51 protein-coding genes (1 of these 51 cut by a window edge) are annotated in these 57,487 nt (G+C 66.7%); 27 read left to right on the top strand and 24 right to left on the bottom strand.

Annotation, left to right across the window (positions count from 1 at the left end; genetic code table 11):
- Nucleotides 1-211 precede the first annotated feature (211 nt).
- The 6 genes from LI336_RS10240 (at nucleotide 212) to LI336_RS10265 (ending at nucleotide 5,522) form a co-directional block, all read left to right on the top strand.
- Nucleotides 212-574 (top strand): alpha/beta hydrolase family protein, encoded by a 363-nt coding sequence (locus LI336_RS10240; protein WP_227133030.1) that lies wholly within the window; start codon nucleotides 212-214, stop codon nucleotides 572-574.
- A gap of 68 nt (nucleotides 575-642) precedes the next feature.
- A complete protein-coding gene (locus LI336_RS10245; protein ID WP_227133031.1) occupies nucleotides 643-933 on the top strand; it encodes an ArsR/SmtB family transcription factor in 291 nt (96 codons plus the stop codon).
- A complete protein-coding gene (locus LI336_RS10250; RefSeq protein WP_227133032.1) occupies nucleotides 920-1,348 on the top strand; it encodes a DUF8036 family membrane protein in 429 nt (142 codons plus the stop codon). Before LI336_RS10245 ends, LI336_RS10250 begins: the two co-directional genes overlap by 14 nt.
- A 97-nt stretch (nucleotides 1,349-1,445) precedes the next feature.
- Nucleotides 1,446-3,122, top strand: a complete 1,677-nt coding sequence (locus tag LI336_RS10255) for a transposase (RefSeq protein ID WP_227133033.1) — start codon at nucleotides 1,446-1,448, stop codon at nucleotides 3,120-3,122.
- A gap of 1,003 nt (nucleotides 3,123-4,125) precedes the next feature.
- On the top strand, nucleotides 4,126-4,998 hold the full coding sequence (locus tag LI336_RS10260; protein ID WP_227133034.1) for a ParA family protein: 873 nt from the start codon (nucleotides 4,126-4,128) through the stop codon (nucleotides 4,996-4,998).
- Nucleotides 4,995-5,522 carry a DUF7970 domain-containing protein gene (locus LI336_RS10265; RefSeq protein WP_227133035.1) on the top strand — a complete coding sequence of 176 codons (528 nt, stop codon included), beginning with the start codon at nucleotides 4,995-4,997 and terminating at the stop codon, nucleotides 5,520-5,522. Before LI336_RS10260 ends, LI336_RS10265 begins: the two co-directional genes overlap by 4 nt.
- Nucleotides 5,523-5,676: 154 nt before the next feature.
- Here LI336_RS10265 and LI336_RS10270 read toward each other — a convergent pair whose 3' ends face one another.
- Entirely contained in the window at nucleotides 5,677-7,326 is a 1,650-nt protein-coding gene (locus LI336_RS10270; RefSeq protein ID WP_227133209.1) for a cobyric acid synthase, read from the bottom strand.
- Nucleotides 7,327-7,519: 193 nt separating this feature from the next.
- On the opposite strand from LI336_RS10270, the gene LI336_RS10275 reads away from it, so the two are divergent.
- The 5 genes from LI336_RS10275 to LI336_RS10295 all read left to right on the top strand — a co-directional run bounded on the left by LI336_RS10275 (nucleotide 7,520) and on the right by LI336_RS10295 (nucleotide 12,140).
- On the top strand, nucleotides 7,520-7,930 hold the full coding sequence (locus tag LI336_RS10275; protein WP_227133036.1) for a hypothetical protein: 411 nt from the start codon (nucleotides 7,520-7,522) through the stop codon (nucleotides 7,928-7,930).
- Between the two features lie 454 nt (nucleotides 7,931-8,384).
- Nucleotides 8,385-8,594, top strand: coding sequence for a hypothetical protein (locus LI336_RS10280; protein WP_227133037.1), 210 nt, complete (start codon nucleotides 8,385-8,387; stop codon nucleotides 8,592-8,594).
- Nucleotides 8,595-8,994: 400 nt separating this feature from the next.
- Nucleotides 8,995-10,806, top strand: a complete 1,812-nt coding sequence (gene glmS / locus LI336_RS10285; RefSeq protein ID WP_227133038.1) for a glutamine--fructose-6-phosphate transaminase (isomerizing) — start codon at nucleotides 8,995-8,997, stop codon at nucleotides 10,804-10,806.
- Nucleotides 10,807-11,106: 300 nt separating this feature from the next.
- Complete coding sequence (locus LI336_RS10290) at nucleotides 11,107-11,532, top strand: nuclear transport factor 2 family protein (protein WP_227133039.1); 426 nt, start codon at nucleotides 11,107-11,109, stop codon at nucleotides 11,530-11,532.
- A 212-nt stretch (nucleotides 11,533-11,744) separates the two neighbouring features.
- Nucleotides 11,745-12,140: a RidA family protein gene (locus tag LI336_RS10295; protein ID WP_227133040.1), complete on the top strand. Its 396-nt coding sequence runs from the start codon at nucleotides 11,745-11,747 to the stop codon at nucleotides 12,138-12,140.
- 160 nt (nucleotides 12,141-12,300) lie between these two features.
- Here LI336_RS10295 and LI336_RS10300 read toward each other — a convergent pair whose 3' ends face one another.
- The 3 genes from LI336_RS10300 to LI336_RS10310 form a co-directional block, all read right to left on the bottom strand.
- On the bottom strand, nucleotides 12,301-13,326 hold the full coding sequence (locus LI336_RS10300) for a DUF1616 domain-containing protein (protein ID WP_227133041.1): 1,026 nt from the start codon (nucleotides 13,324-13,326) through the stop codon (nucleotides 12,301-12,303).
- Nucleotides 13,326-15,302 carry a glycosyltransferase family protein gene (locus LI336_RS10305; protein ID WP_227133042.1) on the bottom strand — a complete coding sequence of 659 codons (1,977 nt, stop codon included), beginning with the start codon at nucleotides 15,300-15,302 and terminating at the stop codon, nucleotides 13,326-13,328. The genes LI336_RS10300 and LI336_RS10305 overlap by 1 nt, the downstream gene beginning before the upstream one ends.
- Before the next feature lie 238 nt (nucleotides 15,303-15,540).
- Entirely contained in the window at nucleotides 15,541-16,599 is a 1,059-nt protein-coding gene (locus tag LI336_RS10310) for a glycosyltransferase (RefSeq protein WP_227133043.1), read from the bottom strand.
- A 250-nt stretch (nucleotides 16,600-16,849) separates the two neighbouring features.
- On the opposite strand from LI336_RS10310, the gene LI336_RS10315 reads away from it, so the two are divergent.
- Nucleotides 16,850-18,157, top strand: coding sequence for a sulfatase (locus LI336_RS10315; protein ID WP_227133044.1), 1,308 nt, complete (start codon nucleotides 16,850-16,852; stop codon nucleotides 18,155-18,157).
- A 199-nt stretch (nucleotides 18,158-18,356) separates the two neighbouring features.
- A complete protein-coding gene (locus LI336_RS10320; RefSeq protein WP_227133045.1) occupies nucleotides 18,357-18,563 on the top strand; it encodes a cold-shock protein in 207 nt (68 codons plus the stop codon).
- A gap of 293 nt (nucleotides 18,564-18,856) precedes the next feature.
- Here LI336_RS10320 and LI336_RS10325 read toward each other — a convergent pair whose 3' ends face one another.
- From LI336_RS10325 to LI336_RS10340, 4 genes are read right to left on the bottom strand one after another with little or no spacing between them, the layout of a single operon-like run.
- The gene (locus tag LI336_RS10325) at nucleotides 18,857-19,105 is read right to left on the bottom strand and encodes a hypothetical protein (RefSeq protein ID WP_227133046.1); all 249 of its coding nucleotides are present in this window, start codon (nucleotides 19,103-19,105) and stop codon (nucleotides 18,857-18,859) included.
- Complete coding sequence (locus LI336_RS10330; protein WP_227133047.1) at nucleotides 19,098-20,477, bottom strand: DUF354 domain-containing protein; 1,380 nt, start codon at nucleotides 20,475-20,477, stop codon at nucleotides 19,098-19,100. Before LI336_RS10330 ends, LI336_RS10325 begins: the two co-directional genes overlap by 8 nt.
- Nucleotides 20,474-21,859, bottom strand: coding sequence for a nucleotide sugar dehydrogenase (locus tag LI336_RS10335; RefSeq protein WP_227133048.1), 1,386 nt, complete (start codon nucleotides 21,857-21,859; stop codon nucleotides 20,474-20,476). Before LI336_RS10335 ends, LI336_RS10330 begins: the two co-directional genes overlap by 4 nt.
- Nucleotides 21,856-22,833 (bottom strand): Gfo/Idh/MocA family protein, encoded by a 978-nt coding sequence (locus tag LI336_RS10340; RefSeq protein WP_227133049.1) that lies wholly within the window; start codon nucleotides 22,831-22,833, stop codon nucleotides 21,856-21,858. The genes LI336_RS10335 and LI336_RS10340 overlap by 4 nt, the downstream gene beginning before the upstream one ends.
- 386 nt (nucleotides 22,834-23,219) lie before the next feature.
- Here LI336_RS10340 and LI336_RS10345 point away from each other — a divergent pair, with 386 nt between their 5' ends.
- Both LI336_RS10345 and LI336_RS10350 read left to right on the top strand, forming a co-directional pair.
- Nucleotides 23,220-24,140, top strand: coding sequence for a polysaccharide deacetylase family protein (locus tag LI336_RS10345; protein WP_227133050.1), 921 nt, complete (start codon nucleotides 23,220-23,222; stop codon nucleotides 24,138-24,140).
- A gap of 178 nt (nucleotides 24,141-24,318) precedes the next feature.
- Nucleotides 24,319-25,029 (top strand): hypothetical protein, encoded by a 711-nt coding sequence (locus tag LI336_RS10350; protein WP_227133051.1) that lies wholly within the window; start codon nucleotides 24,319-24,321, stop codon nucleotides 25,027-25,029.
- 194 nt (nucleotides 25,030-25,223) lie between these two features.
- Here the strand turns inward: LI336_RS10350 and LI336_RS10355 are convergent, their stop codons facing one another.
- Nucleotides 25,224-26,651, bottom strand: coding sequence for a carboxylate--amine ligase (locus tag LI336_RS10355; RefSeq protein WP_227133052.1), 1,428 nt, complete (start codon nucleotides 26,649-26,651; stop codon nucleotides 25,224-25,226).
- Nucleotides 26,652-26,867: 216 nt separating this feature from the next.
- Nucleotides 26,868-28,157: a DegT/DnrJ/EryC1/StrS family aminotransferase gene (locus LI336_RS10360; RefSeq protein WP_227133053.1), complete on the bottom strand. Its 1,290-nt coding sequence runs from the start codon at nucleotides 28,155-28,157 to the stop codon at nucleotides 26,868-26,870.
- Between the two features lie 502 nt (nucleotides 28,158-28,659).
- Between LI336_RS10360 and LI336_RS10365 the strand changes: the two genes are divergently transcribed.
- From LI336_RS10365 to LI336_RS10380, 4 genes are all read left to right on the top strand, one after another.
- A complete protein-coding gene (locus tag LI336_RS10365) occupies nucleotides 28,660-31,011 on the top strand; it encodes a hypothetical protein (RefSeq protein WP_227133054.1) in 2,352 nt (783 codons plus the stop codon).
- A 103-nt stretch (nucleotides 31,012-31,114) separates the two neighbouring features.
- Nucleotides 31,115-32,416, top strand: coding sequence for a sulfatase-like hydrolase/transferase (locus LI336_RS10370; RefSeq protein WP_227133055.1), 1,302 nt, complete (start codon nucleotides 31,115-31,117; stop codon nucleotides 32,414-32,416).
- A 96-nt stretch (nucleotides 32,417-32,512) separates the two neighbouring features.
- The gene (locus LI336_RS10375; RefSeq protein ID WP_227133056.1) at nucleotides 32,513-34,030 is read left to right on the top strand and encodes a twin-arginine translocation signal domain-containing protein; all 1,518 of its coding nucleotides are present in this window, start codon (nucleotides 32,513-32,515) and stop codon (nucleotides 34,028-34,030) included.
- Nucleotides 34,027-35,142: a glycosyltransferase family 2 protein gene (locus LI336_RS10380; protein ID WP_227133057.1), complete on the top strand. Its 1,116-nt coding sequence runs from the start codon at nucleotides 34,027-34,029 to the stop codon at nucleotides 35,140-35,142. The genes LI336_RS10375 and LI336_RS10380 overlap by 4 nt, the downstream gene beginning before the upstream one ends.
- A gap of 316 nt (nucleotides 35,143-35,458) precedes the next feature.
- Here LI336_RS10380 and LI336_RS10385 read toward each other — a convergent pair whose 3' ends face one another.
- Both LI336_RS10385 and LI336_RS10390 read right to left on the bottom strand, forming a co-directional pair.
- A complete protein-coding gene (locus LI336_RS10385; protein WP_227133058.1) occupies nucleotides 35,459-36,553 on the bottom strand; it encodes a GNAT family N-acetyltransferase in 1,095 nt (364 codons plus the stop codon).
- 96 nt (nucleotides 36,554-36,649) lie between these two features.
- Nucleotides 36,650-38,173 (bottom strand): lipopolysaccharide biosynthesis protein, encoded by a 1,524-nt coding sequence (locus LI336_RS10390; RefSeq protein ID WP_227133059.1) that lies wholly within the window; start codon nucleotides 38,171-38,173, stop codon nucleotides 36,650-36,652.
- A gap of 460 nt (nucleotides 38,174-38,633) precedes the next feature.
- On the opposite strand from LI336_RS10390, the gene LI336_RS10395 reads away from it, so the two are divergent.
- Both LI336_RS10395 and LI336_RS10400 read left to right on the top strand, forming a co-directional pair.
- Entirely contained in the window at nucleotides 38,634-40,670 is a 2,037-nt protein-coding gene (locus LI336_RS10395) for a VWA domain-containing protein (protein WP_227133060.1), read from the top strand.
- Nucleotides 40,671-40,847: 177 nt separating this feature from the next.
- Nucleotides 40,848-42,194: a hypothetical protein gene (locus LI336_RS10400; protein ID WP_227133061.1), complete on the top strand. Its 1,347-nt coding sequence runs from the start codon at nucleotides 40,848-40,850 to the stop codon at nucleotides 42,192-42,194.
- Nucleotides 42,195-42,282: 88 nt separating this feature from the next.
- On the opposite strand, the gene LI336_RS10405 is transcribed toward LI336_RS10400, so the two are convergent.
- From LI336_RS10405 to LI336_RS10435, 7 genes are all read right to left on the bottom strand, one after another.
- A complete protein-coding gene (locus LI336_RS10405) occupies nucleotides 42,283-42,966 on the bottom strand; it encodes an HAD family hydrolase (protein ID WP_227133062.1) in 684 nt (227 codons plus the stop codon).
- Nucleotides 42,963-44,087 (bottom strand): ATP-grasp domain-containing protein, encoded by a 1,125-nt coding sequence (locus LI336_RS10410; RefSeq protein WP_227133063.1) that lies wholly within the window; start codon nucleotides 44,085-44,087, stop codon nucleotides 42,963-42,965. Before LI336_RS10410 ends, LI336_RS10405 begins: the two co-directional genes overlap by 4 nt.
- A complete protein-coding gene (locus LI336_RS10415; protein ID WP_227133064.1) occupies nucleotides 44,084-45,208 on the bottom strand; it encodes a glycosyltransferase family 2 protein in 1,125 nt (374 codons plus the stop codon). The genes LI336_RS10410 and LI336_RS10415 overlap by 4 nt, the downstream gene beginning before the upstream one ends.
- On the bottom strand, nucleotides 45,208-45,939 hold the full coding sequence (locus LI336_RS10420; RefSeq protein WP_227133065.1) for a polysaccharide deacetylase family protein: 732 nt from the start codon (nucleotides 45,937-45,939) through the stop codon (nucleotides 45,208-45,210). Before LI336_RS10420 ends, LI336_RS10415 begins: the two co-directional genes overlap by 1 nt.
- Nucleotides 45,940-46,155: 216 nt before the next feature.
- Nucleotides 46,156-46,746 (bottom strand): metal-dependent hydrolase, encoded by a 591-nt coding sequence (locus LI336_RS10425; protein WP_227133066.1) that lies wholly within the window; start codon nucleotides 46,744-46,746, stop codon nucleotides 46,156-46,158.
- 5 nt (nucleotides 46,747-46,751) lie between these two features.
- The gene (locus LI336_RS10430; protein ID WP_227133067.1) at nucleotides 46,752-47,843 is read right to left on the bottom strand and encodes a DegT/DnrJ/EryC1/StrS family aminotransferase; all 1,092 of its coding nucleotides are present in this window, start codon (nucleotides 47,841-47,843) and stop codon (nucleotides 46,752-46,754) included.
- A 46-nt stretch (nucleotides 47,844-47,889) separates the two neighbouring features.
- Entirely contained in the window at nucleotides 47,890-48,474 is a 585-nt protein-coding gene (locus LI336_RS10435) for an acyltransferase (RefSeq protein ID WP_227133068.1), read from the bottom strand.
- Between the two features lie 57 nt (nucleotides 48,475-48,531).
- On the opposite strand from LI336_RS10435, the gene LI336_RS10440 reads away from it, so the two are divergent.
- A complete protein-coding gene (locus tag LI336_RS10440; RefSeq protein WP_227133069.1) occupies nucleotides 48,532-48,807 on the top strand; it encodes a hypothetical protein in 276 nt (91 codons plus the stop codon).
- A gap of 42 nt (nucleotides 48,808-48,849) precedes the next feature.
- Here LI336_RS10440 and LI336_RS10445 read toward each other — a convergent pair whose 3' ends face one another.
- Entirely contained in the window at nucleotides 48,850-49,512 is a 663-nt protein-coding gene (locus LI336_RS10445; RefSeq protein ID WP_227133070.1) for a DUF7344 domain-containing protein, read from the bottom strand.
- A 485-nt stretch (nucleotides 49,513-49,997) separates the two neighbouring features.
- The gene (locus LI336_RS10450; RefSeq protein ID WP_227133071.1) at nucleotides 49,998-50,213 is read right to left on the bottom strand and encodes a hypothetical protein; all 216 of its coding nucleotides are present in this window, start codon (nucleotides 50,211-50,213) and stop codon (nucleotides 49,998-50,000) included.
- A 477-nt stretch (nucleotides 50,214-50,690) separates the two neighbouring features.
- On the opposite strand from LI336_RS10450, the gene LI336_RS10455 reads away from it, so the two are divergent.
- The 4 genes from LI336_RS10455 (at nucleotide 50,691) to LI336_RS10470 (ending at nucleotide 54,810) form a co-directional block, all read left to right on the top strand.
- The gene (locus LI336_RS10455) at nucleotides 50,691-51,638 is read left to right on the top strand and encodes an NAD-dependent epimerase/dehydratase family protein (RefSeq protein ID WP_227133072.1); all 948 of its coding nucleotides are present in this window, start codon (nucleotides 50,691-50,693) and stop codon (nucleotides 51,636-51,638) included.
- Nucleotides 51,639-52,350: 712 nt separating this feature from the next.
- Nucleotides 52,351-52,665, top strand: a complete 315-nt coding sequence (locus tag LI336_RS10460) for a HalOD1 output domain-containing protein (RefSeq protein ID WP_227133073.1) — start codon at nucleotides 52,351-52,353, stop codon at nucleotides 52,663-52,665.
- Nucleotides 52,666-52,904: 239 nt separating this feature from the next.
- A complete protein-coding gene (locus LI336_RS10465; protein ID WP_227133074.1) occupies nucleotides 52,905-53,516 on the top strand; it encodes a DUF7344 domain-containing protein in 612 nt (203 codons plus the stop codon).
- A gap of 742 nt (nucleotides 53,517-54,258) precedes the next feature.
- The gene (locus LI336_RS10470) at nucleotides 54,259-54,810 is read left to right on the top strand and encodes a DUF7344 domain-containing protein (RefSeq protein ID WP_227133075.1); all 552 of its coding nucleotides are present in this window, start codon (nucleotides 54,259-54,261) and stop codon (nucleotides 54,808-54,810) included.
- A gap of 39 nt (nucleotides 54,811-54,849) precedes the next feature.
- Here LI336_RS10470 and LI336_RS20510 read toward each other — a convergent pair whose 3' ends face one another.
- A complete protein-coding gene (locus LI336_RS20510) occupies nucleotides 54,850-55,029 on the bottom strand; it encodes a DUF7563 family protein (protein WP_227133076.1) in 180 nt (59 codons plus the stop codon).
- A gap of 61 nt (nucleotides 55,030-55,090) precedes the next feature.
- Here LI336_RS20510 and LI336_RS10480 point away from each other — a divergent pair, with 61 nt between their 5' ends.
- The gene (locus LI336_RS10480) at nucleotides 55,091-55,369 is read left to right on the top strand and encodes a helix-turn-helix domain-containing protein (RefSeq protein ID WP_227133077.1); all 279 of its coding nucleotides are present in this window, start codon (nucleotides 55,091-55,093) and stop codon (nucleotides 55,367-55,369) included.
- A gap of 848 nt (nucleotides 55,370-56,217) precedes the next feature.
- Here the strand turns inward: LI336_RS10480 and LI336_RS10485 are convergent.
- Together LI336_RS10485 and LI336_RS10490 are read right to left on the bottom strand one after the other, a co-directional pair.
- Nucleotides 56,218-56,409: a hypothetical protein gene (locus LI336_RS10485; RefSeq protein WP_227133078.1), complete on the bottom strand. Its 192-nt coding sequence runs from the start codon at nucleotides 56,407-56,409 to the stop codon at nucleotides 56,218-56,220.
- Nucleotides 56,410-56,597: 188 nt separating this feature from the next.
- Nucleotides 56,598-57,487: the final stretch of a PAS domain S-box protein gene (locus LI336_RS10490; protein ID WP_227133079.1), read on the bottom strand. It continues 2,131 nt past the right edge of the window; 890 of the gene's 3,021 nt are visible here — the last part of the coding sequence; its start codon lies beyond the right edge, outside the window; its stop codon occupies nucleotides 56,598-56,600.

Genomic DNA, 57,487 nt, shown 5'->3' on the forward strand with positions numbered 1-57,487 from the left:
CGTTAGCACTGGTGGCGGAGGTGGCGGTAGACAAAGTGGGGGCCAGACGGGTGGACGTGGCGGCGACCAGAACTCCACACCTGCGGATTCCACTGAGACAGCAGCTGGAACCCAGACTGGGTCGACTACCGGAGGTGGCGGTGGGAGTCGGTTCGCACCACCCCAAGAGACTGCCGCCCTAGAGGCGCTTCTCAACCGTGTTGGTCCGGCAGTGCTGCTCGTTCACTCAGCGGGCGGTAGTTCCGGATTCACAGTTGCACAAGCTGCGCCGGACCTCGTTGAACGGATCGTCGCAGTTGAGCCGGTCGGTGCGCCGACTGACCCGCAAACTGTGGCGGAGATGGGTGGTGATGCACCGTTCATGGGCGTGTATGGCGATTATGTCGACGAGCGTGGGCAGACTGGTCGCAAGGAAGCGACCCAGACAACTGCAGAGCTCGCAGGAGAGACAAGTCCCGCATCGACGCTGCTTAGCCTTCCGGACGAAGGGATATCCGGAAATACACATCTCATGATGCAAGACGACAATAACGGTGAAATCGCTGATCGGATTATCTCCTGGATTAGTGACTGATTTGAGGCCGTAGTATCGTTCGGCCCGAGACAGAATGTATTTGCACCGACCAAATGAATACTCGATAGATGCGGCAGTTGCTCTGGTGGCTCATTGGTGGGTCTCGTGGAGGCCGAAATCGGCTTCGTATCCTCCGCGCACTCAACGACCAGCCACGAAACACCAATCAATTGTCGAATGACCTAGGTTTGAACTACAAAACAGTGCAGCACCATCTCGAAGTCCTCGAGGAGAGCAATATCGTGACCACGGAGGGTGACAATTACGGGCAGATGTACTTCCTCTCAGACAGAATGATGAACAACCTCGACATCATGGAAGACGTGGCGGAACAGGCCGGAGTTGATGATGATTCGTAACTGGATCAAGGGTCCACTTGGAACGACAGTAGCGAGTGCGACCGCCGCGAGTGGTATCGCACTCTTAGTCGCACTATTCACATCAGTTCCGTCCCATGGCCCTCCGTCGAGGGCGCTGTCCTCCCAGGTTGAACTGCTCATTCGGATGGAGGTTTTCTTTACCACCCTGAACCTCGTGTTACTGGTGGCACTCGCAGTCATCTACGTGCAGCTTTATCGCGATCTTCCGAACAAGTACACAGCAAGCCTGCTTGTGCTAAGCCTCGCGCTGCTCCTATACGCGGGTACGTCAAATCCCGTAGTACACAACGTCTTCGGCTTCCGCCCTCGCCCAAATATCGGCGCGTTCGTGTTTCTCCCGGACTTCTTCATCGGACTTGCCATCCTAGTTCTCCTCTATCAGAGCCAGACCTGAGTTCGAATCAATTTTTCAGAGGTCTGAGGTGGCTTTCATAGACTGATTTCGTTCACCGATTAGACGGACTCTTTAGCCTCTCCAGCTATCTCCTGATGTGGGTGTGACGCGTGAGTCACGCCGGACTGTCTTCCGTCGAATCGCTCGCCAACCGACTATCGAGTGGCCAGTCTATACTTCAAACCCGCTGTATGACCGCGCTTCACTTGCCGGATTAGAGTCGGATATTCGCGCCGTCGCAGGAGCTTGGTTCGATCACGTCCACCACGAGTCAGTTGAGAAGTTCGTTTGCTCACTTCCGCTAGCGTATTTTCAGTTCAACGTACACGACCGCTACGTGGGACCAACTCGCTACGAGATTGACACACTATTTCGGTTATTCGTTCTGAAGGAACTCCACGGGTGGGAGCACGAGACCGCACTCTTCGAGTACCTCGAAAGCCATCTCGAACTCTGTGAATGTCTTGGGCTGGGTGCCGTTCCCGACCAATCGACACTCTGGCGCAGTTGGCACACGCGCTTCAACGATGGGCTTCGCGAGACGGTCCAGAAAGCGGCTCGAACGATTCTCATCAAAGCGCAGAACGCCGACGTCACCGTCCCCCGCGAACCAGAGCAGATCCTCCCGGCTCGTTGCGATGACGTGGACGAATCGGTTCCAGACGACCGAGCCATTCTGGACAACGCCGATAGAGTCACCGAGCACGTCAGCCGTGTCGTGTTCCCTGCGTTCTCGCTCAATCGTGGCAAGGGCTGTGAGGTCCACGAGCACGCTTTTTGGGACCTACAGACGTATCTCGGACTGCGCGAGCGGCTGGCTGCAAACGAGGGTGCTCGCAGTTTCGTCCACGAGTCAACGCGGGAGCGGACACCACTCGGACACGCCCACCGCGACCACATTCGTGATCTCTCTATCGAGCAGATTCGAGCGATGTACCGGCAGGCGATTCGACGACTCATTGATGAAGTCGCAGAGACGGAGAAGTTCTTCCGGGCAGGGATCGTCGCTATCGACATCACCGAGGCTGCTCCCTTCACCGGCGACCGGACCGGCCACGAGGACGAGATCATCGGGACGAAAGAACAGACCGACGAGTACGCCTATCAGTGGGCGACCGTCCAGCTGGTCGGGAACGCTGTCCCACTCGTCCTCGATGCCCGCCCGGTACGGAAAGGCGAGTCACGACTAGAAATCGTCGAGGACTTGCTGGATTCGGCTGAAGAGCTCGTTCACGTCGATAACGTACTGATGGACCGGGAGTTCGATAGCCAGCACGTCCTGGAGATGATTAGTCAGCGCGGGCACTCCTACGTCGTTCCGAAGCGGATGCAGACCAACGAGAAAGCCCAGGCCAAGCGATTGCTCCAGCGCGATCAAGGCCGATATGAAACTGACCGGAAGCTCCACCTCGGCAAGAACGAGTGGCACGAGACGACGCTGATCTACCGACGGAAAGAGGACTCCGAGCACGACGATCACCGGCAGTATTCGGTGTTCATGACGAATCGGGGGAGCGGACACCTCACGGAGTACGGCTACAGGTGGGAGATCGAGAGTGGGTACAGGTCGATCAAACGGTTCATGGCGGCGACAACGTCGAAGAACTTTGGGCTGCGATTCTTCTACTTCGCGTTTGCGTGTCTGCTGTACTCGATCTGGCGAACTGTCGATCTCCTCGTCCAAGCCGAATTGACTGGCGAGTATGAGCACTCACCGGTGATTACAGCGGACAACACGCTGACGCTGCTGAAGAAGGAAACTGGAACCGGGTAGAGAGACACTCTGTCTGGGTTAGCGCGCCGTCTGAGTGGCTACACTATTGGACGTCTGAAAAATCTGCCCATATGGTTGAAGGTTTGACAAGAATGGCCGCTTGGAGAGTGATCTGGAGCAGTTTCCGCTGACCGAATCGGTCAAATTCGCGCATCACAGGCCCGCTAAACCCACTGTAGTCTCAACTTCCAACACGACCCAGTCAATATAGCGCCATGGGGTTCATCAGGGGTCTGCATTCGTCCACCTGCGGACACCGCACTTCGAGCGAGTCGCGTCGTGCTCTCTCAGCCATCCCTACCCTGATACCAGACCCGGACCGGGCCGTCGGCGACGACCTTCGACCCCGTCGAGTCCACGGAGCTGAACCCTCCCGGAACCACTCACCACCGAGGGTCTCTCTCGACACCGCGCTCGCTCTCGCCACCATCCGCTCGTGTGCCCGACCGATCCGTCCCTGGAACCGGCTTCGGTGCCCGACACACGCTGTCGCATCGAACCCTCGCCCCGTGTGCAACCTGGCTCCCGATCTCTCGCCTGGCCCGTTCGCCATCCGGTCCGAGTCCCCTTCCTGGGAGCCGACCGAAGCCGACCCCGATACCGGTCACCGAGGAAGCGAACCCGAACATCCCCCGGCCCCTGTCCGAACAGTGCCACCGACCTCCTGCCTCGACCAGGGTGTCCAGCCAGCTTGCCCCGCGGATGTGACCGGCCGGACCACTCAGGCACATCGACCGTGCTGTCTGACCGGTGTCCTTGTCCCGGCCAACTGGACGAACTCCCTGCACAGCACAGTTGGACAGTAAAACTGTATAGTTAGCTTGGGCAGTAATTGTGGGCAGTGTAATTACTCAGTCAAACGGACTGGTGTAACTGTACAGTGTTACTGCGTGGGTTGGCTGTGTGGTGTGGTTGGTTGCGTTGTCTGTGTACGCTGCTTGTGTGAATTGGCTGTGCACATGGACTGTGTTTTATTACGGATGGGTCAGTACGTACAGTCCAGATGATCACGTACACGACGTACAGTGAAGCTGGTGGGGTGGGGAAGACGACGACGGCGGCGAACCTGGCGGCTGCGCACGCCGAACGCGGCCAGCGCGTCCTCGTCGTCGACCTCGACCCACAGGAGGGCTCGCTGAGTTACGTCTTCGACGTCGCCGACGACCGCGCGGACGGCAGCGCGGACAACATCGTCCGCCACCTCATCGGACGCCCGAAAGGCGAGTTCACCGACCTCATCCGGACGGACACCGGCGAGGCCGGCGTGGACGTCCTCCCCGCGCACAACATGCTCGCGAACCTCACGCAGAACATGATGAAGGCCGCCGAGATCGAGGAGGACATGCACGTCGACGACGACTACGAGTGGCCCCGGAACGAGCAGTTGCTTCGATTGCTCCGCGAGAACGACGTCCCCGAGGACTACGACGTCGTCATCTGTGACCCGCAGGCGACCGAAGGTGACGCGCTGTACAACGCCATCTTCGCGACGCGGTCCGTGCTACTGCCCGTGGAGCTCTCGGGGAAGGGCGCGCTCTCCATCGACGGGCTCACCGACCTGGCCGAGGGCCTGGAGGCGGAGGTCGGCATCGACGTCGGCGTGCTCGGCATCGTTCCGGTCGCGTACAAGGGAACGAACACCCAGAAGGAGCACCTCTCCGAACTCGAGGCGTCGCCGTTCGACGTGCCGGCAGTGTTCGGCGAGCGCTCCAGTCTGATGCAGGAGATGTGGGAGTCGCAGGCGACCGCGTTCCGCGTGCTCGAGGAGGGCTGGAAGGAGGGCGAGAAAGGGCTGCGCCGAGAGTACGACCGTGAGAAGGACACGCTCGACCAGTACCGTGACCTCGCCGCGCACGTGGAGGGTGAGTTCGAATGAAGAAGGGAAGTGGCGACGACCCGTTCGCGGACCTCGACGAGGAGGCGTCCGGAGGGGATGATTCGGAGGCTGACCCCCAGGGGTCGGACGCTGACGAGGCGGTTCCGGCGGAGACCGACGACGAGGCCAGTTCATCAACCGAAAAGCGCTATACAGACTCGGGCGGGGGCGGTTCTGCCCAGGACCGAACCGGAACGGGCGATGCGGGCCGCGAAACGGGCGATAAAGCCGACCTTACCGACAGCGGGCGCGACGACGGCCAGACGAAGGCGGAGGCCGACGGCATCCCGTGGGTGCTCCGGCGGTCGCGCGTCAAGGAGGACCGGGAGAACGTCCACCAGTTCTTCCTCCGCGATGAGTACAGCACGCGCGAGGACGAGATCATCGAAGCGGTCGCCGGCGAACTCGACATGCGGCAGAAGGACCTCCAGAAGCTCGACGTCCGCGAGGCGATGGTCGCCTCCGCGGACCCGGAAGCCATCGCGGCCGTCCTCCGCGAGTGGGGCTACGAGTACCTGAAGTAGGGAGTGGTCGCGCCGCCCAGCCGGTGGGACGGAGAACTCGGGCGCGGCGACTCTCTCAGCGTGACCCCGGCAGGCCCTGCATCCGGACGATACCGAGGTGGGGCGTCGGGTGGCAGCCGACCGGGCATGGTTACGCGTCTCTATGCGATGCCGGTCAGCTGCCGGGGCGCCAGCGGTCGTCGTCGAACGGGCCGTCGAGTTCGGAGACGAGGGCGGCCGCGGCCGCGAACGGGTCGGTATCGCGAGCCTCGACGTCGGGTCGCGTTCGCTCGGCGTGCGCGTAGACGCCGTCGACGAACGACTCCCTGACCGACTCGTTCTCGAAGAGACCGTGGAGGTACGTGCCGATAGCGCGGTCGGTCGCGACGCTGGTCGACCCGAGCGGGCGGTCGCGGTCGACGGCTCCCGCTCGCGCGGCACGGTCGTCGGCGGTCGGCGACCCGTCACGGTCGGCGGGGGGCACGGCGCTGTCCTCGACGACGGTCGTCTCGCCCATGTGGATCTCGTAGCCGTCGACGGCCGGCGGAGAGTCGTCGCTGGCACCGGCCGCTGGGTCGAGGTAGCCGCCACCCTGGAAGGGAACGGTGACGGCTTCGACGCGCTTGTCGGTGGAGAACGCGGTCTCGACGGGGAGGACGCCGAAGCCGTCGACGACGGCTGCGTCGCCGGTTCCTTCGACGGCGGCGTTCGTGATGCGTTCGCCGAGGAGCTGGTAGCCGCCGCAGACGCCGAGGATGGGGCCGTCGAACGCGTCGAGCACCTGGTCGAAGTCGGCGTCGCGCAGCGCGCGAAGGTCGTCGACGGTGTTCTTCGTGCCGGGAAGCACGAGCGCGTCGACGTCCGCGACGGCGTTCGCCGCCCGCTCGGGGTCGAGGAACGCGACGCGAACGCCGGGCGTTCGCGCGAGCGGCTCGAAGTCCGTGAAGTTCGAGATGCGTGGGAGCCTGACCACGCCGACCGTGACGGTCCGCTCGGCGGGGACGCCGTCGTCGTCGCCGACGACGCGTCGACCGGCTGCCTGGTCCTCGTCGGGTAGCCCGAGGCTGTCCTCCTCGGGGAGCCCGGGGTCGTCGTAGGGAAGCACGCCGAGCACGGGCACGCCGGTTCTGGCTTCGAGCGCGTCGACGCCCGGGTCGAGGATGGAGCGGTCGCCGCGGAACTTCGAGATGACGGTGCCGACGACGCGCTCGCGGACGTCGTCGGGCATCAGTTCGAGCGTCCCGTAGAGGCTCGCGAACACCCCGCCGCGTTCGACGTCGCCGACGACGACGACCGCCGCGTCAGCGAACCGCGCCGTTTCGACGTTCGCGAGGTCGCGGTCGTGGAGGTTGATCTCCGCGATGCTCCCCGCACCCTCGGCGACGACGACGTCGTGCTCGCTCGCGAGCCGAGCGTGCGCATCGGCGGCCGCGTCGCGGACGCGCCCCCAGTGCTCGTCGTAGTACTCGCCGGCCGCGTACGTCCCGACCGGGTCGCCGTCGACGACGAGCTGGCTCTCACCGCTCCCCCGCGGCTTGAGGAGGACTGGATTGTGGTCGGTCGACGGCGGAACGCGCGCGGCGCGAGCCTGCACGTGCTGGCTGACGCCGACCTCGCCCCAGTCGCCGTCCGGTGAGAGTGCGACGCGAGCGTTGTTGCTCATGTTCTGCGCTTTGAACGGCGCGACGTCGACGCCGCGATCGGCGAGTCGACGGCAGAGACCCGCGACGACCGTGCTCTTCCCGACGTGGCTCGCAGTACCGGCGACGAGCACCGTCGTCGCGGTCGAAGCGTCGGGCACGTCGCCGGTTCGACGCTGGCGCATCGAGCCGTCGCGTCTCTCGGTCACGGCTCGACACTCGACGCCGTCGTCGAAAAGACTGCCGCTCGATGTCGTCGAAAAGAGTGCCGCCCGGCGTCGTCGATTCGACCGCCGCTCGCCGCCGCGACCCCGGTACAAAGACGGTACCGGCGGTACCGTTCAGATAACAAAGGTCTTCGCCGGCGTACGGTGGTTCGTGTCGTACGTCGACGCCGACCTGCCGGAGTCCGCGCCACGGTCGGAAGCGGTGCCGTCGGCGCTCCAGGGCGTCCTCGCGGTCGCGACGACGTCCACGCTGGACGCGGCGTCGACCGTCGTCGGGCTCTCGCTCGCGCCCGTGCTCGTCGAGAGCAATCCACTCGCGAGAGCGCTGTTCGCGGAGTACGGCGTCCTCCAGTCGGTCGTCGTCATCTCCGTCCTCCTCGCCGTCGTCGTCGTCGGCGTCACCGAAGCCGCAGTCCGCGTCCTGGCTGGTCGAACCCACCGGCCCGTGCTCGCCGGGAGCGTGGTCCGACTCGTCGGATACGGGACCCCGTCGCTCGTCTCCCTGTACGCCGCCACGAACAACGTCGTGCTGCTCGTCGAGCACGCACCACTGTTCGCGTAACGGCGGACTCGTCGAGCGGACCTCCAGCAACCAACCTCCTGGTAGAACCATCCAGCCACCTCCTGAATCCACGACGACGGTTTCGTTGAAACGACGTGAAATGGCGCGAACCGTCCGCCGGATAAGGTGACCTTACCGGTCTTGCGGGCCGTAACAGCCCGGTAAACGGTGCGTTGGTATCCTACCGATTACCGGTCTGGAAACGTCACCATCACGTAACCGAGTGGTAACCGACCGTCGTATACGGGCTTGAAACTGGTGGAAAGGTCTATTCATGTAGTCCCTCGCTACTCGTTCATGGTGTCACGAACCGTCTCGTTCCCCATCCGGCGCCACCAGGGTGGCGGTAAGGGGGCGTTACCGACGAGAAACGGCCCGTTCGACCGGCTGCGGCACGCACGAGGAGGACGGAGGCGAGCATGATCCCGGGGTGGGTGACTGGGGTGGATCTGGCGTGACGGACCTCGAACGTGCGTGGGCGGGCGTCGACGACGACCCGGACCTCGAACGCGACCTCGGCTACCGGCCGTTCGACGTCGAGGTCGTGGTCGCGGAACAGTACGGGCAGCTGCTCTTCCTGCCGAGCGACGACGACATCCTCGAGGAAGACTCGTTCGTCGTCGCCGACGAATCGCTCGTCGTCGACCTGGCGGACTGGCGCTGATCGACGCACCGGCCTGCTTCTCCGTTCAGTCGTCCTGCCAGTGCGCGGTCTCCTACTCCGACCACGTGGTAGCCACCTGATAACAGCCGGTCATGTGGAATGGTGACCACCGCCAGGGAACGTGGTCGGGTCGCGTTCGGATTGGCGACCTAGTACAACGGAACTACCCGAGTGGACACACTCCCTTGCTTCCGCCAACTGACGCATAACAAAGCCCGTCTCTACCCTCCCTGTTGGTATTCAGTAAGGTCGTGACAACGAATGCAAAGCCAAGATTTCCATCCCCCGAAACCCCCGTACGCGCCCTCCACGAAAGCACCCGGCCGTCAGGTTGCGAGCTCGCTCACGACCCGTCCGTCCGCCCGGCGCCACGCCGGCGGACGGGGGAGGTAACGTACTAATGTGTGGCATCACCGCACGCGTCGGGACCGAAGACTCCTCGGAGTCGCTCGTCGCGACGCTCGAGAACCTCGAGTACCGCGGGTACGACTCGGCCGGGATCGCCGTCAAGAACGGCACCGGCCTGAAGATCCAGAAGCGCCAGGGTCAGGTCGCCGCACTCCGCGCTGCAGTCGCTGAGAACCGCCTCGAGGGTGACCTCGGTATCGGTCACACTCGCTGGAGCACGCACGGCGAGCCGTCGGACGCGAACGCGCACCCGCACGTCGACTGCTCGGGTCGCGTCGCCGTCGTCCACAACGGCATCATCGAGAACCACACCGAGCTCCGCCGAGCGCTCGAAGCTCGCGGTCACGAGTTCCGGAGCGACACCGACACCGAGGTCGTCCCGCACCTCGTCGAGGAACGCCTCGACGCCGGCGACGACCCCGAGACCGCGTTCCGCGCCGCCATCACCGAACTCGAGGGGAGCTTCGCGCTCGCGATGATTCACGAGGACATCGATAGCGTGATCGCGACCCGTACCGGGTCGCCGCTCGTCCTTGGCGTCGGCGCGGACGCGAACTACCTCGCGAGCGACGTGCCCGCGTTCCTCGAGTACACGAACCGCGTCGTCTACCTCGAGGACGGCGACGTCGCCGTCCTCACCGCCGACGACTTCCGTATCACGGACGTCGACGGCTTCGAGGTGTGCCGACCCGTCGAGACCGTCGACTGGGCGGCCGAAGACGCCGGGAAAGGCGAGTACGACCACTACATGCTCAAGGAGATCCACGAGCAGCCGACGTCGCTCCAGCAGACCATCCAGGGTCGGCTGGACGGCGACGACGTCGTCCTCGAGGAGTTCGACGCCGGGTCGTTCGCCGACGTCCGCCGCGTGCACTTCGTCGCGTGCGGCACGAGCTACCACGCGGGGATGTACGCGGAGAGCTTGTTCGCGGACTGGAACGTGGACGCGCAGACGTTCCTCGCGAGCGAGTACGCGACGCACCCGCCCGCGATCGGCGAGCACACGCTCGTCGTCGGCATCACGCAGAGCGGCGAGACCGCGGACACGCTCGGCGCGCTCGAGATAGCGAAAGAGCGCGGTGCGCGAACGCTCGCGTTGACGAACGTCGTCGGATCGAGTGCCGCGCGCCTCTGCGACGACGCGCTGTTCATCCGTGCCGGCCCCGAGATCGGGGTGGCGGCGACGAAGACGTTCTCGTCGCAGGTGGCGACGCTCGTCCTCCTCGGCGAACGCATCACGCGCGACGTCACCGGCTCGCCGACGCCGGACGCGGCCGACCGCCTCCAGGCGCTCGCGGAACTCCCCGAGCACGTCCAGACCGTCCTGGAGACCTCGCGTGCGGCCGAGATAGCGGACCGGTTCGCGCACGAGGACTCGCACTTCTTCATCGGTCGCGGGAGCGCGTACGCCGTCGCGCTCGAAGCCGCATTGAAGTTCAAGGAGATCACGTACGAGCACGCCGAAGGGTTCGCCGCCGGCGAACTCAAGCACGGCCCGCTCGCGCTCGTCACCGAACACACGCCCGTCTTCGCGGTGTGTAACGGGAACAACGAGGCGAAGCTCGCGAGCAACGTCCGCGAGGTCCAGACCCGCGGCGGCCCCGTCGTCGGCGTCTGCCCGCGGTCGAGCGACGCGCTCGCCGACACCGCAGACGAGGTCCTCACGGTCCCCGCCACCCACCCCGACCTCGTCGCCATCCTCGCGAACGTCCAGCTCCAGCTCGTCGCGTACCACGCCGCCGACGACCTCGACCGCCCCATCGACAAACCCCGGAACCTCGCGAAGAGCGTCACCGTCGAGTGACCGGCTCCGCGTAGCAGTCACGACCACCTTCTCGGTTTTCTCCGTCAACAGACACTCTCCTTCCCGTCGACCATCCACCCCTGGAAGAGTTATCCAGAACCAGTTGCATCTGTCTGGCAGCAGTACCCGAATCGCTAGATACAGGCGAACGATGTAACGCGACTGGTTGTGATAGTCTCTTTCCTTGTCAGAAACGACGTGCGAGATACAGAGGGAGGTATTCAGCAGAGAGCGATTCATTGTTGGTCTCTTGTCGGAGTTAGCACGTAGCTCAGCATCTATCTCGCCGCAGGGACTCTAATGATAGTACGTGATATAATGGCGACCACGAGAGCAGCGGAGAATCTGGAGATCGTGAAGGGACTCTACGAATCGTTCGCAGAGGGTGATATTGAGGCCATACGAGACATCATGGCTCCCGATGTGGAATTGCACGAACCAAAGGGAATTGCTGGCGGAGGGATACACCACGGATTCGACGAGATCGTCGAGAACGTCTTTTCCAAGTTAGGAGATGAGTGGGTGGATGTTTCGGTCGTCCCAGAGCGATACGTCGCAGACGGTGATACCGTCGTTGCACTTCACATCTGGAGTGGTACCTCTGCCAAGACGGGGAAGTCGGTGGAATACCCGAATGCGCACGTCTTCCAGTTCAAGGACGGAGAAGTCGTTCAGTGGACATCGTACGCCGACACCGCAGTGTTCAACGCTGCGCTCGAAGAATAGCCCGTACGCTCGACCGAGGTCGTTGGCTCGATTTGAACGAGACGCGCCCTGTATTCAGCACGCCCCGCTCTCCCCCACTGCTATTTGATAGAAATCGTGGCGTTACGTTCGCACACCTACCTAACAGCAGTTTCATCGGATGAGATGTCTAACGAATAGGGTTTCAACAGAGCCTCCCGTACTCATTTGCGTGCTCGCTGCGAGCAGCCGGTATGGAACGACGACGCGTGAGTTCTGGCACGCAGTGGGAGGACGCGGTCGGGTACTCGCGAGCGGTTCGCGTCGGTGACCGCGTCGAGGTATCGGGGACGACCGCGACGGACGACGCCGGTGAGGTCGTGGGCGTCGGCGATTCGTACGCGCAGACCGCACAGATCATCGAGAACGTCGAGCGTGCGCTCGCCGAACTCGACGCGGGACTCTGCGACGTGGTTCGAACCCGGATGTACGTCACGGACGTCGACGACTGGGAGGCCATCGGTCGCGCGCATTCGGAGGCCTTCGACGACGTGCGGCCGGCGACGACGATGGTCGAGGTCTCGGGCCTCATCGACCCCGAGATGTGCGTGGAGCTGGAGGCGGTGGCGATCGTCGCGGAGGGGGCGTAGTCGAGGCAGCGACCACCGCGGGTTTACGTGAGACGTAGACCTCCAGTGGTGAGCGTCGTCGACGCCGGTGTGGCGAGCGCTATCGCGGAGTGGGTGGTGGTCGGGTGAGCGCGTGGAAAGGCGGCGTGGTCGGGTGAGCGCGTGGAAGATAAGGCGTTACTCAGGCTGCGACGAGGGCGGGACGAGCGACCGCGTCGGCGGCGTCGAGGCGTGCGCTGTCGGTCGCGGACGCGTTCTCGGCGGGGACGACGGTCGTCCAGACTTGGAGCGGCGCGAGGTCCGCGGAGTCCGGGCTCGGGGACGCGGGTGCGTCGCCCTTGTAGAGCAGGAACACGAGGCGGACGTTCTCGCCGGGTTGCTCGGGGACGACGTCGCGCGCGACCACGGATTCCTCGCCAGCGGCGAGCGAGACCCTGAACGCGTCGAGCTGTCGCGTCCCGGTCACGGTGCCGTCGTCGTCGACGGTCTGTGCGAGCACGACGACCGAGTACCGCATCCGGGTGTTCTCGTGGTTCTCGACGCCGACGTGGAACGTGTGTCCCGTCCCTGCGACGAGCTCGCTCGGGTAGTCCTCGGCGACGAGGTCGCCGTCGGCGTTCTCGTCGAGCACGTAGAACTCCGTGAACGGGTCGCTCGTGGCCGGGAACGCGGCGGTCACGCCGACGGCCGCGACGAGTACGACCGCGGCCGCGAGGAACGCCGCGTTCTGGTTCCGGGAGCCGGGGAGGACCTTCCACACGCGCCCGAGGACGCCGGAACTCAACGGGCCGCGGCGGACGTACGGCGCGAGCAGTGCACGACGCACCGCCGCCACCGCCGCCGCGACGACCGTGATCGCGGCGAGGACGCCAGCGACCGGCACGAACGTCAGCGTGGCGAGCGTCGCGAACGCCGTGCCGACGACCGCCGCGAGGAGCGCGCTCCCGACCAACGAGAGCGCAACGACGACCGCCGGCGACGGCGTCGCCGCCGCCGCCGGTTCCGCGTCGTCGAACACCGACGACCGCTCCGGGAACATCGCCGCAACGACCGCGTACCCGGGAACGAACACGAGCACGGCGATACCGAGCGTCCACTGTACCGGCCACGGGACGCCCGGGACGACGAACGCAAGCACCGCGAGCACGGCGACGCCCGCGACGAGCACGAGGTCGGTGAACCAGCGCCAGTAGACGACGTCGCTCATCACTCACTCACCTCCGAGTCGCCCGGGACCGTGCACAGCAGTACGTCGTCGTTCGCGTACACGTGGTTCCGGCCGTCAGCGCAGACCTCCGCCTGCGTGTACGAGGCGTCGGTACTCGGGTACGGTTCCGCGCCGAGCTCGTACTGGAACGTCGACGGGCCCGTCGTCTGGTACGACCGGTAGACGACCGGGACGTCCCCGGTCGGCCCGTCAGCGTCGACGACGACCGTCACCATCTTCCCTGGCGCCAGCGGATGGAACGTCCGCCAGTAGGGGTGGTCGGTCTGCACGTCAGCCATCGTTCCAGCCGACAGCAGACCGGGGATGGTGTCGCTCGCTGCGAGCTCGGCTTCGGTGAACGACGTCCGCGCGTAGCGCTCGTCGAACACCGGGTCGTCGAGCGTCGCCTTCTCCGCGACCACCATCGACGCCGGGTAGCCGAGCGCGAACACGAGGACGATGGCGACCATCACTCCCCGTGGCGCGTGCGAGACGACGTGGAACAGGCCCACGGCGGCGACGAGCGACAGCGGGACGTACAGGAACGCGATCCAGCGCCCCGGCATGAATACCGTGATGCCGAACGTGTTGAACCCGAACGTGAACACGAACATCAGTGCGCCGGCGACGAGGACGGTCGCCGTCGCGTCCATCCGCTGGCGCCAGCGGAGCATCACGAGCGCGCCGACGACCGCTGCGGCGAGCAGGAGCGCGAACCCGAACAGTTCGATGTAGGGCACGAGCGTGTCGAGGAGCGTCTCCGGGCCGCCCGTTCCCGGGACCGCCGGTTCGCTCGTGCTCACGAGGTTCAGGAACCCGGCTTCCTCGATGAACGTCTCCGAGATGACGCCGATCATCCGCACGAGGAACCCCTCGCCGGCGGTGTCCGCGCCGCCGCCCCGCCAGGGGGCGAGCGTCCACGAGACGACGGTCGCGAGGAGCGCCGCGACGAACGTCCCGCCGAGGACCAGCGTGCTGCGCTGCCAGCCGGACGCGGCCGTCGCGTCACGGACGACTGCGACGCCGACCGCGACCGCGAGCGTCACGAGCAACACGGCGGTCGACACCTGGTGCGTGAACACGACCGCGAGACTGAACGCGAACACGCCCAGCCCAACCCAGCTCTCGCCGCCCGTGTAGAACGTCTTCAGGACGAAGTAGAGGACCGCGATGAAGAACGCGAGTCCGAGGCTCGTCGGGATGACGTGGAGGCCCCAGCGGATGAACTGGTCGGCGAACGCGTACAGGGCGGTCGCGGCGAGCGCCCACCGTGCGGGCACGAACATCGCGCCGATGCCGTACACGAACAGCGCCGACAGCGGGACGACGAGACCGATGGTGAGGTAGATGCCTGCGCGAGGCGACCCCGTGACGAGCGCGCCGAGCGACGATATCACGTGGTAAAGCGGCGCGAGCAGGTACTTGCTCTCAGCGAGCGGTTCGAGCGACCCGGTCGCGGCGATGCCCTCGACCCAGACGGGGCCGTGCACCCAGATGTCGCCGCCGACGAACCCGGGGACTGCGAACAGCGCGCTGGTGCGGATGACGACCGCGGCGACGAATATCTGGAAGAGCACGACCGGTGGACTGAGCGACTCCTCCTTCACGAGCAGTATCTGGATGAGCAGGAGCGATCCGACGAGACCAGTCAGGAGGATGACGGGCAGGGAGCGTTCACCGACGAGGCGGATGGCGGCGACGAGCGCGGCGACCGCGAGCACGACGACCGCCGGGAGATACCCGGCGACCGTGTCCGAGAACTGCGGGAGCGCGACCTCGTTCGTCACGCGGTCGTGAGTCACGAGGTACGTGCCGCACGCGAGCCCGACGGCGACCGGGATGATGGTGAGGAACGGCTGATCGGCGAAGAACCGCAGGCCGAGGAGGAGAACGGCGGCGACGAGGCCGAGTTTCGCGACCGCGACGTCGACGTCACGGTCCTCGAACCGGTTCTCGAACGCGCTCCGGTAACTCATCGCTCCGCCTCGCTCAAGACCGCCATCGTAGACGTGTTCGACGGTTCGATGCGGGTGTCTCGACAGGTGCGACGCCGATGCGTCGCCCGGTCGAGGTGTTCGTGGAGGACTGACTGTCGTGGTGACACTGTTCTCGAAGTGAGTTGCGCGGAGACGGGTTTCGTTATGTCCGTCATACCGCTGGTAGGAGCGATAAACAGTCGCTTCGAGCCGCCACGGCACACTGGTTTCCCGGCGCTCATTCTGCCACCGATTCGTAGATGGCTCGGATGCGTTCGCCCATGCGTTCGGCCGATAACTCCAGCATCTTCCGGCGCCCGTCGGACGGACCGCCGCGAGCGAGGACGGTCGCGAGCGCGTCGACGAGCGCCTCGTCGGTGTCCGCGACCGTGGCGTTCCGGACGCCGTCGACGAGGTCGGGGACGTCGCCGACGGGTGTCGACACGACCGGTGCGTTGCACGCGAGCGCCTCCTTGATTGCGTTCGGCGACCCTTCGCTCTTCGAGGTCAACAGGACCGCGTCGGCCGCGTTCAGGTACAGCGGCATCCGGTCGTGAGGGACGCCGTGGATCGCGTGCAGCTCGACGTCACCGACGACGCCGGTTCCGTCCACGTCACGCCCACCGTCGCCGGTCGCGGCCGCGGTCGCGAGACCGTCGGTCGCATCCGCGCGCGGCGAAGCGGTTCCGTCGCCGACCTCGACCGCGACGGGTTCCGCCGCGAGTCGTTCACGGACCGCGTCGACGACGCGCTCCGCTCGCGGGAAGTCCTTCACTGCACGCTGTTTCGCGTACGGGAAGAGGACGTGCTTGGCGTCCTGACGCCACCCGAGGACGTCGCGCGCCACCTCGCTGGAGAACGGCCTGAATACCTCCAGGTCGATGCCGTGCGGGATGACGTGACAGTCCGTGCCCGTCGCCGCCGCCATCTCGTCGGTCATCACGATGACGGCGTCCGCGCGCTTCGCGCAGAACCGACTGAGTGGCGCGGGCTTCCCGAGGATGTCCGACCCCCAGAGGGTGAGGACGACCGGGAGGTTCGGTTGCGCGAGCGCCGCGGGCGCCGTCAGCCCGTAGTTCGCGTGCAGGACGTCGTAATCACCGAACGACGCCTTCAAGACCGCTGGATAGTACGAGACGTAGTCGAGCACGGAGCGAGACCGGTCCGCGTGGTCCGTCGTCACTCGTTTCCCTGGCACGGGCAGGACGTCGACGTCGACGCCCTGGGATTCGAGGATCCGGCATTGCTGCCGGAAGAACTCGGCTTCGTCGTTCGTCACGAGGGTGAGTACGCGCATGAGAATGTATTTGGTCGATACACCGAACCGACGGGTATTGTTATGCCCGTCCTACCCGTTCGCCGCGGTCTCGGCCGTCCGAGAACGCCTGACGAGAGCGCCGTCGCCGCGCCGGCACGGTCGTCCTGCCGTCGTCGAACCCGCTCCGGTCCGCGCGCTTTGCGGAGTTGTCGCCACCTAACAAAGCCACCGGCACGTCTTGAGTCCGGTAACTACGACGAACCCGATACTCGGGTCTCGCAACGAACTCATGCCACAGTCACAACCGAACCTCGTCCTCGTCTCGATAGATAGCCTCCGCGCTGACCACTGCGGGTACCTCGGCGACGACCGAGGACTCACACCGACGATGGACGCGATGGCAGCGGACGGCGTCGCGTTCACGCAAGCGATCGCACCCGGCCCGCAGACGTTCTCGTCGATGCCCGTCGCGTTCACCGGCGAGTACCGCCCGCCGAACTCGCTCGACGCCATCGACGCCTCCTCGCACTGGGCGCGACGCATGGGCGCCATCGAGAACCACGTCACGCGCTACGAGACGCTCCCCGAGCGCCTCAAGCGCCGCGGGTACACGACCATCGGGTTCAGTCCGAACCCGTGGACGTCGACGATATCCGGGTTCGACCGCGGGTTCGATCACTTCGTGGACTTCTCCGAGGCGTCCGCCGACTCCGAGCGATTGCGCGACCGGGTCGCGACGCGCGTCCTCGGCGAGAACCCCGACCGGAAGGCGTTCGAGATCGCGAAGGACATGGTCACGGGGTCGTCGTTCTTCGCGCAATGGGGGTCGTTCTACGACGACGTCCTCGCGGCGGTCGCCGAGGCCGAGGAACCGTTCTTCCTCTGGGTGTTCCTCATGGACACGCACTTCCCGTTCGTGACGACTCGCGAGCACCGCGTCGAGCAGTCCGCGCTCGGGATGTACTACAGTACCGCGGTCTCGCAGGGCGCGATGCGCGGCACCGACGACTCCATGCCGCCGCGAGCGATCCGCGCGACGAAACGCAGCTATCGCGACACCGTCCGCGCCGCGGACGCGTTCCTCGACGCCCTCCAGCGCGACCTCGCGCACGTCGATCCAGTCACGGTCGTGCACTCGGACCACGGGGAGTCCTTCGGCGACCACGGGAACTTCGGCCACCACCACCGCGAGCTCTACGAGGAGAACGTGCACGTCCCGTACCTCGTCCACGGGCTCGACCGCGCCGAACGCGTCGACGAACCGACGTCGCTCGCGTCGATCCCGCGAGTCCTCACCGACATCGCGGACACGGGAACCTTCGAGCCCGACCGGGCGGGCGACCCGGTCGTGGCTGCGAGCGAAGCCGGCGAGCACGTCGCCGCGCGCGAGGACCGCTTCAAACTCGTGCGCTCGGGCGACCGGATCGTGCTCTACGACCTCGCCTCCGACCCGGAGGAGACGACGGACGTTTCCACCGACCATCAGGCGGTCCGGCATCGCCTCGAGCGCGTCCTCCGCACGTACGACGACCACGTCGGAGAGAGCGCGCGACTCGACGCCGCGACGCGCGCCGTCGCCACGACCGGCGACTTCTGACCGCCCTGCCCGATAACGCGGCTGCTATTCTCTCCCAGGGACGCGACGTGCCCGTGGACGCAAGCGATCGCGTCTGACGCACCCTCACCCCACCAACGCTCGCGTTCTCGAACGCAGTACGCCCGCGATTCGACGGACGGGTCGTGGTACCCCGACTCTCGGAAGGGTTATCCCTCCAGCGGCGCTGGGTACATTTGCAATGGCAAACGGTAAGGTTGACTTCTTCAACGACACTGGCGGCTACGGTTTCATCTCGACTGACGACGGCGACCTCGACGACGACGAGGACGTGTTCTTCCACATGGAGGACGTCGGCGGCCCCGACCTCGAAGAGGGTCAGGAGGTCGAGTTCGACATCGAATCGTCCCCCAAGGGACCGCGCGCGACGAACCTCGTCCGCAAGTAAACTAGTTCTCGTCGGTCGCTAGCGGCGACGGACGACGACCCACATTCTCACAGCACTACCACCACAGAGCGACGGCTTCGTCGGACGACGCGAGGGAAGTCACTCGAACAGCACGTCGCACGCTCGAACAGCACGGCGCACGCTCGAACAGCACGGCGCTCGTGCCGTAGTGCGATTCTCGGAAGTTCAAGGACGTAGCTGCGAGCTGGCTGAAAGTCGAGGACGGCAGCGACGGGAGGAACGTACTGAACGGAGAACGAGAGTGATTCGGGCGGGGAGTCGCGGGCGCCGTCTCAGAGGTACCCGAGCGAGTCCAGTCGCTCTTCGAGCGCTTCGGCGTCGACGTCGACGTCATCGGCCGCTGGTTCCTGGTCGGGCGTTCGCTCGGTCGGGTCGGTGACCTCGCGGAGGAGCGCTTCGATGGCGACCGCGACGTACTCGTCGACCGAGTCGTACTGCGTGTACGGAAGCCGGGATTCGACGGCTTCGACGACGTGGGTCGGGAGTTCGACCGAGATAGTCTCGGCCCGTTCCTCAGGCATCGTCACCCCCCGTCTCGGTGCGGTCCCGGACGTCGGTGCCACCGTCTGTCGCCTCGACGTGCGGTTCACCGTCCGCCCGCACGTCGTCGTCAGCGTCGCTGTCGACGTCGTCGCTACCGTCGCCGGCGTCGACCCCGTCAGTAGCGTCGACGCTATCGTTTCCGTCAGTAGCGCCGACGCCGACGGCCGCGACCGCCGCTTCGACGTCCGCGTCGCGAGCCGCGAGCGGCCGCGGGCTCGCCTCGCGCGAGGTCCCCGCTATCGCGAGGATCTCGTCGACCATCACGCGATTCACGTCCATCTGTTCGTCGAGCATCCACTCGCGGCGTCGCTGCAGTTCCGCACGATCAGGCGGATGCAGGACGAGGTCCTTCGCGGCCTCGATGGCCTTCCGTTCGTCGCGGATGGACTGCAGGAGCCCGTACCGCTTCAGCGCCTTGTAGATCATCTCGCCGGTCGTCCCGACGATCGAGTTCGTCCGGATCGCGGGCGTCCCGAGGATGGCCGCCTCCGCGGACATCGTACACGAGTCGCCGAGGTACATGTCCGCGTAGTACATCACGTGGTGGACGTCCTCCGGCGGCGTCGACAGCGTGAGGTGCTCGAGGTCCTCCGGAACGCCCTCCTCGGCGGAGAGATACACCGTTCCGTGGTCCTGGAGGAACTCGACGAGCTCGCGCATCCCCTCGGGCGACAGGCCGCTGTGGCCCGCGTCGTGGTACGCGCCCCAGCCCGTGAGCCGGAGGAGGAAGTACCGTTCGTCGGGGTCGATACCGTGCTTCTCGAGGACCGACGGGTCGGGCGTGAAGTGCTTCGGGTGGAGGTACGCGAGCTCCTGGAACGGCAGGTGCCGGCGCTTTCCGGGGTCGACGTCGAGCTGGAACTGGTCGGGGACGAGGATGCGGTCCACCCAGCGGAGCGTCATCGCGTGCTGGATGCGCCGCAGCGCCATCGACCCGCGGAGCGTGTCGCAGACGATGAGGTTCTTGCAGCCGACGAGCCTTGCGACGTGCACGGGCGGGGGCGCGAGGCGACTGACGATGACGTCCGGCTCGAACTCGCGGGCGAGCTGGTACAGGCGTTTCTCGTTCACGAACATCTCCCAGACGAGCCCGGGGAACGAGTCGGCCTGCTTCGTCATCGGGACGTGCTCGATGTCGTACGCGTCCAGGAGGTCGATGGCGACCTCCTTGTGACGGGAGGCGACGAGCGTCTCGTGACCCATCTCTTGCAGGTCCGCGATGGCGTTCCGGAACAGGTGGACCTGCGCCGGGTGGCCGACGTTGAACAGGATGCGCTTCGGTTCGGCGTCGCGCTCGCCGTCGACGAACGTCTCGAACTCGTCGACGGTGACCGCGTCGATGCTCGTCATCGCGGCCACCTCCCACCGATGGTGTATACTGGTGCGTCGACGTCCTCCGGGAGGAGGAAGCGGCCGTCGAGGACGGGGGCGTCGAACCCCGTCCAGTCGAGGTCGCGGAACTCGTCGTGGCCCGCGAGCACCGCGACCGCGTCCACCTTCTGGGTCTCGAGGCGGTCCATCGGGACGCGCTCGACGCCCTCGAAGTCGGTCCAGTCGTCGACGAACGGGTCCGCGGCGAGCACGCGCGCGCCCGTCGCGGCGAGTTCGCGAGCGACGACGGGCCCCGGCGAGAACCTGAGTTCGGCGACGTTCCCGCGGTACGCGAGCCCAAGGAGGAGGACCGTCGGTGCGTCGCCGTCGACGCCGTGGGCGTCGAGCATCGCTTCGAGGAGCGCGACCGTGTGCTCGGGCATCGAGTCGTTCACGTCGCGGGCGGCGTGCAGGAGGCCGGCGTCGACCTCGGGGAACGCGCCGGCGAGGAAGTACGGGTAGACGGGGATGCAGTGCCCGCCGACGCCCGGGCCCGGCGTGTGGATGTCGCAGTACGGTTGCGTGTTCGCGACCTCGATGGCCTCGTTCACGTCCACGTCCAGCGTCCCCGCGTAGCGCGCGAGCTGGTTCGCGACCGCGATGTTGACGTCGCGGTACACGCCCTCGAACACCTTCACCGCTTCAGCGGTCGCGGCGTCGCTCGTCGCGATGACGTCGTTGCTCGTCACCTCGCCGTAGATGATCGAGGCGACCCTGGTGCTCTCCGCGTCCACGCCGCCGACGACCTTCGGGTACGCGCCGCGGACGTCCTCGAGCGCGCGACCGCTCGACGTGCGCTCGGGGCACGCGGCCGCGCCGAACTCGCCGACCTCCAGGCCGCTGATGCGAGCGAGCGTCGGCACGACGAGGTCCCGGGTCGTGCGCGGCGGCACCGTGCACTCGACGACGACGAGGTCGCCGGGCGACAGGCCCGCACCGATGCTCTCGAGTGCGGCTTCGACCGTCGAGAGGTCGGGTTCGTGGCCGTCGAGGAGCGTCGGGACCATGAGGACGTGGACGCTCGCGGCTCGCGCTGCCGCGACCGTGTCGCTGGTCGCGGAGAGCGCGCCACGGTCGACGACGTCCGCGACGAGCTCCGCGAGCCCGGGCTCGCGTTCGACGTGACAGTCGCCACTCGAGACGGTGTCGACGACGGACTCGTCGACGTCGACGCCCGTGACGTTCCCGCAGACGTCAGCGTACACCGCTGCGAGCGGGAGGCCCATCTTCCCGAGGCCGTAGACGGCGACGGGTATCTCGCCCGCGAGGAAGGCCTCGCGGAGTTCCGCGTCGGACGCCGACGGGTCGTACGCGGCCCGACGCGGCGCGTCGACCGCGCGCACTGCGCCGTCGCCGGTCATCGCGCGGTCACCTCCTTGCGTTCCACGAGCGCCAGCGCCTCGATGCGTTCCGCGAGCGCCTGCACGCGGAGCGCGTCCTCGGGCGTCACCTCCGCGGGTTTGCCCTCGCGGACGGCGTTCACGAACGACTCGAGCTCCGCCTTCAGCGGCTCGCCGTTCTCCACCATCGGTTGCTCGACGACGCTCTCGTGGCGATACCGGATGTCGCCGTTCGTCTCCAGGTACTCGGGGAACGACTCGCGGTGGATGTTCACCGACTGGCGGATGAAGTCGACGTTGACCCGGCAGGACTCTGCGGTCACCGACAGTTCGCGTATCTTCTGGCGCGTCCGTCGGCTCGCCGTGAGCGACGCGACCGTCCCGTCCTCGAACACGAGCTGTGCGACCACGTACTGCGGGTCGTGCGCCACCGCGGAGACGGACGCGACGTCGCAGTCGACGAGCGACAGGAGGATGTCGAGGTCGTGCACCATCAGGTCGAGGACGACGCTGTCCTTGATGTCGCGGTCGATCGGCGGGCCGAGGCGCTGCACGTCGAACGCGATGAGGTCGAGGTCCGGGACGACGTCGTGGAGGACGCGGGTCGCCGGATTGAACCGCTCGATGTACCCGACCTGGAGGACGAGGCCGCGCTGGCGCGCGAGCGTCGCGAGCTCCTCGCCGAGTTCGCGCTCCTCGACGAACGGCTTCTCCACGAGGACGTGCACGTCGTGCTCGAGGCACTGTTTCACCACGTCGTAGTGGTGCTCGGTCGGGACCGCGACCGACACGACGCTCGCCGCGTCGAGGAGTTCGGAGAGCGGCACGGCGTCGGTCTCGTAGTCGTCCGCGACCTCCTCGGCGCACGCCTCGTTGGCGTCGTAGACGCCGACGAGTTCGACACCGGGGAGTTCGGCGTACACGCGAGCGTGCTGGCGGCCCATGCTCCCCACGCCGACGACGCCGGCGGGGATGCGTTCGCGACGACCGCTCATCGCTCTCCCTCGCTTCCCGTACGGTCGAACTGGCCGGTCTCGGCGTCGCTCCGTGACACCTGACCCCGGTAACTCGCTGTTACCGTGAACGCTCCCTGCGCTTCGGTCGGTGGCGGGCTCCGAACTGTTCTTCGGCGTCGATAAGTCACGGAGAGAACTCCCGCTGGTAGACGTATTGTTATGTTCTGCTTGCCAGCGACAGCCACGTACTGACGGCCGCGCAGTCGCTCGAATCCGCCCGACGAACCGGTCTCTGCTCGCTGTCACTGCGACCGCCTGCGAAGGCTCACCGTAACTAACCCTTCACGCGCTCTCCACTCGCCCATGTATCCACGAGCAACCGTACGACGTCCCTCCGGAGGGGCCCGCTAGCCGTGGGCTCGGTCGTGTTCTCGCTCGACGCGGAACTCGCGTGGGGCTTCCCGGACTTCGACGACCCGCCGATGGATCGCGTCGACGCGTCCCGCGACGCCTGGACGTGGCTCGTCGACCTGTTCGACGAGTACGACGTCCCTGCCACGTGGGCGGTCGTCGGCCACCTGTTCCTCGACGACTGCGACGCTCGACACGCCGACCTCGACGCGCCAGACGGCTGGTTCGCGCACGAGACCGGCGCGCTCGCCTCGCGCCACGACGTCCGGTTCGCACCAGACCTCGTCGCCGCCGTCCGGAACGCGGACGTCGACCACGACGTCGGCTCGCATACGTTCGCGCACGTTCCCTTCGACCACCCCGACGTGACGAGCGACCTCGTCGACGCGGACCTCGCTCGCGCGGTCGCCGTCGCCGCCGACCAGGGGCTCGCGCTCGAATCGTTCGTGTTCCCGCGGAATGCCGTCGGGTTCCGCGACCGCCTCGCGAAGCACGGCTTCCGGACGTACCGGAGCGCGGGCACTCCGGGCGGGACCGGACTCGCCCGTGCCGCTCGCAAGGTCGCCGACGTCCTCGACCCGGGACGGGTGCCGCTCGTCGAACCGCGCGTCGACGAGTACGGACTCGTCGACATCCCGCCGTCGCTGTTCCTGTTCGGGTTCGAAGGGACGCCCCGGGACGTGCTCGCGACGGTCTGGACCGACCCCATCGTCCGCCAGGCGGCCGACGCCATCGACCGCGCTGCCGACGGCGACGGGGTGTGCCACCTCTGGCTGCACCCGAACAACGTCGTCGACGACGCCGGGCGCGCCCGACTCGAAGCCATCGTCGCGCACGTCGCCCGCCGGCGCGACGAGGACGGCCTCCTCGTGGAGACGATGCGGGACGTCGCCGACCGCGTCCTCGGGACCGAACCGACCGCGACCGTCGCCTGACTCGCTCGGACTCGCTCCACGCGCCGCTCCTCTCTCCTCGCCTCCCCTTCATCTCCCCGTCCCGTCACTCGCAGTAGGACCGTCCTGGCACGTCGGTCACCAACTGAACAAAGCCGGTCACCGACCGAAGGCCATCGCATAACAATACGTCGACTCCACGTCCGAAGAAACGACCATCATGCAACAGACACCCGAAGACGGGACGTTCTCGATGAACCGACGCCGGATGCTCGGCCTCACCGCCGGCTCCATCGTCGGCGCGACCGCACTCGGCGCGGTCTCCGGGAGCGCGCTCGCGTGGACGGACCGCCGAATCGAGTTCAAGGGCTGCAGCGAGGTGTGGGTGATGACGACCGAGAGCGACCTGAAGGACGGCACCGACGTCGCCGTCTCCAAGCCACCGCTCACGCACGTCGTCGTCGGCCTCGACGACGGCACCACCGAGTGCCGCGAACTCCTCGCGACCCACCAGCACGCGACCACCGTCCCCGGCCAGTACGGCGACCTCGCCGTCCTGAAGATGACGGTCGACGAGGGCGAGAAGGTCCTCGGCGTCCTCACGTACAACCGGCTCGCGGGCGAACCGTGGGGGAACCGCTTCGACTCCCCGTCGTGCTGGGCGATCAACGAGCACGCCTGCGCGACGAACGGCGACGCGCCGTCGTTCTTCGACGCGGACTGCATCCAGACCGCAATCGCGAACGACGACGACCTCTACGAGTGCCCGGCCGACACCGTCACCGGGAGCTGGGAACGCGGCAACGGCAGCAACGGCGGCAACGGCGGGAAGGGTAGCAAGGGCGGGAAGGGCGGGAAGAAAGGCAAAGGCGGGAAGGGCGGGAAGCAAGGCAAAGGTGCCGAGCAAGGGAAGGGGAAAGGCAAGAGCTAATCGAAGGGTCGCGGTCGCTGACGGCGACGTCTCTCCAGGCGTCGAACACTCTCTTCGTTCGGTCGGTTTCGTCACTCGAACTCGCTCTCGGCACGTCCGAGAGCGAGCGGTTCACTGTTCTATGGGATGCTCGACGAGAGATCGGTTCGCTCCGCGCCCCGCCCTGCACGTGCTCGCGTGGGACTGGGACGCGTTCAGTCGGTGGCGGCGCGCGGGTCCTCGCTCGGCTGGTCCACCTGTTCCTCCGGGGTCTCCGTCGTTCCTGCCGTCGCTACGTCGTCCAGATCGCTGGTGGCGCCGTCAGCGGTAGCCGAGTGCGTCACCGTCGGGTCGTCCGTCGAGACGACGGTCGACGTTCGGTCGCTCGTCGCCGAGTCGGCCGTCGGCGGCGTGCTCTGCGGTCGGCCGACCTTCCCGAGGACGGCCCGGGCCGTCCCTCTGGTGGCGTTGACGACGTCGCGGAGGAACGGCCCGGGGTCGCGTGGGTCCAGGTGGTCGAAGCGCGGGTTCGTGACGAACGACGCGGCCATGCTCGCGGCGGTCCGCAGCGCCGACGGTCGGTCGACGAGCGGGTTCGGTTCGGTGAGCACGCTGTGGAGGTGCACGAGTTCGCCACGCAGCAGGTGGGTGGCGATCCCCGGACGGTAGTCGACGTCCGTCGACGTCTCGCCAGTCGTCGAGAGCTCCCAGTAGAGCGCGGGGTAATCGACGCCGGCGTGCAGGTCCATCGGGAGGCTCGCCGGGAACCGCGGGTTGACCTCGAGGAGCTTGAACGTCCCGTCGCTATCACGGAGGAAGCCGACCGAGGCCATGCCCTCCCAGTCGAGTTCGTCCAGCAGTGCGAGCCCGAGGCGTTCGAGCTCCGGGATGTCGACCGCCTCGTGGTAGATGCTGGGCCCGCGCGAGTACTTGTAGCCCCGCACGAGGCGCTTCTGGCTGGTCGCGACCGGTTCGCCGTCGTGGTAGAGCGCTCGCATGCAGTACTCGACGCCGTCGACGAACCCCTGCGCGATCGGGACGTGCCCCATCGCGTCCAGGATGGCGTCGACGTCCGGCTCCTCTCCGGGCTCGAGGAAGACCGTCTTCGCTGGCGACTCGAACCCGTTCACCGGGAACCGTTCGTCGTAGTCGTGCGCGAGCAGCGCCCATCGACCCTTCACGATACGTTCGCGGTCCCAGTCCTCGACGTCGGTGAGGAGCTGGGTGTCCGGAACCGGGACGCCCGCGCGCTCCGCGGCGGCGAACAGCTCGAAGCGGTCGTGGACCGCACGCAACTGGGTCATCGTCGGCCACACGGTCCCGACGCCCGCTGCCGCGAACTCGTCGCGGTGCTTCGAGAGCACGAACTGGTCGGTCTCACGCATCGGCACGATCGCCGCGACGTCGTCGCGTCTCGCGAGCGCGAGCAGCGCATCTCGATAGCCGTCGGCGTCGGTCTTCGGGTCGGGGACGCGAACGCGTTCGTCGCAGTACCGCGACCAGAACGCGGGCGTGTCGTCGGTCTCCGATATCGCGATGGTGTGAACGCCGCGCCGGCCGAGCGACCGGAGGACGGTCGCAGCGTGTGCCGCGTTTACCGCTGGAACGACGACGGACCCACCGCTCTGAACTTGGTCTCGCATACTCCCACGAAGGCGATACTGGCGTGTAGTAAGTAGCGTCCTACCAGCCGACCGAGTCTCCTTGTCGCCCCCTCCGTACGGTCGAACCGACAGTTCGAACCGTTTCGGTCGGTGGAGTCGATTCGGTCGGTGGAGTCGATTCGGTCGGTGGAGTCGATTCGGTCGGTGGAGTCGTTTCGGTCGGTGGAGTCGATTCGGTCGGTGGAGTCGTTTCGGTCAGTGGAGTTGGTCGTCGTAGGCCTCGCAGACGTGGGCAACGAGTTCGACGATGCGTTCGCGGTCCGCGTCGTCGACGAGGTGGTGGGTGGGGAGTGGGAGGATGCGTCGCTGGAGTGCTCGCGCACCCGGGAACGCGTCGGCGTCGAGCTTCGGCCAGTCGTAGAGCCGCGACGTCTCGAAGCCGTGTGCGTCGAGCGTGTAGGCGATCTCGTTCCGGCGTTCGTGCGAGTCGACGAGGAGCCCGAACCGAACCCACTGGTGGTCCGCGACGCCCTGGAGCGGGCGGATGGGGCGGACCTGCGGAAGGTCGGTGAACGCGGTCGCGTACGCTGCGGCGTTCCGTGCGCGTTCGCTTCGCTCCTTGCGGTTGCGAGCGAACACGCGCCGTGCGACGGCGCACTGGAAGTTCGACATCGTCGGGAACCTTGCGTCCGCGTCGTACGCGACGCCGTTCTTCGCGTCCGGATGCGTCGTCACGTGGTGGTGGCCGTCGGTGTTCCGGTCGAGTTCCGCGGCGAGCCGCGAGTACGCGTAGTACCGACGCGGGTCCTGGACGAGCGCGTACCCGGCGAGTGCCGCGACGTTCGGCGGTGTCGGGTCGCGGCCGACGTCGGTGAACGTCACGTCGGGGTGGCGGCTGACGGCCATCCCGCCACCGACGGGGATGGGTTTGCCTTGCTGGAAGTTCAGGACGCTCACGTCGCCGTACGTCCCGAGTCGTCGGTCGTCGTAGCTCGCACCGAGCCCGTACCCGAGCGCTTCGAGGAGGTAGCAGTCCGCGTCGTCGGCTATCGTGCGCATCGCGACCATGTCCGAGACGTACCCGAGGACGTTCACGGCGACGACGGCGAGGACGTCGTCGTCGGTGGCGTCGCGGAGCGACCGGACGTCCGCGGCGAGCGTCTCAGGGTCGACGTCGTACCGTCGGACGTCGAGGCCGACGCCGTCGACGGCGTCCACGAAGTCGGAGCTACAGAACGCGGGCAGGAGGACGGTCCGTCTGCTCGCGTCGGTCGCCGCGAGCGCGCGGAGTGCGGCGCCGAGTGCCCGTCGATACGACGAGTACGTCCCGGCGCTATCGGCGTCGAGGAACGCGCGGATCTCGTCGACGAACTGGGTGCGGCCCCGACCGAGCGCGTGCGCGGCGAGTCCGGCGGCGACGTCGCCCGCGGTCACTCGCGTCAGCGCGCCCGGGAGGTCGTAGAACGCACGCTTCGCGGGGGGAGGGCGAACCGTCCGCTCGCCGTGGTCCGTCGACGGTTCGTCGTGAGCTATGTCCGTCCGCATCGACGGATAGAACCCGCTCTCGGGGTTAAGTAATGGGTCGCGTACCTGCTGGTCGGGGCCGTCCGGGTTGTGGTCCTGGTAGCATCGTTGGCCGGTGTGGAGGACTGGGGGGACCGGTGGCTGGTCACGTCGACGTGCTTCGTCTGGGTGGCGACGAGGCCTGGACCGACGATAACGACGGGTTCGAGCGCGTTCGTCGCGGGCACGCTCGCTGGAAGGTAGAGCGTACCGCGCCGCCCCCGGTTCGTGTCAACCCGCTAGACGCCGCGGCTCGTGATTCGCGCGGACGGCCGTGGCACGGCTTCTCTAGCCCCAGATACTGCCGGTAAGGGCATCCTACTCCGCGTATAACCGGGTTTCTGGGGCTCCACGGCGTGCTTGCTCCATTGGCCATCTCCGTTGGCATCTGGTAACCAAATCAAGCTGACCGGTCAGTACCGGTTGCATTCCGGTGGTATACCCGTAAAAACCGACTTAGTAGGTAAGGTGTGGATACCTGGGTATGGTGGACCGTAATGGTGCGGTTAACGGCACCGAATCCGACGAACACCCCCAGCGGCTCGGCAGGCGGCGACTCATGCAGCTCGCGGGCGTCACGACGGTGGGAACGACGCTTGCAAGCCTCCGTGGAAGCGCAGCAACCCCAAGTTACAAGAACACGATAACCTTCACCGGAACCGACTCGTCCGTGGAAGCGAGTTACAGTTTCGGCGTCACCGACGGCATCTCCCCCAAGGACAGCGTCGAGAACAGCGACGAGGTCGCAGCGGCCTCCGCCAGCGGCACCGTCAAAGGCGACAGTGACGCGTACGGCTTCAAGGGCTCGCTCTCGAGCCTCCAAGTGGACGGTTCCGTCCAGGTAACCATCGATTATCGCGACAACACGACGAAGAAGACGGACGGCGACCTCCTCGAGATCGTCACCCCCAGCGACGGGAGCGTCGAGTACGAGTTCGTGACCACGAGCGAACCGTCGAAGGTCACGGACAACGGCAAGAACTCCGCGGAGGGCAACGACACCGTCACGCAGAACGACGACGGGACGTGGACCGTCACGGGCCTCACCGGGAACGGCTACGGCGACGCGTTCGACCTCACCGGCGACGTCACGAGCTTCCTCCCGGAGACCGGGACGTACACGCTCCTCCTCAATGGCGAGGAGGTCACGGTCGACGAACTCGTCACGGCCCAGAGCACCGACGAGGAGGACGACGAACAGGAGGACTCCACGGACACGACCGCACACCTCCTCGAGATCACGACACCGACCGACGGGAGCGTCGAGTACGCGTTCACCGCGACCGGCGAGATCACGAAGGTGCTCGACAACGGCGACAACTCCGCGGAAGGCAACGACACCGTCACGCAGAACGACGACGGGACGTGGACGGTCACTGGCCTCACCGGGAACGGCTACGGTGACGCCGTCGAGTTCCGCGGCGACCCCGTCGAGTTCACGCCCGCGAGCGGCGACTTCACGCTGTACGTCGACGGCGAGGAGACGACCGTCACCGAACTCACCGGCCAGGAGCTCCCGACGTACACGCTGAAGGTGCAGGCCGGCGAGAACGCCGACATCGACTTCACGTTCACGGCGTCCAACGAGATTCGGAAGGTCACGTCCGGCGAGGACCCCGCGGAGTCGAGCGACACCGTCACCCAGAACAGCGACGGGACGTGGAACCTCTCCGGCCGCGTGATGAACGGGTACGCGGACACGTACGAGTTCGACGGCGAACCGCTCGACTTCAGTCCGATGGACGGCGACCTGACGCTGTACGTCAACGGGACGCAGACGACGACGTACAACTTCCTCGGCGAGGAAGCACCGACCGACGACGGGAGCGGGAGTGACAGCGGGAGCGACGACGGCGACGGCTCGACGTCCTCCTCGACGGAACCGATCGGTGGCGGCGCGGGCTACGACCGGACGGTCACGCGCGACGACGCGAACATCGTCGCGCGAACCAAGAGCGAGCTCGAGGACGGGCTCTCGGCGGCGAGCTCCGGCGAGGTCGTGTTCGTTCCCGGCAGCGAGGAGATCGACGTCGGCTGGGGCGACATCGACATCCCGAGCGGCGTGACGCTCGCGTCGAACCGCGGCGTCGACGGGTCGCCGGGCGCGCTCCTCTACACGGACGACGACGCCGACGACACGTTCTACCTCCAGGGAACCGGTCGGTTCACCGGGCTGCGCCTCCGCGGCGCCCACCCCGGTTCGGACACCGGCGGGCCGTCGGACACGAGCGGCGTGAAGATGTTCGGCGACGGCGAGCTCGACAACTGCAAGGTGTCCGGGTTCACGTACGACGGCGTCGGGCCGGAGAACGGCTCGCGTGGCCACATCCACCACAACGTCATCGTCGAGAACAACAAGAGTGGGCTCGGGTACGGCGTCCACGTCGAGGACGCCGACCCCGTCATCGAGTACAACTACTTCAACTACAACCGGCACTCGGTCGCGATGAGCGAGGCCCGCGGGAGCTACACGCTCCGGTACAACCACTTCGGGCCGACCGAGGTCATGCACAACATCGACGTGCACTCGCCCGCCGGCGGTGACTACGACATCCACAACAACGTCGTGGAGACCGTCTACCGCGAGTGGGACGGGAACCGGAACCACAACGTCAGCATCCGCGACACCCCGAGCCAGGCCGTCGTGAACGACAACTGGTTCTTCAACTCGAACGCCCCGGAGGCGGACACGACCGACGAGTACGGCCAGACGATCATCATGCCGAACAACTCGGACTGGGTGAACACCTCCTGGGACGGGAACTACTACGGCGAGGACGCGAACGTCACGTACTCGGACGTCATCCCCGGCTACGACGGTTCGCGAACGAACTGAGGCGGCACGGCGACGCTGACCACGGGCCGTATCCGGGGACTTCCAGGCAAGGCGCCCCGGTAGACTCGCCATAACAAAGCGCTCCGTGGCGGTTTATATCCTCGTGACCTCCATCGCACTCGTCGTTCTCGACACGGTGCGCGCGGACACGTTCGATTCCGCGTTCCCCTGGCTCGACGGCACTCGGTTCTCTCGCGCGTACTCGACGTCGCACTGGACAGTTCCCGCGCACGCGTCCCTCTGGACGGGACGCTACGCGAGCGAAGCCGGCGTTCACGGCGCGTCCCCGACGATGGACTGGCCCGGGACGACGCTCCCGGAAGCTCTCCAGGACGCCGGTTACAGGACGCGGTGCCTCACCGCGAACCCACAGCTCGTCCAGTACGACGGCTGGGACCGCGGGTTCGACACGTTCGACGGTGCCGCGAACCTCTCGCGGACCGACGACCGCCTGTTCGACTGGCAGGCCCACCTCGAGCGCACGACCCCCGGCGTCCGCCGACACCTGCGAGGCGTCCTCGACGTCGCCCGGAGCGACTGCGACACCGTGCGGTCGCTCCGACACGGATACAGGATGTTCCGGACGCCCACGTACGACGGTGGTGCGACCGCCGTCAGCGAGCGCGTCGCCGCGACCGACTTCGGCGACAACGAGTTCCTCTTCGTGAACCTCATGGACGCGCACACGCCGTACCGGCCGCCGCCGGGCGAACGCGACCCCGTGACGGTCGTCGTCGCCGACGCACTCGCCGGGGACGTCGACGACCCGGACCGGATCCGTGCCGCCTACGCCGAATCCGTCGCGCACCTCTCGCGGGTCTACCGCGACATCTACGCGACGCTCCGCGAGTCGTTCGACTACGTGGTGACGCTATCGGACCACGGCGAGTACCTCGGGGAACGCGGCCTCTGGAACCATTCCATCGGCCTCCACCCCGAACTCGTGCACGTCCCCCTGGTCGTCTCGGGCGACGACGTCCCGGACCGCGTTCGACACGACGTCGTCGACCTGCTCGACGTTCACCGCACGATAGCGGACCTCGCGGGTGTCGACGTCGACTCGCGAGGCCGCAATCTCCTGGGCGAGCTCGCGCCGAAGCCGCACATCGTGGAGTCCCACGGCCTGCTCCCGTTCCACCACGGCCAGTTCGAACGCAAGGGCCTCCCCGAGTCGCTCTACGATCGCTGGCGGACGCCGCTCCACGGGTTCGTCACCGAGAACGGCGCCTACGCGTACGAGAGCGAACCGGGCGCGTTCCGCGTCATCGGCGACCTCGCACCGTCGGCCGCGCGCCGGCGGCTCGATCGGCTCGTGAACGGGCTCGACCGACGGCGCGTCGACGACGCGGACGGCGGCGTCTCACGGGAGGCGATGAACCGTCTGGAGGAGCTGGGATACGCATGACATCGAGCCAGTCCGACCACGCGGCGTGCCACGCGCCCGGTCGACGCCGTCCGCTCGTCCGCGACCGCCAGCGCCGAACCAGTGGAGGGCCGGTTCGTGTTTGACCTCGACTCGTCGAACTCCCGGACGCGCAAGGGACGACCCATCGACAGACGCGACGTCCTGAAGGGCCTTGGGGCGGTCGGCGCCGTCGGCGTCCTCGGGTACGGAGTCGGCGAGTTCGCGACGAACGGCACCGGCGCGGACCCGGACCGGGACCCGGCCGCCGGTGGGGACGTCGACCGCGACGACGACCCCCCGGGCACCGCCCAGAACCCACCCGACGAGGACGGCCCGGGCGACGGAGTCGACGAAACCGTCCGGCACGCCGACGCCTACGAGCGCGTCGTCCACGCCGTCGAAGTCGGCGCTGACCCGAACGGGAAGGAACCCGTGAACGACGTCATCCTCGACAACGCGGCGCCGGGGACGCTCATCTCCTTCCCGCCGGGAACCTACCGCATCGACCCGCTCCACGTCGAGGACGTCTCGAACTTCGCCATCGCCGCCACGACGGACGAACGACCGACGTTCGTCGGAGCCGCTCGCGCGTGCGAGGACCGCCCGTACGTCCGGTTCCAGAACGTCGCCGCGTTCCTGCTCGACGGGATCGACGTCGAGTTCTCTCGCCCCGGGTCCGGCGGCGGCTTCAGGATCGACGCCGTCGGCGACGTCACCGTCCAGAACGTCTCGCTGTCCGGGAGCTGCCCCGGCCAGATCGCGGCGTTCCGACTGGACGTCATCGACCCCGACAGCCACGGCGTCGTCCGGAACGTCGACCTGCACAACGACGCGAAACGCCAGCTCACCGGCGTGTACGTCGGGCAGTACCACGCCGGCGTCGCGACCTTCGAGAACTGCTCGGTCTCGGGGTTCACGGACAACGGACTGTACGCCTCCACCCCCGGGCAGGACGACGGCGGGAACGGCCCCGTGCACGTCGTCGGCGGCACGTACACGGACAACAACATCTCGAACGTCCGCCTCGGCTCCACGGGGTCGAGCGCGCGCGACGTCACCGTCCGCGTCGACGACATCCCCGAGGGATACCAGGAGAACGCTCGCGGCATCCGGTTCCGGAACCGGCGGGACATCCTCGTCGAGGACTGCTCGGTCGAGTTCGGCCCGAACGTCTCGAACAGCTTCGGCGCCGTCGTCTTCCACGGCGATAGCGAGGGCGGCACCATCCGCAACACCCACATCCACGTCGACGCCGCGGACGTTCCAGCCATCCGGGCGTTCGCGCCGAACCAGCCGGACAACCAGAAGCCGCTCATCGAGAACGTCACCATCACCGGCGACGCCACCAACGATTACGTCGCCCGGATGTACAACCGCGACGGCACCACGTTCCAGAACTGCACGATCAAGCAACTCGGTGACCGACGCGGCGGCATCCGCCTGAAGGACATGGACGACTGCGCGATCATCGACTGCCACATCGAGGTCGACCACGACCCGATCGTCGCGCGTGACGCCAGCATCCTCGTCCAGAACACGACGATCGTGACGCCCCAGGGGACGCGACACGTCGACTCGGCCATCCTCGAAAACGGCGTCCTCTCACCACAATGACTCACCGACCAGATACCACCGACCACGCACCGACCGCGACGGCCCTCGACGCCGCAGCGAGCACCGACTACGCATCCCGCGACGCACAGACCGACGACCGACGGACGACCACCGCTGCGCCCGGAGACCTCGTCTCGCCCGGCGAGACGCCCGAACTCTCGGTGGTCGTGATAGCGAAGAACGAAGCCGACCGCATCCGCAAGTGTCTCCAATCGGTCTTCAGGGCCGCGGACGGCCTCGGTCCCTTCGAGGTCGTGCTCGTCGACTCCGCGTCGACGGACCGCACGGTCGACATCGCACGCGAGTACCCGGTCACGATACTGCGCATCCCCGAGGAACACACGGTGTCCTGTGGCGCCGGTCGCTACGTCGGTGACGCGGTCGGGCGCGGCGACCGCGTCCTCCACGTCGACGGCGACATGGAACTAACCGACGACTGGCTCCGGGCCGCGATGGAGTACCTCGACACGCACGCGGTCGCGGGCGTGGAGGGCTGCCTGAACGAGACCCGTCACCCCGAGGTCCGCGAGGTCGACAAGATCGGGGGCGTGATGCTGTTCGAGCGCGACGCGCTCGAAGCAGTCGGCGGGTTCGCGCCCTACTTGCGGTCGTACGAGGACGTCGACGTCGGGTACCGCCTCACCGCCGCCGGGTACCGGCTCGTCCGACTTCCGGACGTCTCCGCGGTCCACCCGCTCGGCGACCCGCTCCAGGAGCCGTTCCGACGGTGGCGCGCCGGCTACTATCACGGCGTCGGGCAAGCCATCCGGTACGCCGCCCGCAAGCCCCGCGTCCTCGCGAAACTCGTCGCACGGCAACGGTACAAGTTCGCGTTGCTCGCGTGGACTGCGGTCGGCGTGCTCTCGATACTCAGTACGGTCGCGGTCGTCGGCTGGGTCCTCGCGTCCGCGTTCGCGTTCGCCATCGTCGCGAAGCAACTCGGCGTCCGCGGCGCCATCCAGTTCCTGCTCACGAAGAGTCTCGCCACCGTCGGCGCGACCCGCGGCCTCTTCGACCCCGCGCCGCCCGCCGACACGTACCCGCTGTCAGCCGTCGAGGTCGTCCAGGAAGGGCGACTCCCTGCCGGGTACGCACGCTCGAAGCTCGCCTGACGACCGTCCCGCACCCCGAACCCTCGTTCCTGCTCCCGATTACGACATCCATTCCTGACCGTGGACCCTGTTCCCTCCGAAGTTCCTGTTCCCGACCAACTCGCCTCTCCCCGCCTCCGAACTGATCATCGTCCGTACTGACCACTGCCAGAACCGACCACCGCCAGAACCGACCACTGCCAGAACCAACGCCCGGCCGAACCGACCACTGCCAGAACCGACGGCCGCCTGAACCGACCACTGCCAGAACCGACGGCCGCCTGAACCGACCACCGCACGGCAGGACAGGACGGTCGCGTCGAGGAACGCGTTCCGGTCAGTTCGTGTCCTGCTCGACGAACGTCAGCGTCCAGTTCGCCGCGTCGCCGACGTCGACGCCGTCGATGGTCCACTCGTCCGTGAGCGTCCGCACGAAGTGGTTCGTCGGCGTGGTGGCGTAGCTGAGTGGCGGGTCGCGGTCGCAGAGGAAGCCGAGGTCGGCGAGGAGGTCGGTCGCGCCCGCGAGCGGTGGTGCGACGACCAGCGCCGCATCGTCGTGGTCCCGGAGCGCTCGATGGAGCAGCGCCGCCAGCGCCGCCCGCGACCGCCCCGCTCCCGGTGGCAGGACGTCGGTCACTCGCGCGACGGCGTGGCCCGGTCGCGTCGACCGGCCGAGCAGGAGCGCGCTCTCGTCGTCGTCCGCGAGGTACGTCTCGTATCGCCAATCCGGGTTCGCGGTGGAGTGCTCCCAGAACGCGGCGTCTCGAACCACGTGGATGCCGTCGGGCGGTCGCGCCCGATATCGCGCGGCGAGGTCCGCGACGGGGACCGTCCGTTCCCGACGCACCGTCACCGCGCCCGCGTCCGGCGCCATCGCGCGCCGCATCGCGTTGTACCCCGACACGGCCGGTGCGACCGCCGACGCGGCCGCCGTCGCGAGCGGACGGAGGTCCGCGGACTCGGCGACGCGCGCCGGGTCGACGAACCGATAGAACGACGCTCGCTCCTGGACCTTCCGCCAGCCGAGTCGTCGATTTCCCGCCGCGGCAGCCTCGTTCGGGAAGTTGAAGCACAACGCGGCGTCGCTCGCCTCGAACGCCGCGAGCGCCCACTCCGTCATCGCGGTGAACACGCCCTGGCGGCGATGCTCCGGATGCACCATCGCGTCCACCGGCTGAACGGCGACCACGCGCCGGTCGCCGACCGCGAGCTGCATCGGGAGGAACGGTCGCGCACCGACGAGGTCACCGCTCTCGGCGCCGTCCGTCCCATCGCTCACCGCCACCACTATCCTCGGCGCCGACACCGCCGGCCCGGACGCGTACTTCCAGTCGAACCACGCGGCGTCGCGAGCTCGCCCGAAGACCCGTTCGTACAGCGACAGGAACGCGTCGAGGTCGTCGCCGCGACGGAACGTGCGGACATCGGTCATCAGACCCGACCGACGACGCAGACACCCGTGGTAATGAGGTGATTACGACCAGAATAGAGGGTACTACGCGTCGAACCGAGACCCTGACCGGCAGCGTCAGTTGACCCAGGAGAGTGCGGCGCGTAGCGGCGCGGCGAGCGGGCGCGGGGCGCGGTCCACGATGGACTGCACCTCGTCGATACCGACGGCACCGACGCCGACGGCGACGACGAAGTACACGACGAACCCGATGGGCGGGACGACGAAGAGGGCGACCACGTCGTTCCGGATCAGTTCGTTCACACCCCACACGAACGGTGCGGAGACGACGGCGGTCGCGAGGAGGCGAACCGGTCGCACGTCCTGGAGCGGGTCGTACCCGAGCTGGTACGCGGACCACAGGAGGAACGCGAACATCGAGCCGTACCCGATGCTCGTCGCCGCCGCCGCACCCATCATGCCGTACAGCGGGATGAGGAGCGCGTTCAGCACGAAGTTCAGGCCGGCGGCGCCACCGACCGCGACGATGAGCGTCCGGAGCTTCCCCGACCCCTGTCCGATCGCCTGCAGCGGCCGTGCAGCCGCGAACCCGACGACGCCCGGGAGGAGAACGAGCAACGGGACGATCGACTCCTCGTACTCAGCGCCGAAGTAGAGCGGCACGAACCGGTCGGCGAGCACCGCCATCCCGAGCGCCATCAGGACCACGAGCAGGAGCGTGAACCGCGTCAACCGGCTCGCGATACTCGACAACTCGTCGGTCCGTCCATCCGCCCACAGGCTCGAACTCGAGTGCAAGAGCACCGTCTGGAGCGCCATCGGAACGATCCAGAGGTACTCGCTCGTGCTCAACGCCGCCTTGTAGAACCCGGTCGACTCCGGCGACCCGAACGTCCGCAGCATCAGCACGTCGACGTGCGCCATGGATAGCACGAGGAAGACGAGGACGACGTTCAGCGCGTTGAACGCGACGAGTTCCCGTAGCGGGAGTGCGCGGAGCGACCGGAACGTGACCGCCGACAGGTCCGCGGTCCGGACGACGATGAACGCCGCCGCCGCCGCGATGACGACGTTCGCGACGACGTGCCCGACGAGCATCCCCGCAACCCCCATCCCGGCGGTGACGACGAGCGTGATGCCGACCGCCATCGTCAGGAACTTCTTCGCGACGTCGAACGTCGCCGTCGCCTTCTCGTTCCCGAACCCGAGCACGGCGTGGTAGCCGATGGCGCGGAACTGCGAGACGAACACGAACACTGCGAGGAGATAGAAGTACAGCGTGAACGAGTCCCCGAACAACCACGCGGCGCCACCGACGGCCGTGAACGCGAGCAAGAGCGCGACCGATACCACGACGAGCGCCCCGCCGAAGATGAAGTAGAAGCCGACGACGCGCGCCCCCCAGGCGTCGTCGTCGTCGCGGTTCTCGCCGACGTACTTCTGGACGCCTTCGGTCACCGCCGAACTCACGGGGAGGATCCAGATGGTGAACACCGACAGCAGCACCGCGTAGTTCCCGTACCCCGCGGGGTCAAGGAGCCGGACGACGATGGGCGTGGTGACGAACGTGATGACGAGCGTCAGCACGCGAGCGCTCACGATGGATAGCAGTCGCTCGGTGAAGTTCTCGAACCCGGCCATCGCTACGACCACCTCCCTGTCGCGGGTGCGGGCGTGACGCGACCGCGCGAAGCGACGCGCTCACAGCGGCCACCACTCTCGCCCTCGGAACCGGTGCGCGTACGACGGCGAGACGACGCGCCCGCCCGGGCGAACGTGTCGTAATAGCGAGTGGTTCTCGTACCGATGGGTCTGTGACGGAGGGACTGTGTCATCTGATAGCTGCCGCGGTCGCCCGATTGCGAGCCACGGCGTTCTACCGAACAGAACCGCTGTGTCGGGGATAGTTATAGGTCGCCTAGCCACCCCGTCAGTCCCTCCCTATCCGCAGGTTTCAGCCCGAAACCGACCACCGGCACTGCCTATCAACTGGTCTACTAGTACGGACGAGTTCGGGACGCGTTCGCACCGGTATGTTACCCGTTACAAGGTACCGTCGACGCCCTCGTACAATCGTATGTCACCCGACCGAACTCGTAGCATGAGGGCGTCCGCGACCGGGCGCCCACAACCCACGACGCTCGCACGCGTCGCCGTCGTTCTCGTCGCCTTGCTCGTGACGACCTCGACCGTCGCCGCGGCAACGACCACGTTCGCCGCCGATTCGACCGAATCGCTCTCGACGAACGACAGCGTGCTCGCGCTCGAACCCACCAGCACCGTCGCGTCGACGAGCACCAGCACGCAAACCCAGGCCACCTCGAAGAAGGTGGACGTGGTGTTCGTGATGGACCGCTCCGACAGCATGAACACGGAACGGTACCAGCTCGCGAACGAGCTCCAGACGTTCCAACGCACGCTCCTCGAACGTGACGTCGACGCCCGATTCGGGCTCGTCACGTACACGTCGTCGGCGACCGTCCGACAGCCGTTCACGTCGGACTTCGACGCCATCGAGAACGCGATGATCTTCACGCCCGCCGGGAACACCGAACGCGCGTCCGACGCCATCCTGAAGGCGACCGAGATGAACTACCGGTCCGACGCGCAACGCGTCATCGTCCTCATCACCGACGAGGACGACGACAGCGACGCCGCCACTCGCGCCGAAGCGACCGACCGGCTCAAGGACTACACGTTCCTGTCCGTCTCCCCCTCGAGCGCGAGCGCCAGTGCGTGCGACGTCCACTCGCCCCCGTGCGACAGCAGTACCGACAACGAACTCCGGACGCTCGCCGACGACGTCGCCGGCGACTGGCTGAGCATCGACGCGGACGCGGAACGGACGATGGAGCGCGTCGCCACCAACGTCTTCACCGCGGTCAACGCACCCGAGAACTCCGGGAGCGACAGCCAGACCCAGTTCGAGGTCGGCCCGAACATCAACGTCGTCGAACAGTCCGTGAACCGGACCGAGATCGAGGTCGGCGAATCCGTTGAATTCAACGTCACGCTCCACAACAAGGGTCTCGTCGAAGGTACCTACAGACTGTTCCTGACGACGAACGGCGAACTGCTCGCCGAGAAGCGCGTCACCGTCGACCGCCTCTCGGAGACGAGCACCACGCTCGTCCACCGGTTCGACCAAGCGGGTGACTTCAAGATGGTCCTCTCGAACCAGCGCGTCGACGTCGTCCACGTCAACGAACCCTACCCGACGTCGATAGACGTCACCACGAACGACGCTCGCGACCGCTTACAGGCGACCGTCGCGGACGCCAACGCCGGCGTCCCCGTGACCGTCGACCTGCCGTCCGCCACGATCCTCGCAGGGACCGGGAACGAACTGACGTCCGTCACGGTCGACTCGCGACGGAACGCCGCCAACGTCAAGCACGACCTCGCGTTCGACATGACGCTCGAACGCATCGAGGCCCCGCCCGAGGGGACGCCCGCCATCGAGTCGGACGCCCGCGCGATCCGGTACCTCTCCGTCACCTCGTCGCTCTCGACGGCCGAACTTCGGTCGGTCACCTTCGAGTTCCTGCGATCCGGTGACGACGTCGAGATATACCGCTACGACAGCGACGCCGGCGAATGGATGCAGCTCACGCAGCGCCCCGTCGACGGGGCCCCCGGGCACGTCGTCGCGAGCACCAGTCGCCTGTCGACGTTCGCACTCGTCGTCGACGACCCCGCGCTCTCCGTCGGGAGCGTCGACGTCGGCGCCACCAACGTCACCGAAGGCGACCTCGTCACCGCCTCGATAACCGTCACGAACAACGGGACGCGCGCACAGTCCTACGACGCGACCGTCTCCCTCGACGGCGAATCCATCGAGACGAAGTTCGTCGAGGTCCCCGCCGGCGAGACCATCACGGTCCCGATGTCGTTCGTCGCGACCGACGCCGGCACGTACGACCTCGCGGTCGCAGGCGTCGACCAGGGCCAGCTCCAGGTCGACCCCGCACCCACCACGAGCGAACCCACCACGAGCGAGCCCACCACGAACGAACCGACGACCACCGAACCCGCAGGCGACGACGCAGTCGCCGACGGCTCCACGCCCGGGTTCTCCATCGTCGTCGCCCTCGTCGCACTCATCGCCGCCGCACTCCTCGTCGCGCGCCGGCGCTGACGGCGGTCCCTCCGAACCATCTCCATTTCGAGCTTGAATTCCTGACCCTTCGTTTCGGTCACCGCTTCCGCGAGCGAGAGCGCCGCCGCCCCGCGTCCTCCAACGAACGTTCCAGGCGGGAGCCGGCGTGCGGTCGTCGGCCATCACACATATGCGGGGGTGTCGAAAAGTCCCGGCATGGAGCGACGCGATTACTTGATTGGTGCGGTCACGCTCGGCGCGAGCGCAAGCTCGGCCGGATGCACCGGGCTCGGCGATGGCGAACGGAGCGGAAAGTCGACGACCCGACCCGACTCCGACGACGACGGCGTCCCGGACGGCGACGACTACGCGCCCTCGGACCCGGACGTCCAGTCCAAGTCGGATGTCAAGGCGGCCGCCACGACCGCTATCAAGGCCACGACCGGAACCGCGACGAGGACGACGTCGACGACCATCACGGACACCACGTCCCGGCAGACGACCGAAGCGTCCGCGTCGGTCCCGTCGAACACGCTCCAGGCGAACTACGAACCACTTCTCGGTCGAACGAGCTACTTCAAGACGTACGGCTTCACCGAGTCGACCGCCACGGTCAACCCCGCCACGCTCGAAGCCAGGTACCCGAACGGTGCCAAACTGGTTGTGTACACGTTCACGCACCCGTCGCGGGAGACCGCGTTCGCCGTCGCCAGTTCAAAGCGGTTCAGCGTCGAGGACCGCACCGATCCGTTCGAGGTCAGTGCGAGCAGCGTCGAGACGGCCGTCCCGGACGACCGCCCCGTGTACAACATCGCGCTGCTGATTCCTGGCGACCTGACGGTCGAATCTGCGGAAGCCAGCGACTTCGAGAAGCTCTGCGAGTCGAACCGGTACCGCGTGGAGGACGGCCGCGCCGTGAAGGACCCACATCCGGCGTCCCTCGAGAGCGTCGAGACCGACACGTTCGTTCGGGACGCCGGCGAAGGCAAGTTCATCCTCGACTACTCGGGGACCACCCGTGGCCGCGACTGGCAGGCGGGGTACGTCATCCACAAGTCCATCTACGTCGAACGCCTGGAGGAGCCGCGCGGTCGCAGTCGCAAGGAGTACGCTGAGGTCGCTCAGAACGGGTTCTCGGAGACCATGGGGCGGATACTCATCGACGAAGCCGAGTCCAACGGGTTCGTCAATAAGAGGGAGCAGGCGGCGTTCCTCATCGACTTCGTCCAGAACCTCCCGTACGTGACCGACGACGTGAGCAAGGGATACGACGACTACACCAAATTCGTGGTCGAGACGTTGACCGAGGGGAACGGCGACTGCGAGGATACCGCCATCTTGCTTGCGACACTCCTCCAGTCCACGCCCTTCGACTACGATGCCGTGCTGTTGTTGTACGACGACCACATGGCGGTCGGCGTCTACGGGAACGACCTCCCTGGGTACTACTACGAGTACGACGGTCGGCGGTACTACTACCTGGAATCGACGGGAGCGGACTGGGGGGTGGGTGACATCCCGGACACGTACGAAGGAGAGCGTGCACGCGTGATACAGGTCTGAGTCGGCTCTCGAACGCGCCCTCCAACCGTCGGACGCCCTCGCAGGGCCGTCGATCGAAACGGGCTCAGAGAAACAGTTCGGCGTCTGGTTACTCGACGACGCCGCGTTCGGCGTGCATGGTGGGGATGGCCGACAGGAGGGCGTCGAGGGTGTCTATCTCGTAGTCGGGTGCGCTGGCGTCGTCCTCGGGTTCGAGGTCGACGTAGCGACCGCGGCGGAGGCGGACGGTGGTCATCCCGAGTTCGTTCGGGATGCGGAAGTCGACGCGTGGGTCGTCGCCGACGTACGTCGCGCGCGTCGGGTGAACGTCGAGGTCGGCGAGGTGGTCCTCGAACACGGCGCGTTCGTGCTTCGAGCGGCCGTGGTCGTGCGTGACGAGGACGCTGTCGAAGTGGTCGCGGATGCCGAGCCGGTCGAGCTTGGACTGGCCGCCGCGGCCGTCCGTGATGAGGCCGAGCGCGTACTGGCTGGCGAGCGCGTCGAGGACGCGTTCGGTCTCCGGGTACGGGTCCAGGCTGCCGTGTGCGTCCCCGTGGAAGGCGTCGACGAGGTCGTCGACGCTGAGGCTCGGGAGGTCGTACTCCTCGAGGAGGACGTCGAACGTGCCCGCGTCGACGCTCGGGTCGAAGTACGCGGACAGGAGGTCGCCGTGCACGCGCTTCCCGGACCGGCGATGCACGAGGTCGGCTGCGGCCGCGAGGCCGGCCCTCGCGTACTCGTGGTAGTCGTAGAGCGTGTCGTCGAGGTCGAAGCACACCGCGGTCTGAATCATGGGCTGGGAGTGGTGTCGAGGTGGTCGGTTCGGTCGCGTTCGAACGCGTCGGGATGCACGTGGTACGTGCGGCCGTCGGGCGCTGTGAAGACCTCGTCCCAGTAGCGGACCATCCTGGTGCCCCACGCGACGTCGGGCTCCGGGACCGTCTCGCCGAGCGCGTGCTGGACCGCCATGTAGGGAAGGTTCGCGCCGGCGCCGACGCACATGATGATGGTGCCGGCGACCCGCGGATTGATCTCGATGACCTTCATCACGCCGTCCGGGTTCTCCTTGAACTGGACGTTCACGTTGTACTCCAGGCCGAGCGCGCGACAGATGCCCGCAGCCTCCTCGAGGAGGTCCTCGCGGCGTTCGACGACGCCTTCGAAGCTGATGCCGGCGCGAGTACGGGCTCTCGAGCGCGGGACGACGGTGTGGACGTCGTCACCGGTCGCGAGGACGTCGACGCTGTACTCGTCGCCCGGGAGGTACTCCATCACGACGAGCTCGGGGAACGCCTCGCCCGCGTCGAGGATGGGAAGGACGTCGTCGAGCGTCGTCGTCGCGGCGTCCGGTTTCTCGTTCAGGAACGCGTCGAGGTCGTTCGCGCGCTCGTCGAGCACGCGGAACCCGCGACTCCCGCTCCCGACGGGTGGCTTGAAGCACACCGGGTGGTCCGGGTAGCCGAGGGCCTCGACGGCGTCGAGGAACTCCTCGCGCGTCCCGGTGCGGTGGAACTCGGGCGCTGACGCGAACCCTTCGTCGGCGAGGAACCCGTAGAGGCCGGCCTTGTCGTTCGCGACCGCGAGCCGGTCGGGCGCGGACACCATCACGGTCGCGTCGAAGCGCTCGCGGTTCTCCGCGAGCGGCTGGAGCTCCGCGGTGCAGAGCGGGAGGACGACGTCCGCGTCGACCTCGGCGGCGAGCTCGACCATGCGGTCGACGTACTCGGGGTCGTCGCCCCTCGGGACGACCGCGTGCTCGTCGACGAGCGCGAACCCGTACGCGTCAGGGTTCATGTCGACGCCGACGATGCGGACGTCGCGGTCGGGTGCCGCGCGGAGACTCCGCACGATACCGGACGCACCGGGTGCGCCCGCACCGGTCATCAGGACGGTGACGTCCCGACGACCGGTCACCGCTCCTCACCTCCAGCACCAGCAGCGTCGGCGACGGGCTCGTCGCCGTCCCCCGCGGCAACTGCGGGTTCCCCGCCGTCGGCCGCAGCGCGCGGGGACTCGGTCGCCCGTCCCTCGGCGGTGCGTTCGCGCGCCGCGTCAGCCTCCGGGTCGATGATCACGTTCAGGTCCTCGTTGTCCTCGAGGTCCCGGAGCGTCGCGTAGAGGAACGCGAGCGCACCGACGAGCGTCGCCAGGAACCACGACCCGGCGTCCTCGCCGTCCTTCCGGACGACCGAGTTCAGGTAGCCGAGGACGCCCGCGGCCATCGACGCCATCCCGACGCCGTACAGCGGCGCGAGCGGGTCGTAGCTCTTCACGAGGTACTTGCGGTTGATGCGCCAGAGGAACGTCTCGAACAGCATCTTCGAGACGCGCGGGACGTACTCCTTGTAGTCGATGTGGCTCTTCCAGCCGTCCTGGTACGCGTACTCGGTCTGTCGGCGGACGTCCGCCACCACGACGTCGGCGGCGTTCAGGCGCGCGAGCAGGTTGTTGCAGTACCCGTAGTACTCGTACATCCCGTCGATGTCCGTCCGCTCGAGGGCGTCGAGCGAGATGGCGGTGTAGCCGTTCTGGGAGTCCATCGACCCCCAGTAGCCGCTCGCGACCTTCGTCAGGAGCGAGAGCACGACGTTCCCCACGAGGCGGAACTTCGGCATGTGCGCCCAGTCGCCGGCGCGCACGAACCGGTTCCCCTTCGTGTACCCGGCGACGCCGTCCGCGATGGGGTCGAGGTACTTCTCGAGCTCGCGCGGGTCCATCTGGTCGTCGCCGCCGAGGACCGCGGTCGCCTCCACGCCCTCCGCGAGCGCGCGCTGGTACCCGGTCTTGATGGCGCCGCCGACGCCGCGGTTCTGCTCGTGCTGGATGGGGACGACGAGGTCCTCGTAGCGCCCCTCGTGTGCGGCGTTCTTCCGGGCGGCGTACTCGGTGATCTCCGCCCACGTGTCGTCGGTCGACCCGTCGTCGATGACGTACGCGCGGTCGACGAACGCCGGGAGGTCCTCGATGACGCGGCCGACGAACCCTTCCTCGTTGTACGCCGGGACGACGACGGCGACGGTCATGTCTCGGTACATCACCAACCACCCAGGAACTCGCGGCCGGCGGTCCGACCCGCGGTCTTGCACGACGCGGTCACTGCCTGCTCGATGCGTTCGTCGAACGCCCCGTCCTCGTTCGCCCAGAGCCCGGGGTGCGTGAGGACCTGGACGGTGTCCTCGAAGTCCTCGACCGCTGGTGGGTCGTCGCGCCAGCGCTGGCGGGAGTCCGCGACGTACTGGACGTCCTCGAAGAACCGCGCCTCGTAGGTCGACGTGAACCCGTCGTAGCTCCGCGCGAACGTCCACTGCGGGGGCTTGTGGAAGGAGACGAGCCGCCGGTCGTCGCCGGTGACGGTCTCCAGGATGGCGAGTTCCTCGGCGACGCGCGCCTGGAGCTCGTCGTCGCCCGGGGGGGAGTCCGCGGGCCAGTACTCGTGCGTGCTGAAGTGGAGCGCGACCTCGTGCCCGAGCGACTGTATCTCGCGGACGGCGTCGCGCGTCTCCCCTCTGAGCGGGTTGTAGAGCGCCGAAGAGAGGAGAACGAAGTAGGTTGCCGTGACGTCACGGTCGGCTTCCAGGCGAGCCATCGTCAGCGCGTCGTCGACGGAGAGGTCCACGTCGTGCCGGAGGACGACGTCGCCGGCCGTCAGGTCGTCGTGGAACGACCGGAATGCGTAACCCGCCGCCTTCACGTCGTCGAGGAAATCGCCGTACCAATCGTACGTGAAGTCGACGGTTCGTTGCAGTTGCTTCGAGGTTTCTCCCATGTTACCTTCGGGGAGGGTCAGGACGGGATTAGTAATGAATCGCATACTCGGTTCGGCGCTCCCGCGGCCGATTCCTCGCCCTCGACAGGCGTTCGCTGCGAACGGTAACCGACTCGTACTCGCGCGAGGTGACCGGGACAGTACGAGCATACCTCCCGACGCGAACCGTTCCGCGGAAGTAGACGGTTTCCTCCAGTTTCGGCGACGCCAGCCGCGTCAGCGCCCTCGGCGTCGTCGAGCGAACGCCTCGACCCTCGTGGTGATCGCTCGGACGCCGGGAGCACCGTCGACGAGCCAGAGCACGACCGACGTGACGCCGAGTGCGACGCCGAGCGCGAGACTCGTGCTGAGGTCCCCGGTTCCGACGTCGGCGAGGTACTCGCGGAAGTAGACGAGGCCGCGTTCGACGCCGAGGTCGTCGCCGTACGGTTCTCTTTCGACGACCGGCCAGAGGACGCGGTCGATGCCGAGTGGCTCACCGGCTCTGAGCGGGGAGAGGAGGTCGCCGGCGACGTGCGTCCACGCGCCGACGAGGAACGCGACCGCGTTCCGTCGACGGCCGTCGTCGCGGACGCCACCGAGGGCGAGTAGCGTCAGTGCGAGGAGGACGAGGACGGAGTGACCGGCAGCGTAACCGGTCGGGAACACGCCGAGCCCCCACGAGAGCGGTTTGTCGACGAGGTCGGGGAACTGGGTGCCGACGGCGAGGAAGAGCACGGGGTCGCCGTCCGGGGGGTCGCCCCCGAGCAGTCTGGTGGCGGCCGAGTAGCACACGTAGCCGACGGCAGCGTGCTCCCACGGCCACATCCGTGCTATCGCGCCTCGACGTCGACGGCCCGGAGTGCGTTCACGACCTGGTCGACGTCCTCGGCGGAGAGGCCGGGATGGACGGGCAGCGAGAGCACCTGTTCGCTCGCGGCACGAGCGACCGGGACGTCCGCGTCGTAGCCGTCGTACGCCTCCAGGTCGGGGATTATCGTCGGATAGTAGATGCCGCTTCCGACGCCGGCGTCCTCGAGGTACGCGGCGAGCGCCTCCCGGTCAGTGCAGCGCACGGTGTACTGGTGGTACGCGTGCTCGCTCCCGTCGGGTTCCACGGGCGCAATGACGCCCCGGACGGACGAGAGTGCATCGGTCAACGCGGCCGCGTTCTCGCGTCGCGCGTCGATCCACTCGGGGAGTCGTTCGAGCTGGACGCGCCCGATGGCCGCGCCGATGCTCGTCATCCGATGGTTCGACCCGAGGTCGCGATGCGAGTATCCGCCCTCGGGACCGCGGCCGTGGTTCACGTAGCTCGCCGCGCGCTCCGCGACGTCCTCGCGGTTCGTGACGACCATCCCGCCTTCGCCCGTCGTCATGTTCTTTGTCGGATAGAACGAGAACGCCGCGGCGTCCCCGAACGTCCCGACGTGCCGGCCGTCGACCCGAGCCCCGTGCGCTTGCGCGGCGTCCTCCAGCAGGAGGACGTCCTCCTCGTCGGCGACATCGCGGAGCGCGGCGACGTCCGCGGGCAGCCCGTACAGGTGCACGGCGAGGATGGCGTCCGCGTCGTGCTCGCGGACCGCCGCCCGCGTGGCCGCCGGGTCCAGGTTGTACGTCCGCGGGTCGATGTCCGCGAACACCGGTTCAGCGCCGACGAGACGGATGGCGTTCGCGCTCGCGACGAACGAGAACGGCGTCGTCACGACCACGTCGCCCTCACCGATTCCGAGCCCGACGAGCGCCGCGACGAGCGCGGTCGTCCCGTTCGACGTCGCCACCGCGTGATTCGCGCCACAGTAAGCCGCGAACTCCTCCTCGAACCGCCGGACCTCCGGCCCGTCAGCGACCATCCCGGAGTCCAGCACCGCCAGCACCGCCTCCTTCTCCGCGTCACCGAACGACGGGCTCGCAACCGATATCATGCGCCCACCACCTGATTCGAGAGCAGGCGTACTCGCATTCGCTGGCTCATGCGACCACGTTCTCCGCTGCGAGTTCCTTCGGGAGCGGGCGGTGCGTGGCCGGGACCCCGACCGCGAGCGTGTTCGGCGGGACGTCCTCGGTGACGACCGCGCCCGCGGCGACGAACGCGTTCTTCCCGACGGTGACGCCCGGGAGGATGGTCGCGTTCGCGCCCACGGACACCCCGTCCTCGATGGTCGGTCCCTTCAGTTGCACGTCCTGCCGGAGCGGGTACGGGTCGTTCGTCAACACTACGTTCGGCCCGAGGAACACGTCGTCCCCGATGGACGTCTCCGGCGGGACGTACACGCCCGTCTGGATGCTCACGTCGTTCCCGACCGTCAGGAGCCCGTCCAGGACCGTGTTCGTTCCGACGAGGACGTTCTCACCGATGATGCAGCGCTCGCGGATGAGCGCGTTGTGTCCCGTCTGGAGGCCACGACCGAGTTCCGTGTCCGCGTAGACGATCGTTCCCTTGCGTATCTTCGCGTCCCCGAGGACGACCGCCGGGCCGACGTTCTCCGCGTACTCGTAACCGACGGTCGTGCCCGGGTCGACGACGACGTTCTCGCCGAGCTCCGCGACCGTCATCCCGACACCTCCCGCTGTTCGACGACGATACCGGTACTGCGTACTGTCCGTGCGTGCATGATGAATCTCCACGGGGGTGCCATCGAAGCCACCCCGCTCTGGCAGTCGATAGTCGTGATATCGGTTTTGTTATGCGCGGCCTTCGCACGCGACAGGACCACGCTGACCGGCGACCCCGCGACCGATTCCGCGGGTTCCCGTCGGAGACCTGCACGGGAACTCGTAGCCGACAGCGGAACGAAGAACGTGGCCGTGTACAGGAGCCAGGACGCGTGGCTCGTCGAACGACGGACGCGTACAATACTGCCGGGGATCGCTGTCGTGGTGCCGTAGAAGTCGCCGCGATTCGGGTGCCCGAATGGTCGCCGTCTCGATTCAGGCGGAGGACGTCTCACCCATCGTCACGCCGACGCCGTCGCCGTCCTCGTCGTCGTTCGCCCGCACCCACTGGTAGTGTGCGGCCGAACACCCGACGTTCGCGGCGACGATGAGTAGTCCCGCGAGCACGACGAGCGGTGCGGCGACGAACGGCTGCACGAGCAACGCGACGAGGAGCGTGACCGCGCTCGCCCCCGCGGTGATCGCGTGGATGCGGTGCCACGCCGGCCCCTCGTCCTCGGGCTCGAACTCGAGGTACTCGTCGAAGACCGCCGCGTTCGGACCACGTTCGATGAGGCCACGCGGCTTGTTGAACGAGACGACGCCCATGCTATCCATCTTCGGGAGGTGGCACTGGTAGAGTCCCACGTACACGCGCTTGCGTTCGCTCGAGGATAGCTGACTGACCTCCTTCCCGTTCTCGAGCGCGGCGATCTCTTCGGCGAGATCGCTCATCGAGACGGTGTCGTCGACGTCGTTCAGGTGCTGGAGGACGTAGCGACGACGCTGGTTCTTCAGTATCTCGAACACCTGGTCGAGCTCCAGTTCGGTCTCGGGCTCGGCGAGCGCTTCGGTCTCCAGTCGCTCGCTCGCGTTCACCTCTTCGGTGACCGACGTCCCCTCCTCGGTGACGTTGGTCGATTGCGATTCAGTCGACATCGGTACTCCGTTCGTTCCCCCCAGGTCCGTTCGAACCTGCGTCCATCGTGATGGCCGGGTTGTTGTGTTGCATTGGTTTGTCTCTCTCCGTTCAGCGGACTGCTTCCCTGTCGTCGAACGCCGCGTTCGGTCGTCGGCGTCCGCGCAGGTGCGGCTGGATGGTAGGCGGGTCACCGCGCGTTGACGCGGCGACCGTCGGCATCGTGCCGGTGGTCTCAGCCAATACCGGGTGCGGTCGTCAGCAACTGGCGCGCCCGGTACGTGGTCGATTCCCCTCCAGTGTCGACGGGTAGGCGCATTCCGTTCCGCGACAGTAGCGTTATACCCCGTATGACGCCTTTGTTAGACCGGCTCTATCCATCCGTATTGGTAACATACCTGTCGCCAAAAACCGCGGTCCAGTAGTCCTACCGACGGGTTACCGAACCTACTGGTAAGTACTCCGTCTCGTCTGGACCGTAAACAGAAGTCTCGTCGGTCGCTGGCTAGCGGCGCTCGTGGAGGTCGCAGACCAGGTCGGGGTCGGCGACCAGGAACTCGTCGTTCTCCAGGTGGTCGGCGTCGCTCGGCATGACCATGCACTGTTCGTTGCGGTCGCCGACCGTGATGATGCTCAGGGCCTGTAGGTCGTACCCGAGGTCGTCCTCGGGATCGGGATTCGAGGAGACGCGCTCCCAGGTCTCCGTCGCCGACTCGCTCACGCGCACTCACCACCGAGTGCGGCATCGCGTTTCAGTTTGGTTCCGGTCCACCCAGAAACCGGTCTGTTCTGCGTCGTCTGGAACACCCATCTTCCAGGCATGGTGGGAAACACCGTCCTACTGGCATTAACAGTATTGCCGAGTTAGTTACCAGAAGCGTGCGTGACGTGACCTTTGAGTGGCGTTCGGTGGTCGGAAGCCGGCGATTCTTCCTAATGCCGTGTTACCAAGAAACACGAATCACCGGCACCCACCGCCACTCGGATGGTGATGTCCGATGGGAACAGCCAGGCGCTCGTACAAGGACGTTACTCGCCGAGTCCGAGGGCTCGAAAGTGCGGGACACGACCTGGACCGCGCTCTCGACAGCAACGACGCCCACGACTGTCGACGCGAGTCACAGCGCCGTCACGAACCACGCCTTCGACGACGGAAGCACGCCCATAACAAACCACTATCTCGCCGTCGACACTCCCAATGACGCACACCACACCGACGCTCGACGCGGACTCGCCGCTCCGGGGCGCACGGATCCTCGTAACCGGCGGCGCCGGCTTCATCGGCAGCCACCTCGTCGACCTCCTCGCCCCGCACGCGGACGTCCACGTCCTCGACGACTGCTCGACGGGCACCGAGTCGAGCGTCCACGACGACGCCACGCTCACCGTCGGCACCATCACCGACCGCGCGCTCGTCGACGAACTCACCGAGACCGTCGACTACGTCTTCCACCTCGCAGCCATCCCATCGGTTCCAGCGACGCTCGACGCACCGACGGAGACCCTGGACGTCAACGCGACCGCGACCGCGTACCTGCTCGAACGAGCAGCCGAACGCGACGCGCGCCTCGTCTTCGCCTCGAGCGCCGCGGTCTACGGCCGCCCCAGTCAACTCCCCATCCCGGAGACCGAACCGACGACGCCGCGGAGCCCGTACGGCATCTCCAAGCTCGCCGCCGACCAGTACGTCCGCGGGTACGCGGACTGGTACGACTGCGACGCCGTAGCACTCCGCTTCTTCAACGTCTACGGCCCCGGGCAACGCGACGGCGTCGTCCCGTCCTTCGTCGCGCGAGCACGCGCAGGCGAACCGCTCGTCGTCCACGGCGACGGCAGTCAGACCCGCGACTTCGTCCACGTCAGCGACGTCGTTCGCGCGCTCGTGGCCGCAGCGACGACGCCGGCGACGGGCCAAGCGTTCAACGTCGGCACCGGTACCACGACGAGCGTCCTGGAGCTCGCCACCCTCGTCAGCGAACTCGCGCCGGAGACCGTGCCGGTCGTCCACGACGATTCGCGACCGGCCGACATCCAGGAGAGTTGCGCGGATACGACGACCGCTCGCGACGAACTCGGGTTCGAGGCCGCCGTCTCACTGACCGACGGACTCGCGTCGCTCGTCGGCCGAACGCTGGCCGCGGACTGAACGACGCGGTCGCCCGGACGGTGGGTTCGTCGATCGTTGGAACGACCGATTACTGCGATAGGTCGAGTGAGGTCGCTGCGCCGGACGCGTCTCTGGATTATCCGAAGTCGTTCTGGAGGGGGAGTAGTTGCTGCATCGTTCGCTCCGTTGACACTGGACGCTGTCCGACATGAGTGACCGCATACATTCGTCCCACGGCGACGAAATTGCAGTACTTACTCTGTTGGTGATTCTCGAAATATCTATATAACAAAGATACGCCCTGGCATAGGGTCTCATGGGTGGCGACGAAACGTCGCTCCACGGACGAAACCCCACCACGTCCATCAGCCACCCCGGACTCAGTCAGTCGACCCCCATCCACCCCCACACGGACGACGTTTCACTCGACATTCGACGGGGAGTCATCCCCGTACTTCCGTTTTCGCGACCGTAACTCCCTCGAGACGTAGCGTCGTTCAGCGATCGTTCCAGGTGGCACAGTCGAGACCGGGGCGCCACCGCCCGTCGCGGTCACGACGCGAACAGACCAACTACGGACTGATTCCCAACATCGTGTCGCAGTCTAGGGAAACGCTTTGGAACAAACTTCGAGTTTCTTTACTCTTGATACGGTGAATATTTATACCTGGCTGTACACGCATCTGAGAAGAATGGACGGGCAGGGGCGCTGCAGGGGCACTCGCCGACGACCGTCCAAAAAGTACGAACAATGACAGAAGCCAACTTACAGTCGAACACCGCCGTCAGTCAGCCGAGCAAACAGATCGTCGAGTTCGATCCGCGGGCGGCGGACTCGATCACGGCACGGATGGCGACCGCCGTCGCAGAGGCGACCGACCGGAACGTCACGGAGATACCACCGCTCGGGGAATGGGTCGATTGCGACGCCATCGAACAGCTGTTCTCCAGGCAGGACCCGGCCCACGACCTCTCACTGTCCTTCGAACTCGAGGACTGCGAGGTCTTCGTCTCGAACGTCGGCCGTATCGTCGTCACCCCGGACGCCGACTACGAAAGCGCCTGACGTCCGACCCGTGGGGCTCGTCCCAACGAAACCCGAAGTCACCAGAATTTCAGATGCCTTTGGAAATCGGTAATAGTACCACCGAAGTACTACCACGGTCGCTACAAAAATCTTATATAATTCCGGAGAGTATCTGAACCAATCACTGCCGTCGAGTGCACAAGGGCCGTCGACCAAAAGGGGGAGAGCGAGCACGTCCGGTACGGCGCCTCGCTCGTCGACTCGAACCGCGGGGGAGCATGAACGATACATCCGAGAACAACACCGATCCACAGAGCGAGCCAGACGGTATCGAGACGGCCGACGACGGCACTCCAGCGGCACTCGAAGACCCGCTTGTCGGCAGCGGAACCGACGACAATCTGCCGCTGGAACGGGTCTTCGACATCCTCAGGAACGAACGCCGACAGCGAGTCCTCGGGTACCTCGCCATCACCGACGACGAGGTCATCCGGATCGGTGACCTCGCCGAACACGTCGCCGCGATCGAGAACGACATGCCGGTGAACGCGCTGTCCTCGCAGCAACGAAAGCGCGTGTACGTCGCCCTCTACCAGTGCCACCTCCCGAAGATGGCCGACGCCGACGTCATCGAGTTCGACAAGGACCGCGGAACGATCAAGGTCGGCCCCAACGCCAAACAGCTCCGGCCGTACCTCGACATCGAACCGGAACCCGGCGACGAAGCGACCAGCGTCGAGACGCCGTTCGCCGTCCTCTCGGTCGCGGGCGTCGTCGCGTACCTCTTCGCCGCACTCGCCGGCGGCACCGGCATCGCGATCGGCGGTCTCGTCCTGCTCGCTGGCATCCTCGCCGCAGCCCTCATCGGGTATCGCGACCACGTCGCGTGAACGCCACGGCAAGACGCTGAACGGCCCGTATCGAACGGTTACACGTCTTCTACTCCGAATAATTCCGTGCTGTTCCCCTCAAACTGACGCATAACTAAACGCATTCTCCGCCACCTACAGGGTATCGACCGCGTCAGCGTTGCGTGACGTGGCCCAGAGACAACCATGTACGAGACACAGACACGACGAACGAACCCCGACGACACCGGCACCAGCCACCAGCTCGCCGCCGCCAGTGGTGGTCGCCAGTGAACGCCACCGGGCGGTCCGGGGCGAGACGACCCGGGGGGCCTCCGGACCGATCCATCGCCGCGATACCGCGACCCGAGTCATCGACGAGCGACGTCCAGGACCCCGCCAGAACCGGCGGTCTCGACCCGCCGTTGGCTCGTGATCGACGACGCACACGACAGCCACGGCCGGCTGCACCCATCGGGGTCGCCCGTGGCGGGTCAGTCGCGAGTGACTGGGTCACGAGCGGGTTCGTACGCTCGAAGACCCACCCCACTCCGACCGGCCGCTCACTTAAACCCACATCGACGCGAACGGGGGGGAGTTCGGTCAGCCTGCCACAGGCCGCTGATGGCTTCGCGGCGCTCGATTCCGGACCGTCGGCGCGACGCATCACGGCCGCCCTGAAGTACCAGCGTCCTACCTCGACTATTCGGAACTTAACAAAGGGTCCAACCGTCGTGGTAGGAGGTAATCGCATGCAGAACAACTCCCGGTGAATCCAAAACCGATGTCAGAATCCGAAGGAGGTGAGTTAACGCAGGATACCGTCTTCGAGATACTCAGTAACTCGAGACGGCGGTTCATGCTCTCGTACCTCCACGAGCACGACGGCCCGGTCGACCTCATGGATCTCGCGAACGAGATCGCAGCATGGGAGAACGACACGCCGGTCGAGGAACTCACCGACAAGCAATCCAAACGCGTGTACGTCTCGGTCTATCAGACGCACGTCCCGAAGCTCGTGTCCACGAACCTCATCGAGTACGACTCGGAGTCGGGACTCATCGAGCTCTCTGACCGAGCGAGCGAGATCGAGCGGTACATGCCCGAGTCCGACGACGAACGACCCTGGCATCGGTACTACGCGATTCTCGCGTTCGTCTCTGCGGCGTTCTATGCGGGCGTGGCCGTGGGCGTGCCGCTCCTGGACGTACTGCCGGAAGCGGTCGCCGGCGTCATCGTCGTCCTGGCGTTCGCCGTCCTGTCGGCGGCGCACTACGTGGCCCGTGACCGCGGCCGTCCGATCGTCGAAGATGCCCCCGTCGAGGAAAACTCATGAAACAACAATCGAAGTTACAGAAACAGGTGGACAGCGCAGTTAACTATCCAGGCCGCTTCCCCGGCCGTCCATCACGTCGCTCACCGTCGAGCACGTCGAGCACCGATGCAGGGTCCCGGTATTATCGCCGAAGACCCGCACGTAGCTCGCCGAGACGTGCCGGCCGCAGTTCGCGCACGTTCCGTCCTGCTGACCCGGAGTGGAACGAAGGTCGTCCATGGTACAATTTGACCCACTCAGTGCTGTGGCATTGTTATTCGAGCACTACGAGGTTGGTAGGATGAGCGACGAGTGGAACGCGATCGGATTCGTCATCAGCTCGAACTATCGCGTTACCGTCCTTCGACGCCTCAATCAGGGTCCTGCGACGCCCTCGCAGATCGCGAACGACGAAGACATCGCGATCACGCACGTCTCTCGTGCACTCCGGGAACTCGGCGAGCGCGACCTCGTCGAGCTCCTCGTCCCCGAGAACCGCCGGAAGGGCCGGGTCTACGGGATCACCGAGAAAGGCGAGCGTATCTGGAAGGAGATGCAGTCCCAGAACCTCGCAGAGTGACCGTACGCGACCAACCCCGCCCCTCTTCCTCGGCGATGGCCTACGTCCAGTAGTCGCCCCACCGACGTGGCCCCGTCGTTACGACGATGTCAAACGACACACTGCCGCTGACCGACGCCCACGCTGTTCGTGGCGCCGACCGGCGTTCGCGCTCACGTCGGTACACGCTTGCGCATGCGTGAGGCCTAACGCTGTTCACTCGGACACCTCGCAGGTCACTCGACGACTCCCGCGTTCCAGGCTTGCATCTCTCGATCGACGTCCGTTGCTCGCGCTCCGGTCTGACCTCGTCGTGGTGTTGGCGGCAGTGCTCCGAGAGCGCCTGGTGGTCGAGTCTTCGCGCTCCAGCCCCCGGGACTACACACTTCAGCCGCGGTGCGGGGGAACCGTCCCGCCGAGAAGTGTGAGTATCAGCGCGACGACGACCACCTGACACAGCGTCGACGAGCACGAACCGGAGACGTGGGCGAGGAGAGCGGCCTGACGAGTCAACGAGGGTCTCATGGGCGAGGAGAGTGGCCTGACGAGTCCGCGAGGGTCGCATGGGCGAGGAAAGAGGGCCGAGGAGTCAACGAGGGTCACGTGGGCGAGGAAAGAGGGCCGAGGAGTCAACGAGGGTCACGTGGGCGAGGAAAGAGGGCCGAGGAGTCAACGAGGGTCACGTGGGCGAGGAAAGAGGGCCGAGGAGTCAACGAGGGTCACGTGGGCGAGGAAAGAGGGCCGAGGAGTCAACGAGGGTCACGTGGGCGAGGAAAGAGGGCCGAGGAGTCAACGAGGGTCACGTGGGCGAGGAAAGAGGGCCGAGGAGTCAACGAGGGTCACGTGGGCGAGGAAAGGGGGCCGAGGAGTCAGCGAGGGCGGCGGTGACGGCCGCCGTTCGGGAACGGGCTCGCCAGGCGGCGCTCGTTCTCCTCGCTCTCGTCGGTCGAATCCGGCTCGGCGCCTTCCGGGAGGAGTTGTTCTGGCTTTCGCGCGTACGCGGGTGTCGCAGCGAAGGCCTGGATTCGACGCATCTCGTCTTCAGTCAGTCGTTCCACCATAGGTAACTATTGGCGTACGACACCGTTAGTAAGTGGTTCCATACGTCAGCAACTACAAGCGTAAGGTCTCCCTGTGAAACGGTACCAAGACCCAGATTCTCCGGCAGGACGATGCTACCGTGGCCGGCCGACGACGAACGGTACCGAAACACATCGGATTGACGACACGAAGCACGTCGGCGTCGCGCTCAGTCGGGAGCGCCGGCGTCGTCGACGCGACGACCGTTCTCCAGGAGGAGTGCGAATATCTTCCGCTCCGCCTTCCGGATGTGCTGGCTGAACGTCGGCGGCGCGACGCCGAGCGACGACGCCACCTCCTTCCCGCTCACCGTCCGCGGCCACTCGAAGAACCCCCCGTAGAACGCCGCCTCGAGCACCGCACGCTGACGTTCGGTCAACAGCTCCTCGACCTGCCGCTGTAACGCGGTCATCGACTCCATCGGGCGCGAGAACTGGCGCTTCGAGACGAGCTCCGCGCCCGGATACGACTCGACGACCGCGGTCGTCACCGCCCGCACGTCCGTCTCCGGCGGCACGTGCATGACGATACGGGACTCGCCGTCCTCGATCGTCGCCCGCTCGATGTACCCGCCACTCCCCATCACCTGCATGTACACCGGCGATCTCCCGGTTCGCAACTCGAACCTCGACACGCCGTCCTCGTTCGCCGAGCCGACGACCGTCACCGACCGCCATCCCTCGAACGCGTCCACGAGTCCCTCGAGCGCGTCCCGCGCATCGTCCGTCACCGTCCCGTAGACGAGGAGTTCGTCGTCGCCCACTCGCACCGTCTCCTCGAACGCGATCCGACCGCCCGGGTCGACGTCCACCGCGAACTCGTCGTAGATGGCTTCGACCCGGTACTCCAACTCCACGACCTCCTCGCTCGTCAACGCGCGCTTTCGCTCCACCGCAGCGATAGCGTGCCCGACGAACTCGCCGATACGTTCGACGACCGCGCGCTCCTCGCCAGCGAACGCGTTCTCGCGGTCCGCGTGCACGCTCAGCACCCCGTAGAGCGCGCCCTCGTACGTGATCGGTATCGCTGCCGCGGACCGGAACCCGTGTCGCTCGACGA

This window comes from Halorubellus salinus (genome assembly GCF_020567525.1).
In the GTDB taxonomy this organism is placed as follows: Archaea; Halobacteriota; Halobacteria; order Halobacteriales; family Natrialbaceae; genus Halorubellus; species Halorubellus salinus.

What these genes read in the sequence shown, in the direction of transcription:
- LI336_RS10245 (WP_227133031.1), top strand. Translation starts at nt 643, where the DNA reads ATGCGGCAGTTGCTCTGGTGGCTCATTGGTGGGTCTCGTGGAGGCCGA.
- LI336_RS10250 (WP_227133032.1), top strand. Translation starts at nt 920, where the DNA reads ATGATGATTCGTAACTGGATCAAGGGTCCACTTGGAACGACAGTAGCG.
- LI336_RS10260 (WP_227133034.1), top strand. Translation starts at nt 4,126, where the DNA reads ATGATCACGTACACGACGTACAGTGAAGCTGGTGGGGTGGGGAAGACG.
- LI336_RS10265 (WP_227133035.1), top strand. Translation starts at nt 4,995, where the DNA reads ATGAAGAAGGGAAGTGGCGACGACCCGTTCGCGGACCTCGACGAGGAG.
- LI336_RS10270 (WP_227133209.1), bottom strand. Translation starts at nt 7,326, where the DNA reads ATGCGCCAGCGTCGAACCGGCGACGTGCCCGACGCTTCGACCGCGACG.
- glmS (WP_227133038.1), top strand. Translation starts at nt 8,995, where the DNA reads ATGTGTGGCATCACCGCACGCGTCGGGACCGAAGACTCCTCGGAGTCG.
- LI336_RS10290 (WP_227133039.1), top strand. Translation starts at nt 11,107, where the DNA reads ATGATAGTACGTGATATAATGGCGACCACGAGAGCAGCGGAGAATCTG.
- LI336_RS10295 (WP_227133040.1), top strand. Translation starts at nt 11,745, where the DNA reads ATGGAACGACGACGCGTGAGTTCTGGCACGCAGTGGGAGGACGCGGTC.
- LI336_RS10300 (WP_227133041.1), bottom strand. Translation starts at nt 13,326, where the DNA reads ATGAGCGACGTCGTCTACTGGCGCTGGTTCACCGACCTCGTGCTCGTC.
- LI336_RS10305 (WP_227133042.1), bottom strand. Translation starts at nt 15,302, where the DNA reads ATGAGTTACCGGAGCGCGTTCGAGAACCGGTTCGAGGACCGTGACGTC.
- LI336_RS10310 (WP_227133043.1), bottom strand. Translation starts at nt 16,599, where the DNA reads ATGCGCGTACTCACCCTCGTGACGAACGACGAAGCCGAGTTCTTCCGG.
- LI336_RS10315 (WP_227133044.1), top strand. Translation starts at nt 16,850, where the DNA reads ATGCCACAGTCACAACCGAACCTCGTCCTCGTCTCGATAGATAGCCTC.
- LI336_RS10320 (WP_227133045.1), top strand. Translation starts at nt 18,357, where the DNA reads ATGGCAAACGGTAAGGTTGACTTCTTCAACGACACTGGCGGCTACGGT.
- LI336_RS10325 (WP_227133046.1), bottom strand. Translation starts at nt 19,105, where the DNA reads ATGCCTGAGGAACGGGCCGAGACTATCTCGGTCGAACTCCCGACCCAC.
- LI336_RS10330 (WP_227133047.1), bottom strand. Translation starts at nt 20,477, where the DNA reads ATGACGAGCATCGACGCGGTCACCGTCGACGAGTTCGAGACGTTCGTC.
- LI336_RS10335 (WP_227133048.1), bottom strand. Translation starts at nt 21,859, where the DNA reads ATGACCGGCGACGGCGCAGTGCGCGCGGTCGACGCGCCGCGTCGGGCC.
- LI336_RS10340 (WP_227133049.1), bottom strand. Translation starts at nt 22,833, where the DNA reads ATGAGCGGTCGTCGCGAACGCATCCCCGCCGGCGTCGTCGGCGTGGGG.
- LI336_RS10350 (WP_227133051.1), top strand. Translation starts at nt 24,319, where the DNA reads ATGCAACAGACACCCGAAGACGGGACGTTCTCGATGAACCGACGCCGG.
- LI336_RS10355 (WP_227133052.1), bottom strand. Translation starts at nt 26,651, where the DNA reads ATGCGAGACCAAGTTCAGAGCGGTGGGTCCGTCGTCGTTCCAGCGGTA.
- LI336_RS10360 (WP_227133053.1), bottom strand. Translation starts at nt 28,157, where the DNA reads ATGCGGACGGACATAGCTCACGACGAACCGTCGACGGACCACGGCGAG.
- LI336_RS10365 (WP_227133054.1), top strand. Translation starts at nt 28,660, where the DNA reads ATGGTGGACCGTAATGGTGCGGTTAACGGCACCGAATCCGACGAACAC.
- LI336_RS10380 (WP_227133057.1), top strand. Translation starts at nt 34,027, where the DNA reads ATGACTCACCGACCAGATACCACCGACCACGCACCGACCGCGACGGCC.
- LI336_RS10385 (WP_227133058.1), bottom strand. Translation starts at nt 36,553, where the DNA reads ATGACCGATGTCCGCACGTTCCGTCGCGGCGACGACCTCGACGCGTTC.
- LI336_RS10390 (WP_227133059.1), bottom strand. Translation starts at nt 38,173, where the DNA reads ATGGCCGGGTTCGAGAACTTCACCGAGCGACTGCTATCCATCGTGAGC.
- LI336_RS10395 (WP_227133060.1), top strand. Translation starts at nt 38,634, where the DNA reads ATGAGGGCGTCCGCGACCGGGCGCCCACAACCCACGACGCTCGCACGC.
- LI336_RS10400 (WP_227133061.1), top strand. Translation starts at nt 40,848, where the DNA reads ATGGAGCGACGCGATTACTTGATTGGTGCGGTCACGCTCGGCGCGAGC.
- LI336_RS10405 (WP_227133062.1), bottom strand. Translation starts at nt 42,966, where the DNA reads ATGATTCAGACCGCGGTGTGCTTCGACCTCGACGACACGCTCTACGAC.
- LI336_RS10415 (WP_227133064.1), bottom strand. Translation starts at nt 45,208, where the DNA reads ATGTACCGAGACATGACCGTCGCCGTCGTCGTCCCGGCGTACAACGAG.
- LI336_RS10420 (WP_227133065.1), bottom strand. Translation starts at nt 45,939, where the DNA reads ATGGGAGAAACCTCGAAGCAACTGCAACGAACCGTCGACTTCACGTAC.
- LI336_RS10425 (WP_227133066.1), bottom strand. Translation starts at nt 46,746, where the DNA reads ATGTGGCCGTGGGAGCACGCTGCCGTCGGCTACGTGTGCTACTCGGCC.
- LI336_RS10430 (WP_227133067.1), bottom strand. Translation starts at nt 47,843, where the DNA reads ATGATATCGGTTGCGAGCCCGTCGTTCGGTGACGCGGAGAAGGAGGCG.
- LI336_RS10435 (WP_227133068.1), bottom strand. Translation starts at nt 48,474, where the DNA reads ATGACGGTCGCGGAGCTCGGCGAGAACGTCGTCGTCGACCCGGGCACG.
- LI336_RS10440 (WP_227133069.1), top strand. Translation starts at nt 48,532, where the DNA reads ATGATGAATCTCCACGGGGGTGCCATCGAAGCCACCCCGCTCTGGCAG.
- LI336_RS10445 (WP_227133070.1), bottom strand. Translation starts at nt 49,512, where the DNA reads ATGTCGACTGAATCGCAATCGACCAACGTCACCGAGGAGGGGACGTCG.
- LI336_RS10455 (WP_227133072.1), top strand. Translation starts at nt 50,691, where the DNA reads ATGACGCACACCACACCGACGCTCGACGCGGACTCGCCGCTCCGGGGC.
- LI336_RS10460 (WP_227133073.1), top strand. Translation starts at nt 52,351, where the DNA reads ATGACAGAAGCCAACTTACAGTCGAACACCGCCGTCAGTCAGCCGAGC.
- LI336_RS10465 (WP_227133074.1), top strand. Translation starts at nt 52,905, where the DNA reads ATGAACGATACATCCGAGAACAACACCGATCCACAGAGCGAGCCAGAC.
- LI336_RS10470 (WP_227133075.1), top strand. Translation starts at nt 54,259, where the DNA reads ATGTCAGAATCCGAAGGAGGTGAGTTAACGCAGGATACCGTCTTCGAG.
- LI336_RS20510 (WP_227133076.1), bottom strand. Translation starts at nt 55,029, where the DNA reads ATGGACGACCTTCGTTCCACTCCGGGTCAGCAGGACGGAACGTGCGCG.
- LI336_RS10480 (WP_227133077.1), top strand. Translation starts at nt 55,091, where the DNA reads ATGAGCGACGAGTGGAACGCGATCGGATTCGTCATCAGCTCGAACTAT.
- LI336_RS10485 (WP_227133078.1), bottom strand. Translation starts at nt 56,409, where the DNA reads ATGGTGGAACGACTGACTGAAGACGAGATGCGTCGAATCCAGGCCTTC.